The organism is Mesorhizobium sp. CNPSo 4671 (genome assembly GCF_057784245.1).
In genome coordinates this window covers 113,836-167,514 of sequence record NZ_JBWLUW010000007.1, presented here as the reverse complement: position 1 = coordinate 167,514, position 53,679 = coordinate 113,836, and the positions used below count along the sequence as shown (strand labels likewise).

General features: G+C 62.6%; 60 protein-coding genes, 1 other RNA gene and 2 pseudogenes (1 of these 63 only partly in view). 30 read left to right on the top strand and 33 right to left on the bottom strand.

The window, feature by feature from the left end; translation table 11 throughout:
* A protein-coding gene (locus tag AC04SF_RS20620) for a glycoside hydrolase family 5 protein (RefSeq protein WP_488479301.1) crosses the window boundary here: on the top strand, window positions 1-748 show its 3' portion. 503 nt of this gene lie to the left of the window's left edge; only the last 748 of its 1,251 coding nucleotides appear in the window; the start codon falls outside the window, past its left edge; the stop codon is at window positions 746-748.
* Window positions 749-813: 65 nt separating this feature from the next.
* Here the strand turns inward: AC04SF_RS20620 and AC04SF_RS20615 are convergent, their stop codons facing one another.
* The 7 genes from AC04SF_RS20615 to AC04SF_RS20585 form a co-directional block, all read right to left on the bottom strand.
* Window positions 814-1,710, bottom strand: coding sequence for a metallophosphoesterase (locus AC04SF_RS20615; RefSeq protein WP_488479300.1), 897 nt, complete (start codon window positions 1,708-1,710; stop codon window positions 814-816).
* 159 nt (window positions 1,711-1,869) lie between these two features.
* Window positions 1,870-2,901, bottom strand: a complete 1,032-nt coding sequence (gene ruvB / locus AC04SF_RS20610) for a Holliday junction branch migration DNA helicase RuvB (RefSeq protein WP_488479299.1) — start codon at window positions 2,899-2,901, stop codon at window positions 1,870-1,872.
* A 45-nt stretch (window positions 2,902-2,946) separates the two neighbouring features.
* Complete coding sequence (locus AC04SF_RS20605; RefSeq protein WP_488479298.1) at window positions 2,947-4,071, bottom strand: RNA ligase; 1,125 nt, start codon at window positions 4,069-4,071, stop codon at window positions 2,947-2,949.
* Window positions 4,072-4,310: 239 nt separating this feature from the next.
* Complete coding sequence (ruvA, locus tag AC04SF_RS20600; RefSeq protein ID WP_488479457.1) at window positions 4,311-4,931, bottom strand: Holliday junction branch migration protein RuvA; 621 nt, start codon at window positions 4,929-4,931, stop codon at window positions 4,311-4,313.
* Window positions 4,932-4,944: 13 nt separating this feature from the next.
* Window positions 4,945-5,454: a crossover junction endodeoxyribonuclease RuvC gene (ruvC, locus tag AC04SF_RS20595; protein ID WP_056575418.1), complete on the bottom strand. Its 510-nt coding sequence runs from the start codon at window positions 5,452-5,454 to the stop codon at window positions 4,945-4,947.
* Between the two features lie 92 nt (window positions 5,455-5,546).
* Window positions 5,547-6,080 (bottom strand): protease adaptor protein RcdA, encoded by a 534-nt coding sequence (gene rcdA, locus AC04SF_RS20590; protein ID WP_096451211.1) that lies wholly within the window; start codon window positions 6,078-6,080, stop codon window positions 5,547-5,549.
* Between the two features lie 383 nt (window positions 6,081-6,463).
* Entirely contained in the window at window positions 6,464-6,844 is a 381-nt protein-coding gene (locus AC04SF_RS20585) for a hypothetical protein (protein WP_202352386.1), read from the bottom strand.
* 327 nt (window positions 6,845-7,171) lie between these two features.
* Here AC04SF_RS20585 and AC04SF_RS20580 point away from each other — a divergent pair, with 327 nt between their 5' ends.
* The gene (locus AC04SF_RS20580; protein WP_488479297.1) at window positions 7,172-7,723 is read left to right on the top strand and encodes a DUF2269 family protein; all 552 of its coding nucleotides are present in this window, start codon (window positions 7,172-7,174) and stop codon (window positions 7,721-7,723) included.
* Window positions 7,724-7,765: 42 nt separating this feature from the next.
* Here the strand turns inward: AC04SF_RS20580 and AC04SF_RS20575 are convergent, their stop codons facing one another.
* From AC04SF_RS20575 to AC04SF_RS20565, 3 genes are all read right to left on the bottom strand, one after another.
* On the bottom strand, window positions 7,766-8,536 hold the full coding sequence (locus tag AC04SF_RS20575) for a sulfite exporter TauE/SafE family protein (protein ID WP_096451217.1): 771 nt from the start codon (window positions 8,534-8,536) through the stop codon (window positions 7,766-7,768).
* A gap of 114 nt (window positions 8,537-8,650) precedes the next feature.
* Window positions 8,651-9,379, bottom strand: coding sequence for a class I SAM-dependent methyltransferase (locus AC04SF_RS20570; RefSeq protein WP_488479296.1), 729 nt, complete (start codon window positions 9,377-9,379; stop codon window positions 8,651-8,653).
* Between the two features lie 83 nt (window positions 9,380-9,462).
* The gene (locus AC04SF_RS20565) at window positions 9,463-9,915 is read right to left on the bottom strand and encodes an Lrp/AsnC family transcriptional regulator (protein ID WP_202352383.1); all 453 of its coding nucleotides are present in this window, start codon (window positions 9,913-9,915) and stop codon (window positions 9,463-9,465) included.
* Window positions 9,916-10,047: 132 nt separating this feature from the next.
* Here AC04SF_RS20565 and AC04SF_RS20560 point away from each other — a divergent pair, with 132 nt between their 5' ends.
* From AC04SF_RS20560 to AC04SF_RS20545, 4 genes are all read left to right on the top strand, one after another.
* Window positions 10,048-10,932, top strand: coding sequence for a DMT family transporter (locus AC04SF_RS20560; RefSeq protein ID WP_488479295.1), 885 nt, complete (start codon window positions 10,048-10,050; stop codon window positions 10,930-10,932).
* Window positions 10,933-11,064: 132 nt separating this feature from the next.
* Window positions 11,065-11,646 carry a PH domain-containing protein gene (locus AC04SF_RS20555; RefSeq protein ID WP_488479294.1) on the top strand — a complete coding sequence of 194 codons (582 nt, stop codon included), beginning with the start codon at window positions 11,065-11,067 and terminating at the stop codon, window positions 11,644-11,646.
* Between the two features lie 101 nt (window positions 11,647-11,747).
* Window positions 11,748-12,395, top strand: coding sequence for a thiamine phosphate synthase (locus AC04SF_RS20550; protein ID WP_488479293.1), 648 nt, complete (start codon window positions 11,748-11,750; stop codon window positions 12,393-12,395).
* Between the two features lie 46 nt (window positions 12,396-12,441).
* Window positions 12,442-13,437 carry a tetratricopeptide repeat protein gene (locus tag AC04SF_RS20545; RefSeq protein WP_488479292.1) on the top strand — a complete coding sequence of 332 codons (996 nt, stop codon included), beginning with the start codon at window positions 12,442-12,444 and terminating at the stop codon, window positions 13,435-13,437.
* A 15-nt stretch (window positions 13,438-13,452) separates the two neighbouring features.
* Here the strand turns inward: AC04SF_RS20545 and AC04SF_RS20540 are convergent, their stop codons facing one another.
* Window positions 13,453-14,469 (bottom strand): zinc-dependent alcohol dehydrogenase family protein, encoded by a 1,017-nt coding sequence (locus tag AC04SF_RS20540; RefSeq protein WP_488479291.1) that lies wholly within the window; start codon window positions 14,467-14,469, stop codon window positions 13,453-13,455.
* A gap of 108 nt (window positions 14,470-14,577) precedes the next feature.
* Between AC04SF_RS20540 and AC04SF_RS20535 the strand changes: the two genes are divergently transcribed.
* From AC04SF_RS20535 to AC04SF_RS20505, 7 genes are all read left to right on the top strand, one after another.
* A complete protein-coding gene (locus tag AC04SF_RS20535) occupies window positions 14,578-15,429 on the top strand; it encodes a LysR family transcriptional regulator (RefSeq protein ID WP_202352377.1) in 852 nt (283 codons plus the stop codon).
* 116 nt (window positions 15,430-15,545) lie between these two features.
* Window positions 15,546-16,112: an elongation factor P gene (gene efp / locus AC04SF_RS20530; RefSeq protein WP_019861758.1), complete on the top strand. Its 567-nt coding sequence runs from the start codon at window positions 15,546-15,548 to the stop codon at window positions 16,110-16,112.
* A 24-nt stretch (window positions 16,113-16,136) separates the two neighbouring features.
* Window positions 16,137-16,937, top strand: a complete 801-nt coding sequence (locus AC04SF_RS20525) for an inositol monophosphatase family protein (RefSeq protein ID WP_096451235.1) — start codon at window positions 16,137-16,139, stop codon at window positions 16,935-16,937.
* Between the two features lie 82 nt (window positions 16,938-17,019).
* Window positions 17,020-17,706, top strand: a complete 687-nt coding sequence (trhA, locus tag AC04SF_RS20520) for a PAQR family membrane homeostasis protein TrhA (protein WP_202352375.1) — start codon at window positions 17,020-17,022, stop codon at window positions 17,704-17,706.
* Between the two features lie 200 nt (window positions 17,707-17,906).
* Window positions 17,907-18,932, top strand: a complete 1,026-nt coding sequence (locus AC04SF_RS20515; RefSeq protein WP_096451239.1) for a MotA/TolQ/ExbB proton channel family protein — start codon at window positions 17,907-17,909, stop codon at window positions 18,930-18,932.
* Window position 18,933: 1 nt separating this feature from the next.
* On the top strand, window positions 18,934-19,965 hold the full coding sequence (locus AC04SF_RS20510; RefSeq protein ID WP_095201131.1) for a peptidoglycan -binding protein: 1,032 nt from the start codon (window positions 18,934-18,936) through the stop codon (window positions 19,963-19,965).
* A gap of 247 nt (window positions 19,966-20,212) precedes the next feature.
* A complete protein-coding gene (locus AC04SF_RS20505) occupies window positions 20,213-20,641 on the top strand; it encodes a hypothetical protein (RefSeq protein WP_488479290.1) in 429 nt (142 codons plus the stop codon).
* A 90-nt stretch (window positions 20,642-20,731) separates the two neighbouring features.
* Here the strand turns inward: AC04SF_RS20505 and AC04SF_RS20500 are convergent, their stop codons facing one another.
* On the bottom strand, window positions 20,732-21,085 hold the full coding sequence (locus AC04SF_RS20500; protein ID WP_096451243.1) for a DUF1304 domain-containing protein: 354 nt from the start codon (window positions 21,083-21,085) through the stop codon (window positions 20,732-20,734).
* 242 nt (window positions 21,086-21,327) lie between these two features.
* On the opposite strand from AC04SF_RS20500, the gene AC04SF_RS20495 reads away from it, so the two are divergent.
* Together AC04SF_RS20495 and AC04SF_RS20490 are read left to right on the top strand one after the other, a co-directional pair.
* Complete coding sequence (locus tag AC04SF_RS20495) at window positions 21,328-22,812, top strand: carboxypeptidase M32 (protein ID WP_488479289.1); 1,485 nt, start codon at window positions 21,328-21,330, stop codon at window positions 22,810-22,812.
* Window positions 22,813-23,055: 243 nt separating this feature from the next.
* Window positions 23,056-24,960: a DUF3857 domain-containing protein gene (locus AC04SF_RS20490; protein WP_488479288.1), complete on the top strand. Its 1,905-nt coding sequence runs from the start codon at window positions 23,056-23,058 to the stop codon at window positions 24,958-24,960.
* Between the two features lie 59 nt (window positions 24,961-25,019).
* Here the strand turns inward: AC04SF_RS20490 and AC04SF_RS20485 are convergent, their stop codons facing one another.
* Window positions 25,020-26,819, bottom strand: coding sequence for an ABC transporter transmembrane domain-containing protein (locus AC04SF_RS20485; RefSeq protein WP_488479287.1), 1,800 nt, complete (start codon window positions 26,817-26,819; stop codon window positions 25,020-25,022).
* A 206-nt stretch (window positions 26,820-27,025) separates the two neighbouring features.
* Here AC04SF_RS20485 and rpmE point away from each other — a divergent pair, with 206 nt between their 5' ends.
* Window positions 27,026-27,247: a 50S ribosomal protein L31 gene (rpmE, locus tag AC04SF_RS20480; RefSeq protein ID WP_096451251.1), complete on the top strand. Its 222-nt coding sequence runs from the start codon at window positions 27,026-27,028 to the stop codon at window positions 27,245-27,247.
* Between the two features lie 54 nt (window positions 27,248-27,301).
* Here the strand turns inward: rpmE and AC04SF_RS20475 are convergent, their stop codons facing one another.
* Entirely contained in the window at window positions 27,302-28,000 is a 699-nt protein-coding gene (locus tag AC04SF_RS20475; RefSeq protein WP_488479286.1) for a hypothetical protein, read from the bottom strand.
* A gap of 160 nt (window positions 28,001-28,160) precedes the next feature.
* On the opposite strand from AC04SF_RS20475, the gene AC04SF_RS20470 reads away from it, so the two are divergent.
* Window positions 28,161-29,270, top strand: coding sequence for a helix-turn-helix domain-containing protein (locus AC04SF_RS20470; RefSeq protein WP_488479285.1), 1,110 nt, complete (start codon window positions 28,161-28,163; stop codon window positions 29,268-29,270).
* Window positions 29,271-29,286: 16 nt separating this feature from the next.
* On the opposite strand, the gene AC04SF_RS20465 is transcribed toward AC04SF_RS20470, so the two are convergent.
* On the bottom strand, window positions 29,287-29,916 hold the full coding sequence (locus tag AC04SF_RS20465; protein WP_488479284.1) for a TetR/AcrR family transcriptional regulator: 630 nt from the start codon (window positions 29,914-29,916) through the stop codon (window positions 29,287-29,289).
* Between the two features lie 126 nt (window positions 29,917-30,042).
* On the opposite strand from AC04SF_RS20465, the gene AC04SF_RS20460 reads away from it, so the two are divergent.
* Both AC04SF_RS20460 and AC04SF_RS20455 read left to right on the top strand, forming a co-directional pair.
* A complete protein-coding gene (locus AC04SF_RS20460) occupies window positions 30,043-30,870 on the top strand; it encodes an NAD(P)H-binding protein (protein ID WP_488479283.1) in 828 nt (275 codons plus the stop codon).
* 1 nt (window position 30,871) lies between these two features.
* A complete protein-coding gene (locus AC04SF_RS20455; protein ID WP_488479282.1) occupies window positions 30,872-31,348 on the top strand; it encodes an anthrone oxygenase family protein in 477 nt (158 codons plus the stop codon).
* A gap of 81 nt (window positions 31,349-31,429) precedes the next feature.
* Here AC04SF_RS20455 and AC04SF_RS20450 read toward each other — a convergent pair whose 3' ends face one another.
* The 4 genes from AC04SF_RS20450 to AC04SF_RS20435 form a co-directional block, all read right to left on the bottom strand.
* Window positions 31,430-31,756 (bottom strand): Rdx family protein, encoded by a 327-nt coding sequence (locus AC04SF_RS20450; RefSeq protein WP_488479281.1) that lies wholly within the window; start codon window positions 31,754-31,756, stop codon window positions 31,430-31,432.
* Window positions 31,753-32,508, bottom strand: a complete 756-nt coding sequence (locus AC04SF_RS20445) for an RDD family protein (protein ID WP_488479280.1) — start codon at window positions 32,506-32,508, stop codon at window positions 31,753-31,755. Before AC04SF_RS20445 ends, AC04SF_RS20450 begins: the two co-directional genes overlap by 4 nt.
* A gap of 95 nt (window positions 32,509-32,603) precedes the next feature.
* Complete coding sequence (locus tag AC04SF_RS20440) at window positions 32,604-33,353, bottom strand: YebC/PmpR family DNA-binding transcriptional regulator (RefSeq protein ID WP_488479279.1); 750 nt, start codon at window positions 33,351-33,353, stop codon at window positions 32,604-32,606.
* A 212-nt stretch (window positions 33,354-33,565) separates the two neighbouring features.
* Complete coding sequence (locus tag AC04SF_RS20435) at window positions 33,566-33,889, bottom strand: ArsR/SmtB family transcription factor (protein ID WP_096451268.1); 324 nt, start codon at window positions 33,887-33,889, stop codon at window positions 33,566-33,568.
* A gap of 52 nt (window positions 33,890-33,941) precedes the next feature.
* Here AC04SF_RS20435 and AC04SF_RS20430 point away from each other — a divergent pair, with 52 nt between their 5' ends.
* From AC04SF_RS20430 to AC04SF_RS20420, 3 genes are read left to right on the top strand one after another with little or no spacing between them, the layout of a single operon-like run.
* Complete coding sequence (locus AC04SF_RS20430) at window positions 33,942-34,424, top strand: SRPBCC domain-containing protein (RefSeq protein WP_488479278.1); 483 nt, start codon at window positions 33,942-33,944, stop codon at window positions 34,422-34,424.
* Between the two features lie 24 nt (window positions 34,425-34,448).
* The gene (locus AC04SF_RS20425) at window positions 34,449-34,841 is read left to right on the top strand and encodes a VOC family protein (protein WP_488479277.1); all 393 of its coding nucleotides are present in this window, start codon (window positions 34,449-34,451) and stop codon (window positions 34,839-34,841) included.
* A 29-nt stretch (window positions 34,842-34,870) separates the two neighbouring features.
* Window positions 34,871-35,338 carry an SRPBCC family protein gene (locus tag AC04SF_RS20420; RefSeq protein WP_488479276.1) on the top strand — a complete coding sequence of 156 codons (468 nt, stop codon included), beginning with the start codon at window positions 34,871-34,873 and terminating at the stop codon, window positions 35,336-35,338.
* Between the two features lie 19 nt (window positions 35,339-35,357).
* On the opposite strand, the gene AC04SF_RS20415 is transcribed toward AC04SF_RS20420, so the two are convergent.
* The 5 genes from AC04SF_RS20415 to ssrS form a co-directional block, all read right to left on the bottom strand.
* The gene (locus AC04SF_RS20415; RefSeq protein ID WP_488479275.1) at window positions 35,358-36,125 is read right to left on the bottom strand and encodes a TerC family protein; all 768 of its coding nucleotides are present in this window, start codon (window positions 36,123-36,125) and stop codon (window positions 35,358-35,360) included.
* A gap of 68 nt (window positions 36,126-36,193) precedes the next feature.
* Window positions 36,194-37,018 (bottom strand): TIGR00282 family metallophosphoesterase, encoded by an 825-nt coding sequence (locus AC04SF_RS20410; protein ID WP_096451278.1) that lies wholly within the window; start codon window positions 37,016-37,018, stop codon window positions 36,194-36,196.
* A 53-nt stretch (window positions 37,019-37,071) separates the two neighbouring features.
* Window positions 37,072-37,602, bottom strand: a complete 531-nt coding sequence (locus AC04SF_RS20405) for a DUF3592 domain-containing protein (RefSeq protein ID WP_488479274.1) — start codon at window positions 37,600-37,602, stop codon at window positions 37,072-37,074.
* A 77-nt stretch (window positions 37,603-37,679) separates the two neighbouring features.
* On the bottom strand, window positions 37,680-38,264 hold the full coding sequence (locus AC04SF_RS20400) for a 5-formyltetrahydrofolate cyclo-ligase (RefSeq protein ID WP_202352364.1): 585 nt from the start codon (window positions 38,262-38,264) through the stop codon (window positions 37,680-37,682).
* Window positions 38,265-38,367: 103 nt separating this feature from the next.
* A non-coding RNA gene (gene ssrS / locus AC04SF_RS20395) (6S RNA) lies at window positions 38,368-38,523 on the bottom strand.
* Window positions 38,524-38,660: 137 nt separating this feature from the next.
* Here ssrS and AC04SF_RS20390 point away from each other — a divergent pair.
* The 7 genes from AC04SF_RS20390 to msrB all read left to right on the top strand — a co-directional run bounded on the left by AC04SF_RS20390 (window position 38,661) and on the right by msrB (window position 43,231).
* Complete coding sequence (locus tag AC04SF_RS20390) at window positions 38,661-39,500, top strand: AAA family ATPase (RefSeq protein WP_096451280.1); 840 nt, start codon at window positions 38,661-38,663, stop codon at window positions 39,498-39,500.
* 92 nt (window positions 39,501-39,592) lie between these two features.
* Window positions 39,593-40,039, top strand: a complete 447-nt coding sequence (locus AC04SF_RS20385) for a GNAT family N-acetyltransferase (protein ID WP_488479273.1) — start codon at window positions 39,593-39,595, stop codon at window positions 40,037-40,039.
* Between the two features lie 62 nt (window positions 40,040-40,101).
* A complete protein-coding gene (locus tag AC04SF_RS20380) occupies window positions 40,102-40,296 on the top strand; it encodes a type II toxin-antitoxin system HicA family toxin (RefSeq protein ID WP_096451284.1) in 195 nt (64 codons plus the stop codon).
* Window positions 40,297-40,307: 11 nt separating this feature from the next.
* A complete protein-coding gene (locus AC04SF_RS20375; RefSeq protein ID WP_096451286.1) occupies window positions 40,308-40,712 on the top strand; it encodes a type II toxin-antitoxin system HicB family antitoxin in 405 nt (134 codons plus the stop codon).
* 6 nt (window positions 40,713-40,718) lie between these two features.
* Entirely contained in the window at window positions 40,719-41,909 is a 1,191-nt protein-coding gene (locus tag AC04SF_RS20370; RefSeq protein ID WP_488479272.1) for a vWA domain-containing protein, read from the top strand.
* 18 nt (window positions 41,910-41,927) lie between these two features.
* Window positions 41,928-42,725, top strand: coding sequence for an MBL fold metallo-hydrolase (locus AC04SF_RS20365; RefSeq protein ID WP_488479271.1), 798 nt, complete (start codon window positions 41,928-41,930; stop codon window positions 42,723-42,725).
* Between the two features lie 101 nt (window positions 42,726-42,826).
* Window positions 42,827-43,231, top strand: coding sequence for a peptide-methionine (R)-S-oxide reductase MsrB (gene msrB / locus AC04SF_RS20360; RefSeq protein ID WP_013892492.1), 405 nt, complete (start codon window positions 42,827-42,829; stop codon window positions 43,229-43,231).
* Window positions 43,232-43,301: 70 nt separating this feature from the next.
* On the opposite strand, the gene AC04SF_RS20355 is transcribed toward msrB, so the two are convergent.
* Window positions 43,302-43,646 carry a hypothetical protein gene (locus AC04SF_RS20355; RefSeq protein ID WP_488479270.1) on the bottom strand — a complete coding sequence of 115 codons (345 nt, stop codon included), beginning with the start codon at window positions 43,644-43,646 and terminating at the stop codon, window positions 43,302-43,304.
* A gap of 139 nt (window positions 43,647-43,785) precedes the next feature.
* On the opposite strand from AC04SF_RS20355, the gene AC04SF_RS20350 reads away from it, so the two are divergent.
* Entirely contained in the window at window positions 43,786-44,295 is a 510-nt protein-coding gene (locus AC04SF_RS20350; RefSeq protein WP_488479269.1) for an arsenate reductase ArsC, read from the top strand.
* A gap of 26 nt (window positions 44,296-44,321) precedes the next feature.
* Here AC04SF_RS20350 and AC04SF_RS20345 read toward each other — a convergent pair whose 3' ends face one another.
* The 8 genes and pseudogenes from AC04SF_RS20345 to livM all read right to left on the bottom strand — a co-directional run.
* Window positions 44,322-44,774 carry a hypothetical protein gene (locus tag AC04SF_RS20345; RefSeq protein WP_488479268.1) on the bottom strand — a complete coding sequence of 151 codons (453 nt, stop codon included), beginning with the start codon at window positions 44,772-44,774 and terminating at the stop codon, window positions 44,322-44,324.
* 148 nt (window positions 44,775-44,922) lie between these two features.
* Window positions 44,923-45,183, bottom strand: a complete 261-nt coding sequence (locus AC04SF_RS20340) for a DUF2312 domain-containing protein (protein WP_027053014.1) — start codon at window positions 45,181-45,183, stop codon at window positions 44,923-44,925.
* A gap of 160 nt (window positions 45,184-45,343) precedes the next feature.
* Entirely contained in the window at window positions 45,344-48,802 is a 3,459-nt protein-coding gene (pyc, locus tag AC04SF_RS20335; protein WP_488479267.1) for a pyruvate carboxylase, read from the bottom strand.
* A gap of 291 nt (window positions 48,803-49,093) precedes the next feature.
* A complete protein-coding gene (locus tag AC04SF_RS20330; RefSeq protein WP_096451302.1) occupies window positions 49,094-50,209 on the bottom strand; it encodes a branched-chain amino acid ABC transporter substrate-binding protein in 1,116 nt (371 codons plus the stop codon).
* 137 nt (window positions 50,210-50,346) lie between these two features.
* A complete protein-coding gene (locus AC04SF_RS20325; RefSeq protein WP_488479266.1) occupies window positions 50,347-50,694 on the bottom strand; it encodes a DUF6867 family protein in 348 nt (115 codons plus the stop codon).
* Window positions 50,695-50,711: 17 nt separating this feature from the next.
* Window positions 50,712-51,440 (bottom strand): ABC transporter ATP-binding protein, encoded by a 729-nt coding sequence (locus tag AC04SF_RS20320; protein WP_096451304.1) that lies wholly within the window; start codon window positions 51,438-51,440, stop codon window positions 50,712-50,714.
* Window positions 51,441-51,457: 17 nt separating this feature from the next.
* Window positions 51,458-52,543, bottom strand: a pseudogene (locus tag AC04SF_RS20315) (ABC transporter ATP-binding protein); the annotation flags it as partial.
* A pseudogene (gene livM, locus AC04SF_RS20310) lies at window positions 52,543-53,667 on the bottom strand (high-affinity branched-chain amino acid ABC transporter permease LivM); the annotation flags it as partial. The pseudogenes AC04SF_RS20315 and livM, both read right to left, overlap by 1 nt.
* Window positions 53,668-53,679 lie beyond the last annotated feature (12 nt).

Genomic DNA, 53,679 nt, shown 5'->3' with positions numbered 1-53,679 from the left:
ACAAGTCGCCTTCGAGCTGATGAACGAACCGATCGTCGATTGCGACAGCGACGGCACCAGCCTGTGGCCGGACCGCCAGCGCAAATTGTTCGCCGCGGCGCGATCCTCGGCGACCAAGCTGACGCTGGTGCTGACCGGCGCCTGCTATTCCGCCGCCTCGTCCTTGGAAAAGATCGATCCCAAGGCGACCCCCGATGACAATGTCATCTGGACCTTCCATTCCTACGATCCGTTCCTGCTCACTCATCAGGGCGCGACCTGGGCCGGCGATTTTATTCCCTACGTGACCGGCCTGCCCTATCCGCTGACATCAGTGCCGAAGGCGCAGCTCGACGTGACGCTTGACACCATCCGCGCCCGGATCAAGGCCGAGGCGCCGTGGACACGGCAAAGTGGCCTGCTGGCCTATCTCGACGAACAGGTCGCCAGCATGGACAGCCCCGACAAGCTGCTCGGCCTGATGGATGCGCCGTTCAACAAGGTCGAGGCATGGGCCGAGGCCAACGGCATCAACCCGGAAAACATCACGCTGGGTGAGTTCGGCATGATCCGCCAGGAATACGGCAATGCTTATGTGATGCCGGCCGAGTATCGGGCCGCCTATGTCAAGGACATGATCGCACGCGCCGAAGCGCACGGCTTCTCATGGTCGGTCTGGAGCTATGGCGGTGCCTTCGGCATCGTCGACGCCTTCAATGGCGACAAGGCCGAGCCTGACGTGATGGACGTGATCCGCTCGCTTCACTGAGGCCGGGCATGATCCCGAAAAGTGGATCCCAGTTTTCGGACAAGATCATGCCCAAATGTAAGATTCTAACCGAGGTCGATCTGCAGGATCTCCGGCCGCACGCCGAAACGCACCGGCATGATGCTGAAGCCGAGCCCGCCGGAGACGATCAAATTACGATCGTTCTCGACGACATGGCCGTAGGCGTAGCGATTGCCGAAACGCGACGGAACGACGGGCGAATAGCCGAACAGCCGCACCTGCCCGCCATGGGTGTGACCCGACAGGGTCAGTGAGACCCGCCACGGCACGGTCGGGAAAATGTCCGGCTCGTGGGCAAGCAGGATGATCGGCGCGGTATCGCCAACCTTGGCCAGCGTGCCGTCGAGGTCGTCGAGCCCCTTGCAGTCGTCGCCCTTCCTGGTCGGCAGCAGCGCCAGCTGGTCGGCCAGGCCGGCGATCCAGACGCCATGGCCATCCTTCTCCAGGCGCACGACATCGTTCTCCAGCACCGGGATACCGACCTTCTCGAGGGCCTTGCGCGCAATCGTCGGGCCGGCCCCGGCGCGCTGCGCGAAGCCGTCGCTCCACCAATCGTGATTACCAAGGATCGACAGGACGCCGAGCGGCGCCTTGAGGCCCGACAACGCGGATGCCCATTGCGATGGCGTCACCGGCCCCGTCACCAGAGGCATGCCGGCGATATAGTCACCCAACAGCACGATGACGTCCGGCTGCAACGCGTTCGCGTGTTCGCAGAGCGAGGCAATATGCTCCTGCGACATCCATGGCCGGCAGGCATGGATGTCGGCGAGCGCGACAACCCTCAGCTTCAGGCCATCAGGCCAGTGCGGCGGCTTCAGCGCGTAGCGCTTCACATGCGTCAAAAGCATCGGCTCGATGCCGACCGCATAGGCGCCGAGCGCGGCAGCGGTCAGGAACGACCCGCCGACAAAGCGCAGGAACCCGCGTCTGGTTATCATGGATTGGCTCCCAGCCCTTCGATCGCAGCGGTTCCCCGCACGCGTTCGATAAAATCCAGGATTACGCCGGCAAATCGGCAAAGACGCGCAGATTTTGCGCAGGACGGGTCACATATCCTTGATCACTGGCCTGGGAACCCGCGCCGGATCGCTTGGCGGCTATTCTTCCTGGAACAGGTTGATCTGCTGCTGTGCCAGATCCTTCGGCGCGTCGAGGCCGAGATGGCGCCAGGCATTGGCCGTCAGCATGCGTCCGCGTGGCGTGCGCTGGATGAAACCCTGCTGGATGAGATAGGGTTCGATGATGTCCTCGATGGCGTCGCGCGGCTCGGACAGGCCGGCGGCGATCGTCTCGATGCCGACCGGCCCGCCGCCGAAATTGCGGGCGATCATGGAGAGATAGCGCCGGTCGAGCGCATCGAGGCCGAGCGCGTCGACTTCCAGCCGTGTCAGCGCCTCGTCGGCGATCAGGCGGTCGACATGGCCGTCGCCGGCGACCGAGGCGAAATCGCGCACGCGGCGCAACAGACGGCCCGCGATGCGCGGCGTGCCGCGCGCGCGCCGCGCGATCTCCAGCGCACCGTCGTCGCCGAGCGGCATTTGCAGGATGCGGGCGCCGCGCCGCACGATCTGCTCCAGTTCCTCGACCGTGTAGAAATTGAGCCGCACCGGAATGCCGAACCGGTCGCGCAGCGGATTGGTGAGCAGGCCAAGCCGCGTGGTGGCGGCGACGAGCGTGAAACGGGCAAGGTCGATCTTGACCGAGCGCGCCGCCGGTCCCTCGCCGATGATCAGGTCGAGCTGGAAATCCTCCATCGCCGGATAGAGGATCTCCTCCACCGCCGGGTTCAGCCGGTGGATCTCGTCGATGAACAGCACGTCGCCTTCTTCCAGATTGGTGAGCAGTGCGGCCAGATCGCCGGCCTTGGCGATGACCGGTCCGGACGTCGAGCGGAAATTGACGCCGAGTTCGCGCGCCATGATCTGCGCCAGCGTCGTCTTGCCCAGCCCCGGCGGCCCGACGAACAGCACATGGTCGAGCGCCTCGTTGCGGCCCTTGGCGGCCTCGATGAAGACTTTGAGATTGGCCCGCACCGCCGCCTGGCCGACGAAATCGTCAAGCGTCTGCGGCCGCAAGGTCTGCTCGGCATCCTCGCCGCGTTTTTCCGGAGCAATGAGGCGCTCGTTCACAAATCCATCCTCGTCCTTGCTCGGGGCATTGCCAAGCGCATCCGGTCAACCGGCCTCCACGGTCACGGCAGGAGACTTCCAAGCCATACCATAGAGATCGCGGATGCTATCAAGCCGCGACTCACTGTAGCTGGCCCACAATAGTTGTTTCCTGAGCACTTCGCTGCCGTCTTTTCCATCGAACATGGCAAATGCGGCTCCCTGGAGCCTGCTATCGATCTCGGAGCGAACAGCTGCGGCGAATTCCTTTCGCTCCCGCCCCGACTGCTCGGCGACGAAGGAAGTGAGGACACCAAGGTGCCTGTTGAGCCCGTTGACCACCACGAGCTGATAAGCTCTGAGTTCCTCGGCAAGGTCGGGCGGCAGGAGGGGGACCACATCGTCCACCGCCCCTTCTGCCACCCATGCCAAGATGTTCTTTTCAAAAGCCAGACCAGACAGCGCCTTATGCCGCAGAGCATAGAACGCGGTCTTGAGCTTCAGTCTGTGGCCATCTTCGAAAGCGATGACGTAGCCTTCGATCCCCTCTTGGCTTCGCGCAATGGTAATAAAGTCCTTCATTGAAGCCACCGACTGAAGCGGCTGGATCAGCGGCACGCCGAATTGGTCGGCCAGCGACTGAAGCTCCTGGTACGTTGAATAACGGCCGGTCCGGTTGTCGCGCGCGGCCAGAAGCGTCAGGGACGGCTGATCATAGGCGATCACGACCCTGTTTTCGGGAGAGGTGAATTCGAAAAGCACCGTCATCCCTGCTTCGACGGCGTATCTCGAAAGCTGGCGAACATTGTCTCCAGCATGCGCGAACGCAGCCATGGACTGCGCCGTGACGCCCATGCGCGTCATGAACACCAGTTCATTGCGAACGATGCACGGATGGACCATCGATCCATCGAGCTTCGACAGAACGAGATGCGGAACTGTCCAGTCGATATCTTCGGGGCGCTGTCTCTCGCCAAGGTTGAAGAACTTGTGAAACGGGCGGGCAATAAGCCGTCCGTCCTTGGCGAACTTCAAGCCACGGCATTCGAGCGTCATTGCACTGCGGAAGGTTTCGTCGCCCACAAATCCATAGTCGATGACATCGTAGTCATCGAAGCGCGTTAAGAAGATGCCGATATTGCCTTGAATATGCGGCAGAACGTCTGTCACGGTTTCGATAATGGGGAACATCGTTCGCTCCAAATAAAAAAGGCCGCTTCTTGGAAGCGGCCCTGACGAATGGATTGCTGTATGAAGCTATCTTCGACAGTGCCGCAGGCACGCGCGACGTTCGGACACGGCCAGGGCCGATCCGGAGTTTATTTTATTGTTGGTCGCTGACAGGCGCACGGCGAATACTCTTGTAAAACCGAGCGCACCAAGAAGACCAAATCATGCCCGAAGTCAATCCGGGTGCTGAATTTCAGGGCTCACCGCGCCAGTTCCTTCAACCCGAAGCGGATCAGCTTCGGGGCATCCGCATCCTCGCCCGCCGTCTTCAGCGCCGCAGCAACCGCATTGGCGGCGGTGTCGCGCGAATAGCCGAGATTGACCAGTGCCGAGACCGCGTCGGTGATCGGTGCGGCTGCCACGCCTTCACCAAGCTCCTGCTTCAGGCCGATGGTGCCGGAGGCAGTACCCGCATAGGCCGGCGCCTTGTTCTTCAATTCGGTAACGATGCGCTCGGCCACCTTTTTGCCGACGCCAGGGGCTCGGCTGACCATGGCGATGTCGCGCAACGCAATCGCATTGGCGAGGTCGGCCGGCGCCAGCGTCGACAGTATGGCCAGCGCCACCTTGGCGCCGACACCCGGCACATTGTTCATCAGCAACCGAAACCACTCGCGCTCAAGCTGCGACTGGAAACCGTATAGCCGGATCATGTCCTCGCGCACATAGGTCTCGATGAACAGCACCACCGCTTCGCCAAGTGAAGGCAGCGCCGCCAGCGTGCGCGCCGAGCAATAGGCGACATAGCCGACGCCATGAATGTCCACGAGACAATGATCCTCGTCGATCTCGTCCAACGTGCCCTTGAGCTTGCCGATCATTTCCAACAGCCTCTCATGACGCAAGCGCCATCCGATAGGCCGCGCTCTGGCGGTGATGAGCGTGGCAAATCGCAATGGCCAGCGCGTCGGCGGCATGTTCGGTGTCGAAGGTCGCCTTGGGCAGCAGCACCTTCACCATCATGTGGATCTGCTTCTTGTCGCCATGGCCGACGCCGATGACAGCCTTCTTCACCGCATTGGGCGCATACTCGGCGACGACCAGGCCGGCCCGCGCCGGCACCAGCATGGCGATGCCGCGCGCCTGGCCGAGTTTCAGCGTCGCCACCGCATCCTTGTTGACGAAGGTCTGTTCGACGGCCGCCTCATGCGGCATTGCCGCATGCAGGACCTCGGCAAGCCCGTCATGCAATTGGCAGAGCCGCGTCGCCAGTGCCGCCTTGTCCTCGGAGCGCACGGTGCCGGACGCGACGAAGCGCAAGGAATTGCCGAGGCTCTCGACGATGCCCCAGCCGGTGCGCCTGAGCCCCGGATCGATACCAATGATGCGAATCGCGTCCCCCATCCGGTTACTTTACCTCCGGGGGACAGCGATGCCAGCGAAATGTGAACAAACCGGAAACGGCATCTATCGAGCCGGAAATATTCCGAAGCCGATTAGTTGCGGGCGAAAGCGGTGTTGAGCAGGCTGATCTGATCGGAAACCGGATTGGGGCGGCGGCCCATCGGCTGCATGTCGACCACCGCGCCGGCGCCGTAGATCTCGTCGTCCATGCGGCGCACCAGCGCCTGCAGGCGAAGCGAGCGGTTGACGAGGTCGAGGAAATCCTCGGGCAGTTCGGCCCAGCCTGCGGCTTCGTCATGCGCGGAAGCGGTATCGAGGCGCACCTTGGATTTTTCCGAAGCGACCTGGTCGCGGGTCATTTCGCCGGAATTGGCCGCACGCTGCAAAAGCAGCCAGGAGGCAACCTGCATCAGCCTGGTCGTCAGCCGCATCGATTCGGCCGCGTAGAGCGTGGCCGCCAGCCGCGACAGCTTCTTGGCCTCGGCGCGGCCCTTGCCGTCGAGATATTCAGCCGCCTGTTCGACCAGCCCCATGCCTTCCTGGTAGAGCGGTTTGAAGGAATGCGAAAAAACCCGACGCTCCGCCAGTTTAACGGTCTTCGCACTGCCCTTCGAAGGCTCGTTCATTGCTACGCCCCTGCACTTGCAACCGGCCGATTCGGTTCTCTGCCGATACACCCGGCACCCTATATAACTGAAGCTTGAAAATGCGCTTCGCCGGGGGTGAAGGCAAGCACATGTTTAACAGAAGGTTAACAGCGGACCGACGCCCGGCGTGCCACCGGAATGCGGACAAAAAAAGAGCCGCGGATAAGGCGGCTCTCAGGAGTTTAACAGGGAGGCGTCAAACAAAGTGGCTCCAACCACTCGGTAAGAATCCAGATCACTGGATGCGCATAGTAAACGCCTGTAAAGCTTAATGAACCTTTAACGGCACCGATGTTTTTTGACTGAACGCCCCATTCCTGTGCCGTAACAGCACAGCCCCAAGAACCCTATCGGCCTTCGATTCAGGCCTTTTTCCAGACCGCGGGCAGGGCGATAAAGGCAAACAGGAGCATGGCCGCGTAGAAGCCCATCGAAGACGCCGCCACCATCGGTTCGATCGCGGCATTGCCGGCAAGCAGGAAGTAGAGGCCGATCAGCAGGCCGATGCCGCTGATGGCCGTCAGCCAGAAATGGACGACGGCCAGCGTCTTTTGTCCGACCGCCGGAAACAGATGATAGAAGAAGGCGAAGACTGCCGACATCAGCCATCCCGCGACCATGGTGTGAGCGTGGGTCGGCATCTGGCCATGATCCTGGCTGATCGCCATGTGGATGCCGAGCGCCATCCCGCACAGTGCATAGATGATCGCCAGTGTGAAGAAATTCCGTGCTACCCCTTGCATGCTTGTCCCCTCGAATTGCCTTTTCCCGTTTTCGGGAATGGGTTGATCGTCAGGCGATTGCTGTCGCCACCGGGCTCCCGGTGTCGGCGCACTAGCATCGGCAGTGTTTCAAGACGATGTCGCGCTCCCCTGACGCATCCGACAATAGCATAATATGAAACCACGCATCGGCTTGTTGTTGGCAACCGCGCTGGTTGAAAGCCGCCGAAACAGAAACTGTTTTTCGCGACATCGTTCCGAAACAGGCGCCACGCTAAACGCCCGCTCCTCTGGCGGCCGGGGCATATCCGCTCCGCCGCAAAACCCGAAATATCCCAGGAGCAACCGATGGACTGGTATTCGATCGTCAAATTTCTCCACATCGTCTCGGCCATTTTGTGGGTCGGCGGCGGCTTCGTGCTGTTCCTGCTCGGCGTGCTTGCCGAGCGCGCCGGCAACATCGCGGACAAGCTTCAGGCGATGCGCGCCAGCGGACAGCTGGGCGGGTGTTTCTTCGCGCCGATGTCGATGCTCACCCTGATCTTCGGCCTGATCATGTGCAGCTTCTGGGTCGGCTTCTCCGACCTGTGGATCATCATCGGCCTGGTCGGCTACGCCACGACCTTCTCGATCGGCATGTTCATCTTCAAGCCGACCGGCGAGCGCATGGGCGCGATGATCGCCAAGGAAGGCGTCACCCCGGCTGTGCTTGCCATCGGCCAGCGCATGATGAGCGCGGCGCGCTTCGACTATGCGGTGATGCTGGTGATCGTCGCCGACATGGTGCTGAAGCCGACCATACATGATGTCGGCATCCTCGCTGGCATGATACTGGTCCTGGTGGTGGGCGCCACGCTGGCCTTCGGTGGAAGCCGCCGGCTCGCGGAAAGCGCCGCCTGACGCTGGCGGCGAACCGCGCGCGGCAGCAAATCCGCCGGCCTGTTACATCAGGCCGGCAAGTCCATCCCACAAAAGCTTCAGCGCCACGACCGCCACGGTCGCGTAGGTGAAGGGATAAAAGATCTCGGGCCGCATCCGCCGCACCAGCCAGGCGCCGGCGATGGTCGACAGCGGCGCCAGCGGCATCAGCACGGCCGATGCCGTCAGATTGGCGGTGTCGAACTGGCCGAGCGCGAAATAGGGGATGAGCTTCAACGCATTGGTCGCGGCAAAGAAGATCGCGGCCGTGCCCGACAGGACCTTGGGGTCTAGCCGGATCGGCAAGGCATAGACCTGGAAGGGCGGGCCGCCGACATGGGCGACGAAGCTGGTGAAGCCGGCAACCGTCCCCCAGATCGCCGCGGCCAGACGGTTGGGCTCGGCGGCATGGTCGGCGCCATGGCGGAACTGCAGATAGAGCCAGCGCAACACGAAGATGATCGCCACGGCGCCGACGATCAGCCGCACCGCCTCTTCGGTTACCAGTGCGGCCGTCAGCCAGCCGAGGCCGATGCCGATGACGGCGCCCGGCATCATGTCGACCAGCATCTTGCGGTCGTAAACGCCCCACCACGTCCACACCGAGACGATGTCCATCAGGCACAGGATCGGTAAGAGGATGGCGGCCGCCTGCACCGGCGGTATGGTCAGCGCCATCAGCGGCACGCCGACGAAACCGACGGCGCCGCCAAACCCGCCCTTGGACAGGCCGACCAGAATGACCGCCGGTATGGCGGCCGCGTAGAACCACGGATCGAGAAGCAGGCCTGACATGGGGAGAAACTGGTCTGGAGGGAAGGCGTCAGTGCCTGAATAACCCAGAATTGCGTTTCGGGCGACTGCAAATCCGGACCGGTTGCCGAACACCCGCCAATGTCCGGCTCGTGCCTATCGCCGCGCCGAGACCAGCAGGAACATCGGCCGCTCGAGTTCTTCCGCCAGTTCCGGCCTGGCCGTGATCTGGGCGTCCGTCGGACAGAATTCCTCGACATGCCCGATGGTGAAACCGGACCGGATCAGCGCGTTCAGCGTGGTGCCGATGGTGCGGTGGTGTTTCACCACGCCCTTGGCCAGCCAGTCGGTCCTGCGCGGACCTTCCACCAGATACCGGTCGACAGGCCATGTCCTGCGGCCTTCGGCATCGACCGCCCAGCTGGGCCTGGTCGGGGCCATGTAGATCGGATGTTCCGTCGAGAAGACGAAATGCCCGCCCGGCGACAAGGCCTGATGCACCGTCCTGAACAGGCGCGCGACGTCCTCGACATAGTGCAGCGCAAGCGAGCTGTAGGCGAGATCGAAGCTGGCTCGCGGCAGGCTGAGCTGGTCAAGGTCGGCTCGCTCATAGATGATGCCTGCGTCCGGGCCGGCCGCCCTCGCCCGGGCCAGCATCTTCTCCGACAGATCCAGCCCCAGGACGTGGCGCGCCCCATGCTCATGCGCCCAGCGGCAGAACCAGCCGAAACCGCAGCCGAGGTCGACGATGCGCAAACCGCCGACTTCAGGCAGCATCGCCCGCAACGCCGGCCATTCGGCGGCACCGTCCAGGCCTTCGATCGACCGGCCAAGCTGGCTGTAGCCCGCGAAGAAATCCGGCTGGTCATAGATATTCTGTGCCATGTCCGTCCTCGTCTCTCAGCCCATCATCTGACGAACTGACATTTGGTGGACTGGCCGCGCATTTCCACCATGGCCATGTGGAGTCAAGACGATGATGAAGTCCCGAGCGGTGGCGGCCGCCGCCGGATCGGTTGCGCCTTGATGATGGCGGTGCTTGTCTCGGCCTTATCGGCAATGCGGTCGAGAATGCCGTCGAGATCGCCGATCGAGCGCACGAACAGCCGCGCGACGAAACAATCATCACCCGTCACCTTGTCGCATTCGGCGAACTCGGCAATCTCCTCGATCAATTTCTGGACGATGTGCAGCTTGCCCGGCAAAGGCTTGATGCGCACGATCGCCTGCAGTGTATAGCCGAGCGCCAGCGGATCAATCTCGACCGTAAACGCCCGGATGACGCCGCGCTCCTCGAGCCGCCGCAGCCGCTCCGAAACGCTCGGCGACGACAGCCCGACCTGGGCAGCCAGCTCCTTCAGCGAGGTCCGTGCATCCCGCACCAGGATTTCGAGGAGACTTCGGTCGAGATCGTCAAGCATTTCAGATTTCTCACAAATTCGCGGAAGATTCCTAATATAATTAGGTCATATCCTCATACAACCTCTCCAATGAGATGGAAGGCGGACAACCCGCATGAGATTATGCGGTGTCAACAGGTTCAGAGGTCTATCATGAACGATACGGTACGTGGCACGGTCGAAATGTCGGCTGCAATGGCGATCCTGGGCACGATCGGATGGTTCGTCATCATGTCCGGCCAGCCGATCATGGATGTGGTGTTCTGGCGCTGCGCGTTCGGCGCGGTGACGCTGCTGATTATCTGCGCTTGCGTCGGATTGCTGCGCAACAGGCTCTCCTTGCGCGTCATCGGTCTCGCCGCGCTTGGTGGTGCGGCCATCGTCATCAACTGGCTGCTCCTGTTCAGCGCCTTCTCACGCGCTTCGATCTCGATCGCCACCGCCGTCTACAACACCCAGCCCTTCATGCTGGTCGGCTTCGGCGCGCTCTTCTTCGCCGAGCGGCTGACGCTGACCAAGCTGACCTGGCTGGCAATAGCCTTCGCCGGCATGGTGCTGATCGTCGAGGCGGCCCCTGACGCCGGCGATGTCGGCACCAACTATTTTGCCGGCATCCTAATGGCACTGGCGGCCGCCTTCTTCTGGGCCGTCGCGGCCATCGTCACCAAGAAGCTCAAGGGCACACCGCCGCATCTGATCGCGCTGATCCAGGTCTGCGTCGGCGTCGTCATGCTGGCGCCCTTCGCCAACCTCGCGCATCTTCCGGCCGATGCATGGAGCTGGGCCATGCTGGCGACGCTCGGCATCGTCCACACCGGGCTGATGTACATATTGATGTACGGCGCCATCCAGAAGCTGCCGACGCATCTGCAGGGATCGCTGTCCTTCATCTATCCGGTCGTCGCCATCCTGGTCGATGTCGTGGCTTTCGGCCATCGGCTGCATCTCAGCCAGATCATCGGCGCCGCTTTGATCCTGACGGCGGCGGCCGGCATGAATCTCGGCTGGTCGCTGTGGAAGTCGAAAGTGCCGGCGTAGCCTCCTCGAATGTGGATGGCTGCGACGATACTTTCGAACCCATGATCTCGCGGCGGATAACGCGTTGCTGATTTGCGCGGCGATCGCCGTCCGTGCGATGTGGATGCGGGCACAAAGCAACGGGGTAAAGGCGTGGCGCTCGGATCTTTTCAGGGACGGCTATTGCCCCGCGAACACATCCTTTGGAGCGGCATTCCCGCGCAGGGCCTGTTCTTCGGCAGCGGGGATATGTTTCTCATTCCGTTCAGCCTGCTCTGGTGCGGTTTTGCAATTTTCTGGACTTATACCGCAGCAAGGCAAGGTGCGCCGCTCTTCTTCGACGCATGGGGCGCAATGTTCATCTGCATCGGGCTCTTCTTCGTGTTTGGTAGATTTGCTGTCGACGCTTGGCTGAGACAGCGCATCTCCTATGCGGTCACCGACAAACGCATTCTCATCATGCGCACCGCGCCTTTCGCCACCTTCACATCGATCGATCTGGAGCGTCTTCCCGACATCCAGCTCACCGGCGAGGGCGAAAAGCGCGGCAGTTTGCGCTTCGGCGCAGCGGCATCGGTCTTCGGAAGTCCGGGCGGCTGGCCTCAGTCGCGCTATCGAAGTTTTGGCAGCTGGTCGCCGGCTCTCGACCCCGTGCCGCAGTTCCTTGGCATCGAGGACCCGTCGAAAGTCTTCGACATCGTCACGAAAGCCCGCAATGGTCTTCGCTCCACCTGATGTCGCCTGACAGCTGACGCCTGTTCAATTCCGGCAGTTTGCTCTATGCCGCAATCCAACCATCTTCGCCCGGCATAGGCGAAACCCGGGATTGAAGAACCATGAACGACGCCACACCCCCAAATCGCTGCCGCATCGTGCTGATCACGCCGCCCGGCGTGCCGGCCGCCCGCATCGCCACCGCATTCGACGGTGGCGACGTCGCTTCGCTGATCCTGCCCGAGAACGGCATGGACGAGGCCTCCTTCCAGGCCCTTGCCGAACAGATCGTGCCGGCGGCGCAGGCCGCGGGGGTGGCGGTCGTCATTGCCGGCGACACTCGCGTCGCGGGGCGTGTCCAGGCCGACGGCATCCATGTCGAGGTCTCCAAGGCCGAGCTTGCCGAGACGATCGAACATTTCCAGGCGAAAATGATGGTTGGCGCCGGCGGTGCCAAGACGCGGGACGATGCGCTCGAGCTTGGCGAGACGCGGCCCGACTACATCTTCTTCGGCCGCTTCGGCTACGACAACAAGCCCGAGCCGCATCCGCGCAACCTGTCGCTGGGACGATGGTGGGCCGACATGATCCAGATCCCCTGCATCGTCATGGCCGGGTCCGATCTGGCTTCCATCGAGGAAGTGGCGGCCACCGGCGCCGAATTCGTCGCGCTGTCGAGCGCAGTCTTCGCCGATGGCGTCGATCCGCAAGCGGCGATTGCCCGAGCCAACGCGCTGCTCGACGAAACCGCGCCACGCTTCGAGGACTGATGTGGTTCCGGTGAGGCTTCCCCTTCAGGCCTTGCTTGCAGCAGCCATGATTCAGGCCGCCGCCGCCGAAACCATCCCCTTGCCGCAGCCCAAGCCTGAAACCGGCGTGCACACCGACAAGCCGATCGAAAACCAGCTGCCGCAGCCCGCCACCACGGCGGAGCCCGCACCGCTGCCCTCGGCCGACAGCATCAATCCAGACCGTTTCGGGGCCAAGCCCGCGGACGCGGCTTATGGCGCCTTCCAGCGCGGGCTCTACAAGACGGCCTACAATCTGGCGCTGGTTCGCGCGCAAAACGGCGATCCGGCGGCGCAGACATTGGTGGCCGAAATCCTGTCGCGCGGGCTCGGCGTGCCGCTGAACGCGGCGGAAGCGGCGAAATGGTACGCTAGCGCTGCGGAACAGGGCGTGCCGGAATCGCAATTCCAGTACGCGCTGATGCTGCTCGACGGCCGCTACGTCAAGAAGGACACGAAAGAGGCCTACGCGCTGATGCAGGCCGCCGCCGAAGCCGGCAACCAGCTGGCGCAGTTCAATTTCGCACAGATGCTGGTCCAGCAGGATCCCGGCGAGGCGGGTCTGGCCAAAGCAGCCGCCTATTATGAGCGCGCTGCCGCGACCGGCCTCGCCGACGCGCAATACGCCATGTCCCAGATCTACGCCAACGGCGTCGGCGGCAAGCCGCGCGACGATGTGCAGGCAAGGCGCTTTTTGGCGCAGGCGGCACGGCAGAACTACGATACCGCGCAGATCGATCTCGCCGCCTGGATGATCGAGGGCCGCGGCGGCGCCCGCGACCTGAAATCGGCGTTCGGCTGGACGAAGCAGGCTGCCGAGGGCGGCAATGTCGCCGCCCAGAACCGCCTGGCAAAGCTCTATATGCAAGGCATCGGCACTGACCCGGACCTGGTGCTCGCCGGCGCCTGGTATATCGTCGCCCGCCGCGCCGGTCTCATCGATCCCGACATGGACGATTTCCTGCAAGGGCTGGGCGACGACCAGACCAAGCAGGCTCTGCAGAAGGCGAACCGCCTGCCTTGATGGCGGCCCGTGCAGTCATTGCATGTGATCGAGGACGACCTTGCCAAATGGCGAGCCATGTTCGAGATGGTGAAAAGCCTCTTCTGCCTCCACCCAGGGAAAGACCCGATCGACCACCGGCCGCAGTCCGTTCACGAGGAGCGCCCGGTTCATCGCCTCGAAGGATTCGCGTGAACCGACCGGTATGCCGCGCGCCGTGACCTGGCGGCGAAAGATGTCGAGCGGATTGATCGACCCGTCGCTGCCGCCGAGATAGCCGATGACGTTGATCTGGGCGCCGCGCGCCGCGGCCTTCAACGATTGCTCGAAGCTTTGTGGTCCGCCGACTTCGATAATGTGGTCGGCCCCGCGTCCGCCGGTCAGCGTCAGCACCGCCGTCGCCCAGTCCGGATCGCTGCGGTAATTGATGCCGTCATGCGCTCCAAGCGCCTTTGCCCGCGTGAGCTTGTCGTCGCTGCTTGACGTGACGATGACACGTGCGCCGGCTGCCGCGGCGAACTGCACCGCAAACAGCGAGACGCCGCCAGTGCCCAGGCTGAGCACCGTCTCGCCCGGCTTCAACTGGCCTTCGGTGAACAGCGCGTGCCAGGCCGTGACCGCGGCACAAGACAATGTCGCCGCTTCGACATCGCTCAGATGTGGCGGCGCGAGCACGGCCGCCTGTTCGTCCAGCCGAGCGAATTCGCTGAGCAGACCATCGATGGGACCGCCGCGTTGATAGGACGGTTCGGCCATGGCAAAGCTGCCGCCGACCCAGCGCTGCCAGAACGTGCCACAGACGCGGTCGCCCACCTTAAAGCGGGTCACTTCGGCGCCAACCGCGACCACTTCGCCGACACCGTCCGAAAGCGGTATCAGCGGCAGCGCAAAGGCGGTGTGGTAACTGCCACGGGCGATCTCGACGTCACGGTAGTTGAGCGCGGTTGCCTTGACCTTGATGATCATCTCCTGGCGGCCTGGTTCCGGCATTGGCCGCTCGACCAATCTGAGATTGTCGATGCCGCCGGGGGCCTGCAATTCGATTGCCTGCATTGTCTTCCCTTTCCTTTTGGAGATCCGTCGAAAGGAAAATCGCTTGCCAGCATCGTGATTTCAAATTCATAATAATCAGAATGATTATGCACTTGGAGCATTTTCGGAATGCTGGAAGAATTGCGCACGCTTGTTCTCTTCGCCGAGGAAGGCTCGATCCAGAAAGTCGCGCAGCGTCTGCCGCTGACGCAGCCTGCCGTCACCCGGCAGATGCAGCGGCTGGAGGATATGCTCGCGACAACGCTTCTCGATCGCCGGCAGAAGCCGCCGCGCCTGACCGCGGCGGGATTGGAGGTGCTGGCGCGGGCAAAGGACATACTGGCTTCGGTCGAGGCTCTGAAAGCGTTCGCCGCCGACGCCGAGCCGCAAGGCGTGCTGCGTGTCGGCCTGGCGCATGGCTTGTCCGATGCAGGCGTTGCCGGCGCCATCGCCGGCGCGGCTGCTGCGTTTCCAAAAATATCGTTGCGGCTCAAGACCGGCTGGAGCGCGGAGCTCATCGACCAGTTCGAACGCGGCCAACTCGATATGGCGATCGTTCTGCGGCCTGCCGATCATCAAGGCTCGGAAGTGCTCGGCACCGAACGTCTCTGCGTCATAGCCCAGGCTGGCGGCACCGAACCCCATGTCACGAACGCTCGCATGCCTTGGGTTCTTAGCCCCGAACCTTGCGACGCGCGTCAGAGCCTCCTCGCCAATTTGGGCGGCGAACGGCATCGGCTTGTTGTGGCGGCGGAAATCCAGGACCCGGCGATGCAGATGGAATGGATACGTCGGGGACACGGCCTTGGCCTCATGCCGTTGCGGCTCGCGGCGCGCGGACTTCCCGACGGCCTCGCGCTTGTCGATGTCGACCTTTCATTGCAGGTCGTGGCACTGCGCTCCCCGCACCTCAACCGGCTGGCGATGGCCGCACAGGCCATAGCGAAGGCCGTCGGCGAAGCCATCAAGATCGAGGCCTGATGCCGGCGAGCCGGCTGGGCTCCGTCCGGCGTCCCTTGCCTCTCCTGGCGATTTGTGGTCTTGGGAGCCCCTAAATCGCTTGTCCCGGCGAAAATCTCATTCCGGATCCCATCATCATGGCCAAGATCAATGGCAACGAAATCCGTCCCGGCTACGTCATCGAGCACGATGGCGGCCTCTGGGTGGCGGTCAGGACCAACACCGTCAAGCCCGGCAAGGGCGGCGCCTACAACCAGGTCGAACTGAAGAACCTTATCAACGGCACCAAGCTCAACGAGCGCTTCCGCTCGGCCGAGACGGTCGAGCAGATCCGCCTCGACCTGAAGGATTTTTCCTTCCTCTACGAGCAGGACGACGCGCTGGTGTTCATGGACACCCAAAGCTACGAGCAGCTCGAACTGAACAAGGATTTCGTCGGCGACCGCGCCGCATTCCTGCAGGACGGCATGATGGTGACGGTTCAGCTCTATGAGGAAAGGCCGATCGGCATCTCGCTGCCCGATTATGTGACCCTGACCATCACCGAGGCCGATCCGGTGGTGAAGGGCCAGACGGCGGCATCCTCCTACAAGCCGGCGGTGCTGGAGAACGGCATCCGCGTACTGGTGCCGCCCTTCATCGGCGCCGGCGAACGCATCATCGTCGACACCAACGAAATCACTTACGTGCGCCGCGCGGACTGACACGCGGGCACAGGAAGACACACTATGGCACGCTCAGCCCTTCTCAACGTCATGGTCCAGGCCGCAATGAAGGCCGGCCGCTCGCTGTCGCGCGACTTCGGCGAGGTCCAGAACCTGCAGGTCTCGCTGAAAGGCCCGGGCGACTATGTCAGCCAGGCCGATCGCAAGGCCGAGGACATCTTGTTTGCCGAATTGTCGAAGGCGCGTCCGGGCTATGGCTTCCTGATGGAAGAGCGCGGCGTGGTGGAAGGCGACGACAGCCAGCACCGCTGGATCGTCGATCCGCTCGACGGCACCACCAATTTCCTGCACGGCATCCCGCTTTTCGCCGTCTCGATCGCGCTGGAGCGCCAGGGCCAGATCGTCGCCGGTGTCATCTACAATCCGGCGATGGACGAGCTCTATACGACCGAGCGCGGCGGCGGCGCCTTCATGAACGACCGCCGGTTGCGCGTCGCCGGCCGCATCAAGCTGGTCGACACGGTAATCGGCTGCGGCATGCCGCATCTGGGACGCGGCCACCACGGCAATTTCCTCGTCGAATTGCGCAACGTCATGGCCGAGGTTTCCGGCATCAGGCGGCTTGGCTCGGCCTCGCTCGATCTCGCCTATGTCGCCGCCGGCCGTATGGACGGCTTCTGGGAAACCGGCCTGTCGGCCTGGGACATCGCCGCCGGCCTGCTCTTGATCCGCGAAGCCGGCGGTTTCGTTTCCGATATGGATGGCGGACAGGACATGCTGGACAACGGCTCGGTCGTCGCCGGCAATGAGGTCATCCAGCGCGCTTTGCTGAAGGCCGTGAAGAAGCCTCTCTCGCCGCGCTGAACAGCCGCAGTCGCAAAACCGCCACCTAAGCTTGAAATACTGTCCGGCGGTTGCCCAGATATGGGGTGACGCAGGACGATCGATGACCAACACACCGCCGCAACTCGACATTCCGTTCATCGGGCGCTGGCACTATTCGCGCGCCGAGTTGATCGCCGACGGAATCGTCCATGCCGTCGGCATCGTGTTGGCGATCGCGGCCGGTTCGGCACTGCTGGCGCTGGCGGCGTTTCGGGTCGGGCCGGGCGAATACATCGCCGCCACGTTCTATGTCGTTTCGCTGCTTACGGTTCTGTCGGTGTCGCTGGCCTACAATCTGTGGCCGGTGTCCTCCCCGGCTAAATGGGTTCTGCGGCGTTTCGATCACGCCGCGATCTATCTCTTGATCGCCGCCACCTATACGCCCTTTCTCGCCCAGCTCGACGCTTCGCCGCTGGCCCGCTGGATGATCGTGCTGGTCTGGATCGCGGCGGCGGCAGGCATCGCCATCAAAGTGTTCTTCCCCGGCCGCTTCGACCGGCTGGCTGTGGTCTTCTACCTCGCCATCGGCTGGAGTGGCATCGTCCTGGTCAAGCCGCTCGTCGAGACGCTGCCGACGACCTCGATCGTGCTCATCGTCGCCGGTGGCATCGTCTATTCCTGCGGCGTCATTTTCTTCGCCTGGAAGGGACTGCGCTTCCACAACGCGCTGTGGCACGGCTTTGTCGTCACCGGCGCCGGCCTGCACCTGGCGGCCATGGTCGACTGCCTGGTCATCAACCGGCTCTGACTTGGGTTTCGATCGCCGATCGCACGAGCGGCACAGGGGCCCCACGGCAATATTGCCAAGCGCCATTCAATTTGGTCACAATTCCGTTTAGAGTCGCCAACTACGTGATCGGCGGCGCTGGAGCAATTCCAGGGAAAGTGTGAGCGGTTTCCCGTTCGGAATTGCGTAAAGGCAAATAGAGCATCGGAAACGGGGCACGGATGGCTTTTCTCAGATCCTTCGGCATGGGCAGACGCTCCGACGTTCTGATCTACGATCCGCATAAACTGTCGAGTCCGCAGGTCTTCCTGCTGACCATGGTCATCTTCCTGGCCATCGTCGCCTTTATTGCCGCCATCCTGACCCGCCAGATCTCGACGGCTTTCGTCACCAATCCCGGGCTCAACGGCCTGATCATCGGCGTGCTCGTGGTCGGCATCCTGCTCGCCTTCGCCCAGGTCGGGCGGCTGTTTCGCGAGGTGCGCTGGGTCAACTCCTTCCGCGCCGGCTCGGAGACGACAGAACCGGTGCTGCTGGCGCCGATGAAAGCCATGATCGGCCGCTCCTCGACCATGGCCTTCTCGACCTCCTCGATGCGCACCATGCTCGATTCCATCGCCACGCGCCTCGACGAGAGCCGCGACACCTCGCGCTACCTGGTCGGCCTCCTGGTGTTCCTCGGCCTGCTCGGCACCTTCTGGGGCCTGCTCAACACGATCGGCTCGATCCGCGAGACCATCGAATCGCTCGACCCCGGCACGGGTGATGCCGCGGCGGTGCTCGATTCGCTGAAGCAGGGGCTGTCGGCACCGCTGGCCGGCATGGGCACGGCCTTCTCCTCCTCGCTGTTCGGCCTGTCGGGCTCGCTCGTCCTCGGCTTCCTCGACCTGCAGGCGGGCCGCGCCCAGACGCGCTTCTACACCGAGCTTGAGAACTGGCTGTCCTCGGTCACTGATCTCTCCTCCGACATCGTCGTCTCCGATCCGGCCAAGACCGAATCCTCCGACGAGATTCGTGTGCTGTCGGAGCGGCTGCGCAGCATGCAGGAGAATGGCGGCGGCTCCAATCCGCGCGTCGCCACCGCCATGGCCAATCTCGCCGACGGCATTTCCGGCCTGGTCAAGAACATGCGCTCCGAGCAGCAGATCATGCGCGACTGGGTCGAGGCCCAGTCCGATGAGCAGAAGGCGATGCGCAACACGCTGGAAAAGATCGCCGACGCCCTGAAGAAGCCCGGGGTGCACTGACATGGCGCTTGCCAGGGGCCGGCGCACCGATCGCCGCATCGACTACTGGCCGGGCTTTGTCGACGCGCTGTCGACGCTGCTGCTCGCCATCATGTTCCTGCTCACCGTCTTCGTTCTGGCGCAGTTTCTGCTCGGCCGTGAAATCTCCGGCAAGGACACCGTTCTCAACCGGCTCAACTCGCAAATCAACGAACTGACCCAGCTGCTGGCACTGGAGCGCTCGACGGCACAGGACAAGGACGATTCGCTCGCCAATCTGCAGGCGTCGCTATCGGCGGCCGAGGCCGAGAAGAGCCGGCTCGAACAGTTGCTGGCGCAAGGTGCCGGCGCCGGCGATGCCGCCAACCAGCGGGCCGCGGTGTTGGGCGGCGAACTCGACAACCAGCGCCAGATCAGCCAGCAGGCGCTGAGCCAGGTCGAGATTCTCAACCAGCAGATCGCGGCACTGCGCAAGCAGATCGGCGCGCTCGAGGATGCGCTCAACGTGTCCGAGACCCGCGACCGCGATTCCAACACCAAAATCGCCGATCTCGGCCGCCGCCTGAACGTCGCCCTGGCGCAGCGCGTGCAGGAATTGAACCGCTACCGCTCCGACTTCTTCGGGCGCCTGCGCGAGATCCTCGCCGACCGCGAGAACATCCGCATCGTCGGCGACCGCTTCGTCTTCCAGTCGGAAGTGCTGTTCCCGACCGGCTCCGAGGTGATCAACGATGCCGGCAAGGTCGAAATGAAGAAGCTCGCCGACGCCATCATCGAACTGCAGAAGGAAATCCCGCCAGAGATCAACTGGGTGCTGCGCGTCGACGGCCACACCGACAACAAGCCGCTCTCCGGCACCGGCCGCTATCGCGACAATTGGGAGCTGTCGACGGCGCGTTCGACCTCGGTGGTCAAGTTCCTGATCGAGAACGGCGTGCCGGCCAACCGGCTGGTCGCCGCCGGCTTCGGCGAGTTCCAGCCGCTCGATCCCGCCGACACCGACGAGGCGCGCAACAAGAACCGCCGCATTGAACTGAAGCTCACCGAACGTTGATTTCTCATCACGCGAACTCACGCGAATTTGTTCGCCGGCTCAACTCTAGGGCGCAGGCCGGAGCGGGCAAGGCCTGAAAAGATTATCTTTTTTTAATTACACTTCACGCCGAAGCGCTCCTAGCTTGCTGCGCAGGGCCGAGAACCGCCGGCGATGCCTCCCATCGCGACGCGACGGAACTGGACGACCCACGGCAGGAAGGCAGACGTAAGAACCGCTGCCTTTCTCTTCAGGAGGAGACGCGACGATGCGCTCTTTTAACCCCACGCTCAGAACTGCAGCACTGACCGCATTCTTCATCGCCATTCCGCTCGCCGGCGCCTATGCCGCGGGCCATCACAAGGGCGTTCTCGATGCCACCAACCCGACCGATTTGACGGGTCCGCGTGTCGAAGCCCTCATTGAACAGGCTCAAGGCGTCCGCCAGGGCATCGTCGACGCACGGCAGGCCAACAGCATCACCCCGGCCGTGGCGGCACACCTGGAACTGCGCACCGACCAGATCCGCCAGGCGGCCGAGAAGATTGCCGCGTCGGATCACGGCAGGATACCGGCCGCGCAGTATCATGACCTGCTGAGCCATCTCGACCGTGTCGACCAGCGCTTGATGATCTATACTGGCAGCGGTTTCCAGATGGGCGACGGCTCCGACGGCGGAAACTATCCGAACGGCTGAAGCCTCTAAGGGCCCAAGAGGAAGGGACCATCTGACGCCTTCGAGACCCCAATCCCGCGGGCGTCCTTTTTCCTCGCCTGTCCCGCTTGCCTACCAACCAAGCCAGACCGCGATCAGGGCGACCACCGCCGGCACGGTCTGGATGAACAGGATTTTGCGGCCGACCGTTGCCGCGCCGTAGAGGCCGGCAATCGCCACGCACAACAGGAAGAAAACTTTGACCTGAAAACCGGCGGCGCCGAGATAAAGCCCCCAGATCAGGCCGGCGGCGAGAAATCCGTTATAGAGGCCCTGATTGGCGGCCAGCACCTTCGAGGCATTGGCGAATTCCGGCGTCAGGCGGAATGTCTTGTGCCCGCGCGGCGTGTCCCACAGCACCATCTCGAGATAGACGATGTAGACATGGATCAAGGCCACCAGCCCGACCAGGATGTTGCCGATCATTTGCTCCCCCTTCATGCGTTGCCGCAGCATTTCATGTGTGGCATCGCCTGCGCAAGGTGCATCTGCCGGGCGGTATCCAGAGCAATTCCAGGAAAAGTCTGAAGCGGTTTCCCTTGGGAATTTGCGTCAAAACAAAGAGTCAGAGCAGGTTGCCGTTTCCGTGAAACGGTGAACTGCTCTGAGGGTTGCCAACGCTTTTGCGTTGGTGTCTTTTCGCGCCGTCCTCAATCACGGAAGCCGCCATGTCCTTTCAGAAACTCGACGACCTCGGCCACAAGCTCGAAGCGCTTGAGCACGCGCTGGCCATTCTCGGCGCCGATGAGGCGACGCACATGGCCGTCGGCGGCGGCGAGAAGCGTGCCGAGGCGATGGCGGCACTGGCCGGCATGTACCACACCAGGGCAACCGCACCGGAAATCGCCGACTGGATCACCGCCGCCGAAGGCGAGGAGCTCGACGACGAGCAACGCGCGGCTCTCGGCGAACTGCGGCGGCAATACACCAACCTGACCTGCCTGCCGGTCGAGTTCGTCGAACGCCAGACGACGGCGCGCATGCGCTGCGAGCAGCTGTGGCGCGACCTGCGCGCCAAGAACGATTGGGCAGGCTTCCAGCCGGCGCTCGAGGGCGTGGTGGCGCTGGTGCGCGAAGAGGCAGCTCTGCGCTCCGCCGTGCTCGGCCTCGCCCCCTACGATGCGCTGATGGAGCAATTCGACCCCGGCAACCGTACGGCGGACATCACCCCCGTCTTCGCGGAGCTGAAAGCCTTCCTCAAGGGATTCGTGCCGGAGGCGCTGGCGATCCAGGAAGCGCGGCTGCGCAAGCATCCGCTGAAGCCGCTTTCGGGCACCTATGCGATCGACAAGCAGCGCGAACTTGGCCTTGCCATGATGGCGGCGGCCGGTTTCGACCTGACGCACGGCTCACTGTCGGTGTCGCACCATCCCTTCTGCGGCGGCGTGCCCAGCGACGTGCGCATCACCACCCGCTACAAGACATCGGATTTCCTGTCGGCGCTGATGGGCGTGCTGCACGAGACCGGCCACGCGCTCTACGAGCAGAACCTGCCGAAGGCCTGGTCGCACTGGCCGCTCGGCAAGGCGCGCGGCATGGCCGTCCATGAAAGCCAGAGCCTGTTCGTCGAAAAGCAGGTCGGCCGCAATCCCGCCTTCTGGCGCTGGGCGCTGCCGGTGCTGGAAAGGCATCTTGGCGAGGCCTGGTCGCTCGACGACCTCCTGCCGCATGTGCATCGCGTCGAGCGCGGCCTGATCCGCGTCGACGCCGACGAGGTGACCTATCCCCTGCATGTCATCCTGCGCTACGAGTTGGAGCAGGAGCTGGTCGCGGGCAGGCTGGAGGTGGCTGATCTTCCCGAAGCCTGGGACGCCAAGATGCGCGACTATCTCGGCCTCTCCACATTGGACAACCCGGCCGACGGGCCGATGCAGGACGTGCATTGGCCGGGCGCCGCCTTCGGCTACTTCCCATCGTATACGCTGGGCGCGATGATGGCAGCGCAGCAATGGGCCGCTCTGACGCGCGAGCATCCCTCCGCCGACGACGATCTGGCGAAAGGGAATTTCACCGCCATCAACGACTGGCGCCGCAAGAAGATATGGTCGCAGGGATCGCGCTGGTCGACGCCGGAATTGCTCGAACGCGCCACCGGCGAAAAGCTCAACGCCGTGTATTTCGTCAATCACCTGAAGCAGCGCTACGGCGGATGAGATCGGCCATCGTGCCATCCCGATTTCGGTGACAAGCGGCAACAGCCGGCGAACAACAAGGCGATGAGGCGCCATCGCCTGGTGGCGATCTTGCAGGATCGCCTCTACTTTTCTATCACTGGTGGCATTAGACGGCACATTGCAAGACGTGCGGATCATGAGGGCGGGTGCTTTCCGGTGACATCTTCTGCGATCACGCGGCTTTTCGTCTTGATTGCCTTTACGGTTTTTTGCGTCCCGGCCTTGGCCGACGCCGAAATCCACAAGGGCAGCCCTGGCAGCTGGATCGACCGGATCGAACTTCCGAAGGCGGACCCGCGCTTCGACAGCCGGATCAAGAACGGCATCTCCAATCTTGTCTCGGAATATCAGATCCGGCAGCATCCTGGTGGCATCGAGGTATTCGACCGCTATGCCTACAGGATCGTCGACCGCACCGGACTCGAGCGCGGCGCCGCCATAAATTTCGAGTTCGACCCGGCGACGTCGCAGGTCACGATGAACTGGCTGAACATCATCCGCGACGGCGTCGTCATCGACCGGCTGCCCGGAGCCACCTTCGATGTGTTCCGGCGCGAGAAGGATGCCGAGAAGGGCCTGTTCGACGGCTGGCTCACGGCTTATGTGAATGTCGACGATGTCCGTGTCGGCGACATCATCGACTATGGCAAGACCACCGTCAGGACACCGATCGTCGGCGCGGATCTGTTCTTCCACTCGGTCGCCATGGCTTGGGGCGAACCGATAGCGCTCATCCGCGAGAAGGTCATCTGGCCGGCAAACCAACCCTTGAACATCCGCCAGGTGCGCACCGACATCCAGCCGGATGTCAAAACCGACGGGGCGTTGAAAACCTATACCTGGCAAAGCATCAACCCTGCCCCGGTCAAGCCCGAGGAGAACCTGCCGGCGGATTTCCTGACCTATCCGACGGTCCAGATCTCCTCGACAGCCAAATGGCAGGATGTCGTCGATGCGATGTTGCCCTACTACCGGCTCGACCAGGAATTGCCGGCCGCTTTCGCTTCGAAGCTCGATGACATCGCCGCCAGATACGCCAAGCCGGAAGACCGCATGATCGAGGCGATGCGGCTGGTCCAGGACACCATCCGCTATGTCAGCCTGTCGATGGGCCGCGGCTCCTATATTCCCCGCAGCCCCAGCACCGTGATCGCCTCGGGCTTCGGCGACTGCAAGGACAAGGCCCTGCTTCTTGCCTCCAGCCTGCGCCGGCTTGGCGTTGAGGCTGAGCCTGCCCTGACCGATCTCGACGACGGACTGGCGCTTGGCGACATGCTGCCGACGATCCGCGCCTTCGACCACGTCATCGTCAAGGCATCGATCAAAAGCCAGACCTACTGGATCGATGCGACCAATTACCTGCAGGGTGGCCGGGCCGAAAACCTTGTTCCGCCCGACTATGGCTTTGCCTTGCCGGTTGTCGCCGGCAGCGCGCGGATGGAACGGATGGAGCGCAAGGAGCTTTTCCAGCCGACCACCTTCGTCAGCGAAGCCTTCGATTTTCCCAAACTCAAAGGCGAGGCGCTCAAGCTGACGGTCAGCACGACCTACCGGGACGCGGACGCCGACTCAATGCGCTACAGGCTGGTTTCGCAATCGGCCACCAAGCTCGCCGACGACTATCTCCAATATTACAACCGGCAATATCCGGGGATGATCAGCCTGGTGCCGTTGTCGACAAAGGACGACCGTGACGGCAATGTCGTCACCACGGTCGAATCCTACGCGCTGCCCGCCGAGGATCTCGATGCCGATGATCTTGTCAAGAACTTCCCGTTGAAGGCGGATGTCGGCATCAGCAATCTGCCGGAGCCGGACATGGTTGGCCGGGCCGGCCCGATCTGGCTCGGCAGCCCGATGTTCAAGCGTCATCAGTGCATCGTCAGGAACCTGAAGGCGGCTTTTGTGGGCCCCGAAAAGTCCGACGACGTGATCACGCCCTATGTCGCCTTCAAGGCGCGCTGGTCGAGCACGCCGAGCGAATTTCAGGTCGACTGGTTTCTCAAGACGATCGGCGACCGGGTTCCAGCCAAGGATATCGGTTTGTATCTGAGGTCACGCAGGAAGATGAGCGACAATTCCTCCTGGAGTTACAATTTCGGTTATGCCGAACCTGAGGCGAACTGAGCCCTCCAAGCAATTCCAGGGTGAAACGGTTTTCGTCCGGAAATCGCGCTGGTCCGTGATTATTCCGCCGCGCCTCTGAAAGCGCTGGCGCCGGTCTCGAACTGCAGCTTGGCCAGCCTGGCATAGATGCCGCCCTTGGCGACCAGGCTCTGATGCGTGCCTTCCTCGACGATGCGGCCGCCATCCATGACCAGGATTCGGTCCGCCTTCAGCACCGTCGCCAGCCGGTGGGCGATGACGATGGTGGTGCGGCCCTGCATCAGCCGTTCCAGCGCCGTCTGCACCAGCGTCTCGCTTTCGGCGTCGAGCGCCGAGGTGGCTTCGTCGAGCAGCAGGATCGGCGAGTCGCGCAGGATGGCGCGGGCGATCGCCACACGCTGGCGCTGGCCGCCGGACAGCGTCACGCCGCGCTCGCCGACCTGGCTGTCGTAGCCGTTCTCGAGCTTGAGGATGAATTCATCGGCCAGCGCGTCCTTGGCTGCCGCCTCGATCTCGGTATTGCCTGCGCCCGGCCGGCCGAAGCCGATATTGTCGCGCGCGCTCGCCGCGAAGATGGTGACATCCTGCGGTACGATGGCGATGCGCTCGCGGACCGAAACCGGATCGGCTTCGCGCACGTCGACGCCGTCGATCAGGACCTTGCCGGTCTCGGGATCGTAGAAGCGCAGGATCAGCGAAAAGACCGTGCTCTTGCCGGCCCCCGAGGGGCCGACGATGGCGACCGTCTCGCCGGGCATGACCTGGAAACTCAGGCCGTGGACGGCGGCGCGGTCAGGCCGCGCCGGATAGGAGAAGGAGACGTCGTCGAAGACGATCGCGCCCTTGGCGACCGCCGGCAGCGGCTTCGGATCAGCCGGCGCCTGGATCGCCGGCTTCTCGGCCAGGATCTCGGTCAGCCGCTCGGCCGCACCCGCCGCCTGCGCAAGCTCGCCCCAGACTTCCGACAGCGCGCCGAGCGCGCCGGCGGCGAACACCGAATAGAGCAGGAACTGGCCGAGTGTGCCCGGCGATATCGTGCCGTCGAGCACGTCGCGCGAGCCGAACCACAGCACCGCCACGACAGACGAGAAAATGGTGAAAATGGCAAAGAAGGTGAGGAAGGAGCGCGCGAAGATCGAGGCACGCGCCGCCTCGAAGGCGGCTTCCACCGCACCCGAAAACCGCCCTGTGACCAGCTTCTCATTGGTGAAGGCCTGCAGCGTGCGCACGGCGCCGATCTGCTCGCTGGCATAGGCCGTCGCCTCGGCAAGCGTGTCCTGCGCCTGCCTTGACTTGCGGCGCACCGAGCGGCCGAAGGCAACCAGCGGCAGCACGATGACGGGAATGGCTGCTATGACCAGGCCGGACAGTTTCGGGCTGGTGATGACCATCATGCCGACCGCGCCAAGGCCAAGGATGACGTTGCGCAGCGCCACCGAGGCGGTGGCGCCGACCGCCGATTTGACCTGCGTGGTGTCGGCGGCAAGCCGCGAGACGATCTCGCCCGACTGGGCGGTGTCGAAGAAGGACGGCGACAGCGTCGTCACATGGGCAAAGACATCGCGTCGGATATCGGCGACGACGCGTTCGCCGAGCGTAATGACAAAATAGTAGCGGCAGGCCGATGCCGCCGCCAGCATGGCGGCCATCGCCACCAGTGCGGCAAAGTACTCGGCGATGAAGGTGGTGCTGGACGACGAGAAACCATGGTCGATCATGCGCCGCACGGCCAGCGGCAGCGCCAATGTCGTTGTCGCCGCGATGGCCAGCGAGATGAGGGCGCCGACGACCAGCGTGCGATATCCAGTGAGATAGGGGAACAGGCGCCTGAGCGGCTTGAGCGAGCGTCGGCGCTCGTCTGCGCTGCTTGATTGCGCCATCTCGATGTTTCCTCTAGCCGCTTAAGTTTTATGCGCTTCAATATGCGCTTGCCGCGGCCTTGTGATTCAATTCCGCCTGATGTATAGGCTCGCCGACCGTTTTAGAAGCCGTGGCTCCTCAATAGCTGCGGCTTCGAGTTTTAAAAAGAGGCGCATCGACGCAGGCTTATGCCCGTCAGCCGCGCCGGCAAGCCAGGAACCGAGCCATGAAGAGCGCTATCCATCCCGATTATCACACCATCAAGGTCGTCATGACCGACGGCACCGAATACATGACCCGTTCGACCTGGGGCAAGGAAGGCGATACGATGAACCTCGATATCGACCCGACGACGCACCCGGCCTGGACCGGCGGCCAGCAGACCCTGCTCGACCGCGGCGGCCGTCTGTCGAAGTTCAAGAAGCGTTTCGAAGGTTTCGGCCTCTAAGCCATTTCGACACTGCCGCAGATCAAAAACCCGCCTTCGAGGCGGGTTTTTTGTTCAACGAATGGTGGCACGAACAAAGTCGCCCTTGATGACGACCGAAGGCTTGGCACCAGCGGTGCTGGCAAGCGTGCTGTCGACGAAGGAGGCCGTGGCGGTGACCGAATAGCTGATCGCGGCCCCCTTTCCGAAAGACAGCGTGGCATCCAGCGCCTTGCCGGTGATGGCGATGTTTTCGTCCTGCCGGACGCTGCCAAAGGCGAGATTGGCTTTCAGCGCGTCGCCCTTGAGCTCGACGGTCGAGGCATGCCCGTCCAGTGAAACATCGGCCGCCTTGCTTGAAATGGCGATGGTGGAGAAATTCCCCGCCATGCTGGCCTTTAGCGCCGCCTGGTCGATCGACACCGAACTTTCCGGCTGAATGTTGGCGTTGATCTCGACCCTGCAGTCCGAAGGATCCAGCCAGGAGGAAGGCGCAACGACGATGCGCAATGTCGAGGCCTCCAGCTTCACGTCACTGGCGAGGCTGCAGTCATTGGCGAACCAGCTCGAATACCAGCGCGCTTCGCGGCTGCTGCCGATCGTCGCCTGGTAAGGGGCTGAGGCCGAAGTGGTCAGCCTGACGGAACTGGCTTCGCCGGATATGACGACGGCGCTCACGCCGGCGAGATCGAGTGTCTTGCCGGCATCGCCGCTTGCCGGCGAGGCGAGCACAACGCTGCCGAATGACAGTAGGCCAAGAATTGCGGATTTCATTGATATCTCCGATCATGTGTGGCGGTCCCCGCTGGACCGTGGCGTTGTCGGAATGACCCGGGACGTCGTTTTCCGCGACCTCGATCGCGATCCGGGACGACCGTGAACGCAATCCGGGTCATTGTCGGTCGCTGCCAGCCTTGGAACCACGCCTGCGATCATGATCTTCATTCCCCTGCCGTTCGTCGTCTCCCTGCTGCTCGTCATCCTGCTCATGCAGATGATCCGCGCAAACGAGGCCGACCTGCGCGAGAACATCTCTTTCATGCTGCTGATGACGGTCTACGCCTTGCAGTCGGTGCTGATCGGCATCCGCTGGGGTTATGATGCCAGGATCGTCATGCCGATCCTGTCGGTCCTGGCGGCGCTGATCGCGCCGCTTGCCTGGATCGCCTTCAGCGGCCTGACGAAGGAACGGTCAGAGCATCGCCTGGCACGGCTGTGGCCGCATCTACTACCGGCCTGCCTGGTCGCCCTGTTTCTGATCTTCTGGCGCGAGCCGGTCGGCCCGGTGATCATCCTGGTGTTCCTGTCGTATGGACTGGCGCTTCTTTGGCTTGCCCTGGCCGGCCCGGATATCCTTGTCGAATCGCGCCTCGACGGCGTCTTGCGGTCCTACCGATCGCTGTGGGTGACGGCGCTGGCGATCCTCGCGTCGCCCATCACCGACATCTTCATCAGCCTGGACATGCAGTGGAGCGGCGGCGCTCATTCCGGCGCGGTCATTGCCGGCGGCAATGTCCTGGCGCTGTTGCTGCTCGGCGGCGCTGCCGCGGTCGCCAGCGAGACCGCCGCTCCGGACGAAGACGAGGAAGAAGAGGATGGGACTCAGGAGCAGATCGCACCACAGGCAACCAGCGAAGACTCCGCGATCGCGGCGGCGGTCGACGCGCTGATGCGATCGAAGGAGCTCTACAAGGACGTTGATCTCAACCTTGGGCGCATCGCCAGGCGGCTCGGCCTGCCGGCACGGCAAGTGTCGTCGGCGATCAATCGCATCCACGGGTCGAGCGTGTCGCAATATGTCAACAACCAGAGGATCGACGAGGCGCGCCGCCTGCTGGCGACGACGGACGAACCGATCACCCGCATCATGTTCGACGCCGGTTTCCTCAGCAAATCGAACTTCAACCGCGAGTTCCTGCGCATCACCGGCCTGAGCCCGAAGGCCTGGCGGCTTGAGCACCAGCCGCCAGGCGGTGCGATGCCGGTTAAATCCTTGCCAGCCATATCCTTGTTGGCCACGTCTTTGCCGGAGGGAGGAAAATGAACAGGCGCGGCGCCATTTAGTCTCCGGCCAGTTCCCTCAGCGCCATGCGCTTGTAGGCGGCGACCAGCCTGTCGCCCTCCTCCCGCTCGACCGAGATCGCCAGCCGCATGACAGCCTCGCCCATTTGCCAGACGAGAAACGCCGCAGTCTCCAGGGCGACGGGATCGGCGCCGGGACGCAAGCGCTTCAGCACCGCCACGAGGAATTCAGCATTGGCCCGGCTGTCGGCGAGTTCGAGTTGGCGCAGCGCCTTGTCGGCCTGCGTGCCCGACCAGATGTCGCGCATCACCGGCTCGGCCAGGAACAGCCCGTAGTAAATATCGACCAGCTCTGAAAACGCCTGGTTCAGCCCTTCCACATCACTGACATCGGCAAGTGCCGCCGAGATACAGGCCTGGCTTTCGGCCGTGTAGCGCTCGGCCAGCGCCCAGATGATCGCCCGCTTGTCGGGGAAGAACTGGTAGAGCGACCCGATCGATACCCCTGCCCGATCCGCGACCTCTCCCATGCGCATGGCGTCGCTGCCTTGCTCGGCGATCAGTGCCGAGGCTGCGGCCAGCATGCGCTCCACCCGCTCGCGGCTGCGCTGCTGGCTCGGCGCCCGCCGTGGCGAAGCGATCTGCTCATTGGCCGGCGTGCCTTCCATGGACTGTCTCCCAACAACGCATTCGGCACAATGGCCGAGGAAATGGCTTGACTTGCAAAATACGAGGGTTTATCACGTTTTGCAAATGTGAGGATTACTCATGTTTTACAACAGAGGAAAACCACCATGACCGACACCAGACCAATCCTGATCCTCGGCGGCACCGGCAAGACCGGCCGCCGTCTCGCCGAGCGGCTGACGGCGCGCGGCATTCCGGTACGCATCGGTTCCCGTTCCGCCGAGACTCGTTTCGACTGGGAAGCGCCCGCAAGCTGGGCTCCCGCGCTCGAGGGCGTCAGCGCGGTCTACATCAGCTACTATCCCGACATCGCCGTGCCGGGCGCCGCCGAAGTGATCGGCGCCTTCGCCCGCCTTGCCGTGCGGCATGGCGTTCGCCGGCTGGTGCTTTTGTCGGGCCGCGGCGAGCACGAGGCGCAGCGCGCCGAAGAGATGCTGAGGGCTTCCGGGGCCGACTGGACGATCCTGCGTTGCGCATGGTTCTCGCAGAATTTCAGCGAAGGCTTTCTCGTCGAGCCGCTGCTGGCGGGCGAGGTCGCACTGCCGGTCGGACCGGTCGGCGAACCCTTTGTCGATGTCGACGACATCGCTGACGTCGCCGAAGCTGTGCTGACCCAGCCCGGTCATGTCGGCCAGCTCTATGAGCTCACGGGGCCGCGGCTGTTGAGCTTCACTGATGCGGTCGCCGAGATCGCCAGGGCGGCAGGACGCGACATCCGCTTTGTCAGAATTTCGCATGACGAGTTCACGGCCTCTGTCGCGTCGCATGAACTGCCACCCGAGATCGTCTGGCTGCTCGAGGAGCTGTTCACCCAGGTGCTCGACGGCCGCAACGAGTCGCTCACCGACGGCGTCCAACGCGTGCTCGGCCGTGCACCGAAGGACTTTTCCGCCTACGCAACCGAAACCGCCGCTAGCCGAATCTGGAGTCACTGAGATGATCAAGCTTGTTCCCGCCCTCACCATCATCGCCGCAATCGGCTCGGGCGTCGTCGGCGGCGTGTTCTTCGCCTTTTCCAACTTCGTCATGGCAGCACTTGCCCGACTGCCCGTCCCGCAAGGCATCGCCGCGATGAATTCGATCAACATCACGGTGATCACGCCGACTTTCATGACGGCGCTTTTCGGCACCGGCCTCATCTGCCTCGTGCTGATCGCCGCCGCTCTCTTGGGCTGGAGCCAGTCGGGCACCCATTGGCTGCTCGCTGGCGCCGTGATCTATTTCGTCGGCAACCCGATCGTGACCATGGTCTTCAACGTGCCGCTCAACGATGCGCTTGCCGCCGTCGACCCGGCCAGCAGCAATGGCGCCGCCGTGTGGGCGAACCATCTGAGCCAATGGGTGATGTGGAACCACGTCCGCACCGTCAGCGCCATTGTGGCGATGGCCTGCTTTATCTTCGCATTGCTCTAAGCAGTTCCAGGAAAAGTATGAGCGGTTTTCCGTCTGGAATTGCGTCAAAGCAAAGCGGTCGACGAGACGCAAAGACTCCGCTCAGGCGGGGTCTTTTTGTGTGTCACCCTTCGACGTGTGACCCTTGCGGTCGGCATGGCCGAGATCGCGATCCGGATCGATGACGTCGCGCACCAGCTGCTTCAGCTTTGCCGCGTCCGGAAAGCCGCCGTCGCGCTTGCGGTCCCAGACCAGCGTCTCATTGCAGGAGATGGTGAAGATGCCGCCGGTGCCGGGCACCAGCGTCACTTCGCCGAGATCGGTGCCAAAGGTGGAGAGCAGCTCCTGCGCCATCCAGCCGGCGCGCAGCAGCCACCGGCACTGCGTGCAATAGGTGATGACAATCCGAGGTTTCTCAAAAAGGCTCATTCATGTGTCTCGCGGGTACGGACGGTTGTGCCGACGATCCGATCATGGATCGGCTCATGGCCCAACGCTATCGATATTCCGATCCAGAGCGGCCAGATCAAAGCAAAGGTAGTAACGATTGCCAGCCAGGAATAGCTCGGCGCAGGTGCCGGAACGCTCCCCCAGGTCTGAAAGGCAGACCAGGCTCCTGTCAGTACGAGGGGGAAAGCGCCGAGAAACTTGATCAGCTGTCGACGAAACGCCTTTTGCAAGGGCAAGCCCCTTCTTTGCCACTTATCCCTGTCATACACGACGAGCACCAAAGCCCGCTTGCCGACTGATTGGCCAAAGAACATCTCCATGACAAGAAGATAGATCGCCAGAGCGGGTAACTGGAGGAAACCCTGATCCAATGCCGTAAGTCGAAACGTCTCCTTCGAACCAACTTTGATTGAAACCGTCTCGGACTTTGCAAATTGGGCCATCTTCGCCTTTCCGGCCGCGCAATCGGCAACTGGAACGTCGAAGTTATACGATTTGCACACTTGCCAACGTTCGGGCAGCAGACCGCCGTGCACCTTGCCCGACCTGCATACTTCTAAGAAGTGATCTTTCACCCCACCGCCGGCCACTAGGAACAGGCCAGCAACCAGAAAATAGAGGGGTATCATCACGACAAGGTAGTCGATGACCAAAGCGAGGAACCGACGCCATAAGCCACCGCGGCGAGGCCAAGCCATATCAGTGGCAACTTCAATCCTGTCGCCAGTCATCTCCCCTCCCGTCGATAACTCGATGAGCTATAAGTTGGGTGGGGAGTCCTTGGCTATGGCGTTCGCCTACACACTTCCGTGTGACGGTCAGAAACTTACGCCGCGCTGAGCTTGGCCAGTGTCTCGTCGTCGACCTCGAAGTTGGCGTAGACGCTTTGCACGTCATCGTCGTCCTCGAGCGTGGCGACCAGCTTCATCAGCGACTGCGCCCGTTCTTCATCGACCGGAACATTGTTCTGCGGCTTCCAGATCAGCTTCACCGATTCAGCTTCGCCGAGCGCGGCTTCCAGCGCCTTCGACACCTCGCCGAGATTCTCGAAAGCGCAATAGATCGTGTGGCCTTCCTCGTCGGTTTCGACATCATCGGCGCCGGCTTCGATCACCGCGTCCATGACCTTGTCGGCGCTGCCGGCCGATGCCGGATAATAGATTTCGCCGACACGGTCCCACATGAAGGACACCGAGCCGGTTTCGCCCATCGCTCCGCCGGCCTTGGTGAAGGCAGCGCGCACATTCGACGCCGAGCGGTTGCGGTTGTCGGTCAGCGCCTCGACGATGACGGCGACGCCGCCCGGGCCATAGCCTTCATAGCGCACGGCTTCGTAGTTCTCGGCATCGCCCATCGAGGCCTTGTTGACGGCGCGCTGGATGTTGTCCTTCGGCATCGACACGGCCTTGGCGTTCTGGATCGCCAGCCGCAGGCGTGGGTTCATCGATGGGTCGGGCGTGCCGCTCTTGGCGGCGACGGTGATTTCGCGCGCCAGCTTGGAAAACATTTTCGACCGCACCGCGTCCTGACGGCCCTTGCGGTGCATGATGTTCTTGAACTGTGAATGGCCAGCCATGGCACCCCTGTCGTGTTCTCGGCTAGAGCATCCTGCAGCCAGGTGGATCACCTCGCCTTTGCAAAAATGCTCGAATTCAAAATTCAGAGCGTCCCAGGTGCAACCCGTGGAAGCACGGCGTTCTCTGTCGGAATGGCCGGCTTATAGATAAATCGGCTCAATTCGTCCAGCCGCGCCGTGCTGCGGGCAACCACAAGGACGACTGCAAGCGCTCACGCCTCGAGATCCGACTTCAGCTGGTCGATGATGCTGAGCGCATGGCCGGCATATTGGCTGATCCAGCGGTCATGGATCTGCTTGATCGGCAGCGCATTGAGGTGGTTCCAGCGTTCCCGCCCGTCGCGGCGCGCAACGATCAGTTCCGCCTCCTCCAGCACCTTCAGGTGCAGCATGACGGTGCAGCGGTCGATGTCGGGAAAGGCGTCGCACAGCATGCCGGTGGTCTTTGGCTCGTCCTTCAACCGGTCCAGCATTTCGCGCCGTCGTGGATGCGCCAGCGCCTTGAAAACATTGTCGTCCTGGGATCGGCTTGACATGTTATGTTTCTATAACATATCGTCGAGCCAATCAAGCAGAGGAGCTGTGGATATGTCTCTCGGATTCCGCGTTTCTGGCCGCATCGGCAAACCGGTCGCCGAAGTCTTCGACGCTGTCGTCAATCCGAAGAAGCTGAGCGGCTATTTCACCACCATCGGCGGCGCCAGCGCGCCGCTGCAAACCGGCATGGGCGTCGTCTGGTGGGGCAAGGTACCGGTCGAGGTCGATGAAGTGGTCAAGGACAGCCGCATCGTGCTGCGCTGGGACGCCACCGACTCCGACGGCAAGCCGGCCTACAAGACCCGCATCGAGATGAATTTCGAACCGCTGGACGATGGCGGCACCTTCGTCACCATCGCCGAAAGCGGCTGGCAGGAAGGCGCGGCCGGTCTGAAGAAATCCTACCTCAACTGCGAGGGCTGGTCGCAGATGCTGGCCTGCATGAAGGCCTATGTCGAATACGGCATCAATCTGCGCGACGGCTATTACCGCAGCGAATTGAAGGGCGAACCCGCCAACGAGACCAATGTTTGAGCAAGGAAAAAACGGAGGCCCGCGATGACGAAAGCAACGCCATTCCTGATGTTCGAGGGCAAGGCCGAAGAGGCAATGGCCCTTTATTGCGAGACCATTCCCGGCAGCAGCGTCCTTGACATCACCCGCTATGGCGTCGGCGAGGATGGCCCGGAAGGCACACTGAAGCTGGCACGGGCGTCCATCGCCGGCCTGGACGTCATGATCTTCAACAGCCCGGTGCACCACGCCTTCACCTTCACGCCGTCGGTCTCGTTCTATGTCGACTGTTCCTCCTCGGAGGAACTGGACCGTATCGTCGAGACGCTGGCGAAGGATGGCGGGTTTCTGATGCCGCCTGACAATTACGGCTTCAGCCGCCGTTTCGCCTGGCTCAACGACAGGTTTGGCGTCTCCTGGCAGGTCAACCTGGCCTAGACGCCGCAAAATTTTCGAAGGAGGTTGCCATGGAGATCCGCGAAACCCCAACCGCCGAAACCGGCATGCTGATCCGTCGTCCTGTCGCCGAGGTGTTCGAAGCCATTGTCGATCCGGCCATCACGACCAAATTCTGGTTCACCCATGGCAGCGGCCGGCTGGACAGCAGCAACGAAGTCCGTTGGGAGTGGCGCATGTATGGCGCCTCGACGACAGTCCGTGTGAGCGAGATCGTCAGGAATGAAAAGATCGTCATGCAATGGAGCGATCCGCCGACAACGGTGGTCTGGACCTTCGCCGAAATGCCTGATGAGACGACCTTTCTCGAGGTCCGCAACTTCGGCTTTTCCGGCACGGGCGACGAACAGGTGAAAGAGGCGATCGGCTCGACCGGTGGCTTCACGCTGGTGCTGGCCGGCGCCAAGGCCTGGCTGGAACAGGGCCTGACACTAGGCCTGATCGGCGACCGCCACCCGAAGGGCGTGCCGGGGCGCTAGATGCCCCAGCATGCCGGTCTCAATGCCCATCGCCGGCTTTCGCCTTCTTGCGCCGCCGCGCCAGCATGTTGAGCCCCTCGACCAGGGCCGAGAAACCCATCGCCGCATAAATGGAGCCCTTAGGCACATGGTAACCCATGCCGTCGGCGATCAACGTCATGCCGATCATCAGCAGGAAGCCCAGCGCCAGCATGACGATGCTCGGGTTCTTGGCGATGAAGTTGGCCAGCGGCCCTGCCGCCAGCATCATCACGGTGACGGCCACGATCACGGCGATGTACATGATGGCGATCTCGTCGGTCATGCCGACGGCGGTGATGATCGAATCGATCGAGAAGACGAGGTCGAGAAGCAGGATCTGGAAGATCGCGCCGGCGAGGCTGATCTGCAGCGTTGCGCCCAGCATCGTGTCCTGATGGTCGTCGGGATCGACCGTGTGATGGATTTCCTTTGTCGCCTTCCACACCAGGAACAGGCCGCCGGCGATCAGAATCAGGTCGCGCCAGGAGAAGCCGTGGCCGAAGGCGGTGAAGACCGGCGTCGTCAGCTGGACGATGATCGAGATGGTGGCCAGCAGCACCAGCCGCATGACCAGCGCCGCCGAAATGCCGAGCCGGCGGGCGCGGGCCCGCTGCGCTTCCGGCAGCTTGTTGGTCAGGATCGAGATGAAGATCAGATTGTCGATGCCGAGTACAATCTCGAGCACCACCAGCGTCAGCAACGCGACCCAGGCCGTTGGATCAGAAACAAATTGAAAATGCGGCGCCAGAAATTCGATAAGCTGCATGGAGGTCGTCCCCTACGATCTAGAGCAGTGTCGCCGGCAATTAGGTACTGCGAACCCCTATATCAATGTCATGACCAGAAGGACGGAGCCGTTTCTTCCAATCGCGGCCCGCGACGAAACGGCGCGATCTTCTCGGTCAGCCCGGTGCGGTCGGAAATATCGACGCCGACCCCGCACAAGGTCGCCGGGCCGGTCGCAGCCTCGAAACGCCCCTTGGGCACTTTCGACAGGAACCGGTTGAGCGGTTCCTCCTTGTCCATGCCGAGCGAGGAATCGTAGTCGCCGCACATGCCGGCATCGGACAGATAGCCCGTGCCGCCATTGAGGATCTGGTGGTCGGCAGTCGGCTGATGGGTGTGGGTGCCGACGACCAGGCTGGCGCGGCCATCGACGAAATGCGCGAAGCACATCTTTTCCGAGGTCGCCTCGGCGTGGAAGTCGATCACCACCGCATCGGCCTGCTCGCCGAGCGGACAGGCGGCAAGCTCGCGCTCGCCGGCCTGGAACGGATCGTCGAGCTCGGGATGCATGAACACCCGGCCCATGATGTTGGCGACCAGCACGCGCGCACCGCTTCTGGCGATATAGACGCCGGAGCCGCGCCCCGGCGTGCCCTTGGGAAAGTTGGAGGGACGCAGGAAGCGTTCCTCGCGCGGCGCGAAGGCGAGCGCGTCGCGCTGGTCCCAGACATGGTTGCCGGTCGTGACAACATCGGCGCCGGCCGCGATGGTCTCGCGAAAGATCTCTTCGGTGATGCCGAAGCCGCCAGCAGCATTTTCGCCATTGACGATGACGAAATCGAGTTTGAAATCCGAGATCAGCCCAGGCAATTGCTCCCACACTGCCGTGCGTCCCGTCTTGCCAACCATGTCGCCGAGGAAAAGAAGTCTCATATCCACTTCTATCCAGAGGCACGGACGATAGGCAAGCGATACCGCGACTGGCCCTAACGCCGGCCGAAAGTGCCACGCTGCTGTTGAGGCGGCTTTGCGCTCGCGCCCGCAACGCCAACGGACGATGGCATCATGGGCGACGTCGACGGCGGCTTCCGCCCGCGCAACCAGAAGAACCAGATGTAGAAGATGGTGAAACCGCCGGTAACGGCAACCAGCAGCAGCCCACCGCGCCAGCCCTTCATCGCCGCGGTGTCGAGCTTCGATGGATCGGCGGGGTCGTAATAAAATTCGACCTTGTCGCCGACGGCTGCCTTGTAGAGGCCGATGATCTTTCCCTTGCCGGACCAGCTCATCGGCGCGTCGTTGGCCACATAGGTGACGGCGACATCGATGCCATCCGTGGTGATGCCGCTTTCCCGCTTTTCACTGTTGGGACTGACGGAGGTTACGGTGGCGACCGCCTGCTGCCAGGCGGTCTGGTGATGCAGAGAGGTTCCGATGATATGCAATGCCATCGCCAGCAGCGTCACCGCGATCAGGACGAACGGCATCAGCAGGAAGCGTGCAAAAACAAAAACCATGGTCGCCATCGGCCCGGACTGTATTATGGGAATACTATCCGGCGTATCTTGGAAACGCGTTAAGCAGATCGCGATCTTTAAGCGATGGCGAAGCGGCGCAACCCACTCTCGGTGAGTATTTCCGGGATGATGACATCGTGGTTCTCATCCGGCACCAGCGCCACCTCCTGGCAGTCGAAGGCTATGCCGACCAGCCGTGGCGGCAGCCCCTTGTCGATCAGTTTGGCGATGGCGCGGTCATAATAGCCAGCGCCGTAGCCAATGCGGTGGCCACGCGCATCGAACGCGGCGAGTGGCACCAGCATCACCGCGGGATCGAGCACTTCGGCCCCTTCATGCGGCCCGACGGTGCCGAACCCCATCTCGACCATCGGCGCGCCGCGCACCAGTTCGCGAAAGACGATGGTGGTCTTGTCGAGGATCGCCGGCAGGCAGAGCCGCGCGCCCTGCTCGCGCAAGGCGAACATCAGCGGCCTGACGTCGACTTCCGAGCGCATAGGCCAAAAGCCGGAGACGATCTGGCCCGGTTCGATCGCGAGGTGATCACGCGCCGTCTCGGCCATTTCGAGCGCGATTTCCACGCGCCAGAATTCATCGAGCGCATCGCGACGGGCGAGTGCCTCACGGCGCAGTTGTTTTTTCAAATCCTTCGGAGATGTCATGCGCGGATGATAGAAAAGGTCAGAACTGGATGGCGTTTTAGGAGGGACGTCTTCTACCCCATCATCCACCGGAATGCGTGGGCGCATACAAGCATACAATTAGTGACGATCCACACAACCGGTGGAGAGAGCGATCCCGGGAACCTACAAAGTAGGTGGGCGCCGTGTGAGAAAACCCACGGGTCTTCCCAGGGACAGCTCCCTAAGGATCGTTAAGGCCCCGGGGAAAATGTTCTCCTGCCGGGAAGCACAGACCGTCCCCCCCAATATAGGCCGCTCATCGGTCAAGCGCCAGTCAGACAGCCAGTCTCGGTGGCTTTATTCGCCACCCGCGTCGAACCCTTGCACAGGCCGGGCGGCGTCCTTACGCTCACCGGAATGAACCAAGGAGCAAAAATGCGTTTCGAAGGCACGGCGGCCTATGTCGCCGACAAGGATCTGATGGTGGCGGTCAACGCGGCGATCGCGCTGGAGCGGCCTTTGCTGGTCAAGGGCGAGCCCGGCACCGGCAAGACCGAGCTAGCCCGGCAGGTGGCGGCAGCACTTGGCCTCGACCTCATCGAATGGCATGTCAAATCGACGACGCGGGCGCAGCAAGGCCTTTACGAGTATGACGCCGTATCGCGGCTGCGCGACAGCCAGCTCGGCGATGCCAGGTTCAACGACATCAAGAACTACATCAAGCGCGGCAAGCTGTGGGAGGCGTTCGCGGCCGGCAAGAAGGTCGTGCTGTTGATCGACGAGATCGACAAGGCCGACATCGAATTCCCCAACGACCTGCTGCAGGAACTCGATCGGATGGAGTTCTTCGTCTACGAGACCGGTGAGACCATCCGCGCTGCCGTCCGCCCGATCGTCATCATCACCTCCAACAACGAGAAGGAACTGCCGGACGCCTTCCTGCGCCGCTGCTTCTTCCACTACATCCGCTTTCCCGATGTCGACACGCTGCACAGGATTGTCGACGTCCACTATCCCGGCATCAAGCAGAACCTGGTGCGGGCGGCGCTCACCCAGTTCTACGAGATCCGCGACGTGCCAGGCCTGAAGAAGAAGCCGTCGACCTCCGAGGCGCTTGACTGGATCCGCCTGCTGGTCGCCGACGACATCGCACCAGAGGATTTGCGCGCCGACCCCAAGAATGCGCTGCCCAAGCTGCATGGCGCGCTGCTGAAGAACGAACAGGATGTGCATCTGTTCGAGCGGCTGGCCTTCATGGCGCGAAGGCAGCAATAGCCAGGCAGCAATAGCGCTTTCCCCGGCCGTGGACCGTTGCTGCCGGCCGACCAGGAAGGCAGCTTCGGCGCAGAACCTTCGGAGGAGATGAAATGTCTGAAATTATTGTCCGCCCGCTCGCGCAGTCCGACCACGCCGACTGGAAGCGCCTGTGGACCGACTATCTCACCTTCTACGAGACCAAGCTGTCGGAAGAGGTCTATGATGTCACCTGGAAGCGGCTGTTTACGGCAGGTGAGTTCGAGCCCAAGGGTTTTATTGCCACGCTCGACGGCAAGGCTGTTGGCCTGACGCACTACCTCTACCACCGCTCAGGCTGGTCCGAGAAAAACAACTGCTACCTGCAGGACCTGTTCGCCGACCCCGATGTGCGCGGCAAGGGCATTGGTGCTGCGCTGATCAAAGCGGTGCAGGACGCGGCAGAAAAAATCGGCGTCAAGAACGTCTACTGGATGACGCATGAGACCAACACAACCGCACGCAAGCTCTACGACCACGTCGCGCGCCGCACCGGCTTCATCGAGTATGACCTGCTGTGAAGAAAGCTGACGATTGAAATTGCAGCTTTTGCGCAATATATTGCGCATGATCAGGAGTGTGGATGCCACTGATCGAGACCAATACGCGCAAGATCGTCTCAAGGCTTTTGCGCGACGGTTGGCTAAGTGTCGGCGGCGGCAAGCATGAAAAGTATGAGCATCCGGATCGACCCGAGGTGATAATCATCGTGCCTCGGCATCGTGAACAATCTCCCGGGGTGGCCCGGTCGATCGCCCGACTGGCTGGATGGATTTGAGGACGGACAGCATGACGCATTATGTCGGAATTCTAGATGGCGCGAGAGATGTCTGGGGGGTGCGGGTGCCCGATCTTCCCGGCTGCCATGGTGGCGGCGCAAGCCCCGAAGAGGCCATTGCCGATGCGACGTCCGCTGTGCGCGAATGGGCCGAAGCACGCTTGGCAAAACATCTGCCTCTGCCTGGATCCAGTACAGTTGCCGAGCTGCTCAACCAGGGTGAAATCGACAGCGCCTCAGGTGAATCCGCCGTGATGATACCGGTGCTGATCGACTCCGGCCGCCCCGTCCGGGCCAATCTATCGCTCGACGCCGGTCTCCTGGCGGCGATCGACGAGGAAGCCGGTCGGCGTGGCTTGACACGTTCCGCTTTCATTGCAAGCGCCGCCCGAGAGAAGATCGAGGGCCATAGATAATCGACCATGTTCATCCCCTTCTTCCTCGAACTGAAGGCCGCGCGTGTTCCCGTCTCGCTCAGGGAATATCTGTCGCTGCTGGAAGGGCTGGAAGCCGGGCTGGTCGACTATGACGTCGAGGGTTTTTACTATCTGGCCCGCGCCGCTATGGTGAAGGACGAGCGGCATATCGACCGCTTCGACCAGGTGTTCGCGCATGTCTTCAAAGGCATCGAGGCGCTGGGCGGGCCGGATGCCATTGATGTCGCCAACATCCCGGAAGAGTGGCTGCGCCGGCTTGCCGAAAAGCACCTGACAGAGGAAGAGAAAAAGCTGGTCGAGGCGCTCGGCGGCTTCGAAAAGCTGATGGAGACCTTGAAGCAGCGGCTCGAGGAACAGAAAGGCCGCCACCAGGGCGGCTCGAAATGGATCGGCACCGGCGGCACCTCGCCCTTCGGCGCTTATGGCTACAATCCCGAAGGCGTGCGCATTGGCCAGCACGAAAGCCGCAACCGCCGTGCGGTGAAAGTGTGGGACAAGCGCGAGTTCCGCAATTTCGACGATGCCGTCGAACTCGGCACCCGCAACATCAAGATCGCCCTGAAACGGCTGCGCCGCTGGGTGCGCGAGGGCGCGGAGGAGGAATTTGACCTGCCCGGCACCATCCATGCCACCGCCGAGCATGGCTATCTCGACGTCCAGACACGGCCCGAGCGGCGCAACGCGGTGAAGCTTTTGATGTTCTTCGATGTCGGCGGCTCGATGGACGATCACATCAAGAGTGTCGAGGAGCTGTTTTCGGCGGCACGAGCCGAATTCCGCCAGCTCGAATATTTCTATTTCCACAACTGCCTCTACGAGGGCGTATGGAAGGACAATCGCCGCCGCCATGCCGAGGTGATCCCGACCTTCGATCTCCTCCATAAGTATGGACCTGACTACAAGGTGATCGTCGTCGGCGATGCTTCGATGAGCCCTTACGAGATCGCCCATCCCGGCGGCTCGGTCGAACACTGGAATCCGGAGGCCGGCGCCGTCTGGCTTGGCCGCCTGCTGCAGCAATGGCCGAATGCGGTGTGGCTCAATCCCGAGAGCGAAAAGAACTGGGGTTACACCCACTCCATCGCCATGATCCGCGACATTTTCGGCGGCCGCATGTTCCCGCTGACGCTGGCCGGGCTCGAAATCGCGACGAAGCAGCTTTCTAGAAAGCACTGAGCAATTTCCGGAGCCACCATGACCTGCTTCCTCTGCCTGCAATGCGGCGTCCAGTTCACGGCGACGGAGACGCCGCCGCAACACTGCCCGGTCTGCGAGGACGAACGGCAGTTCGTGCGCTGGGAAGGCCAGGCCTGGACCACGCCGCAGGAGCTTGCCATAGGGCATGGGCTGGTGATGCGGGACGATGCCGGCGTGCTCGGCTTCGGCATCGAGCCGCGTTTCGCCATCGGCCAGCGGGCGCAGCTGGTGCAGACGCCGCACGGCAACGTTTTGTGGGACTGCATCCCGATGGTGAGCGACGAGGCTGTGGCCGAGATCAACCGCCGCGGCGGCTTGGCGGCCATCGCCATCTCGCACTGCCATTTCTATTCGGCGATGGGTAAATGGAGTGACGCGTTTGGCGGCGTGCCGATCTATCTCCATGCCGATGACCGCCAATGGATCATGCGGCCGCATCCCTCGATCGTCAGCTGGCAAGGCGAGACGTTGACCATAAACCCGTCGCTGACCCTTATCCGCTGCGGCGGCCATTTTGCCGGCAGCCAGGTGCTGCACTGGCGGCGCGAGGGCGGCAACGCGCTGCTGACCGGCGACACCGTGCAGGTGACGCCGACGCGCCGCCATGTCAGCTTCATGTACAGTTATCCGAACCAGATACCGCTCAACGCGACGGCCGTGCGCCGCATCGCGGCAGCACTGGAACCCTTCGACTTCGACGACATCCGCGGCGCATGGTGGGACCTGAACATCATCGGCGGCGGGAAGAATTCTTTCGCCACTTCGGTTGCCCGCTATCTCGCGGCGATCGCATGACAGGCCGAGTGAAAATGTGGGCAAATCGCGTAACAAATGCCTATGTTGGTGCGAATATGAGGTTGCAATCAACAACGAGCCGGCAAGGCTGAGGAGATCAAATGGACACCCACACCTACCCTGTCACCCGCACCGACGCCGAATGGCGCGCCCGGCTGACGCCGGAGCAATATGCGGTCATGCGCGGCCACGGCACCGAGCGGCCAGGAAGCTGCGCCCTGCTTTACGAGAAGCGCGCCGGTACATTTTCCTGCGTCGGCTGCGACCAGCCGCTGTTTGAATCCAAGCTGAAGTTCGAGAGCGGCACCGGCTGGCCGAGCTTCAACGATCCCGTGCCCGGCTCCGTCGAGAACACCATCGACCGCAGCTATGGCATGGTCCGCACCGAGTGCCATTGCGCGCGCTGCGGCAGCCATCTCGGCCATGTCTTCGAAGACGGCCCGCCGCCGACCGGCCTGCGCTACTGCATCAACGGCGTGGCGCTGAAATTCGAGCCGGCCGCTTGATCGGCATCTTATGGTTTTCGGCAAAGGGCGGCTTCGGCCGCCCTTTTTTCGTATGCGCAGGCTGAGCGCTTCAGGCAACAACTGTGGCGATCAGCCAAAGCGCCGAACCCAGCACCATCAGCGAAGCCTTGGCGCCGCCGGATTTCTCGGCCGTCCGCCACACCGCGATGGTGAGAAAGATGTTGTAGGGCACCGGCAGAAAATGCACCGCCAGCACCGCCCAGAGCGGCAGCTTCAGCCCGAGCAGCATCAGGGCCACCGACGAAGAGGCTATATTGAGGGCCGTGCCGACCAGCAGCATGTCGTGCCCGAACAGTTGGTCCAGCGGGACCTCGCCAAGCCAACGCGAGCGAAAGAAGCCGGCGTTGCGTTTGGCCCCTTCGGGCACCGCGCCCGGCGCATCGAGATCGTCCATCGGTCGAGCCTTCGCTAACTCAGCGTGTATAGAAAAAGCAGCTCGGACGGCGCAGAAATCTGCCGCCGGACCATGTATGATCACAGACCTGTGATCCGTATCGCATTCTGTCATTTGCGCAAATATGGAGGGGTTCGGAATGAGCGATCATGCCTACAACGTTCTCTTTCTTTGCAACGCCAACTCCGCCCGCTCGATCATGGGTGAAGCCATCTTGAATCGGGTCGGAGGCGCCCGGTTCAAGGCCTATTCCGCCGGCGCGCGACCGAAAGGCAGCGTCAACCCCTATGCGCTTCAACTGCTGGAAAGCCTGAGCTACGACACGTCCTTTGCCCGTTCGAAGAGCTGGGACGAGTTCTCCGGGGCCGACGCGCCACGGATGAGTTTCGTCTTCACCGTTTGCGATGACGCCGCAAATAAGAGCTGCCCTATCTGGCCCGGCCATCCGATGACGGCACTTTGGGCGGTGCCCGATCCCGCCAAGGCCAGCGGCACGGAAGCCGAACGGCATCTCGCTTTCGCCGACGCCTATCGCATGCTGAGCAATCGCATCGCGGTGTTCACCAATCTGCCAATGGGGTCGCTTGATCGTCTGGCCCTGCAGGAACATTTGGACGACATCGGCAGAGAGACCGCGCCGCCGAACTGAAGGGGTCGCTTGGCGAGTCGAGGCCGTCAGACTTGCGACCAGGCGTTTCCGACCACCGCAATGACGGCGCGCTCGACGCGCGAGCATTCCGTCACCAGCCAGTCGGTCATGGCAGGCCAGTTGTCCTCGGCATAGCAGTTGACCCGCCACATCGAATTGATGCCGAGGCCCTCGCAGCTTTGTTCCGGCCTGAGCTTCAGCCTGTCTTCGATCGCCAGCTGGAACGGCTTCAGCCGTGACCAGCTTTGCGTGGCGCCGAATTTCTCGTTACGGCCGAAGAAGACGCCGACATGGTTCTGCGCCGGCGCGACATACATGGAAATGACCAGGGCGAAGTCGGGCAGCCCGCGCTGCCAGAACCAGGGCCCGCGCCGCGCCAGCCGGGCTCTTTCTTCCGGATGCCGCTCCGCGAACAGCGTCCAGAAGCCGCGATGGCGGAATTCCGAGGCGCGGCGACCGCCGAAGTCGAATTCGCTCATGGTTCAAACCGTATCTCCGGCAACCGCATGGGGCACCGGGCGGCCAAAGCAATTCCAGGAAAAGTGTGAAACGATTTTCCCACAGGAATTGCGTCAACAAGAGATAGAGCAGTTCACCGTTTCCGTGAAACGGAGAACTGCTCTGGTCTTATTCCATTCCAAGCGCGGCCATGTACAGATCGAGGATGGCGTCCTCTTCCTGGCGCTCGGCCTGGTCCTTCTTGCGCAGCCGGATGATGGTGCGTATCGCCTTGGTGTCGAAGCCGGTGCCCTTGGCCTCGGCGAACACTTCCTTGATGTCGTCGGCGATCGTCTTCTTCTCTTCCTCGAGCCGCTCGATGCGCTCGATGAGGGCACGCAGCTGGCCGGCGGCAACAGTCTGGCTGGTCTCGGTGATATCGTCGGCCATGCTTTTCTCCAAAAAAGGTTCCGCGCCGCGACTCGGGGAGAGACGGCGGCAAATTCGAGCCGGTTCGATGCCCGACCGGCGGCGGCGGGTCAAGCTGTTATCGAACAGCTCACCAGGGCTGCCGACAGAAGCCGACAGCCCGCCCGTTCTTTGCGGACGCTTAAGCGAACGCGATCAACAGATCCTTGGCATCGATCTGGTCGCCGGCCTTGACCAGCACCTCGGCGACGGTGCCGTCGCGCTCGGCATGCAGCGCCGTCTCCATCTTCATCGCTTCGATGGAGAGAAGCACGTCACCAGCCTTCACCGCCTGGCCGGCGGCGACCGAAAGTGCCGAGACCACGCCTGGCATCGGCGCGCCGACATGCGCCTCGTTGCCCGGCTCGGCCTTGCGCCGCGCCTTGGCGGCGGAGGCGCCATGCGCCCGGTCCGGCACCTTGACGCGCCGCGGCTGGCCGTTGAGCTCGAAGAACACGGTGACCATGCCCTTGTCGTCGACATCGCCGATGGCAAGGCAGCGTACCACCAGCGTCTTGCCCTTCTCGATGTCGACGAAGATCTCGTCTTCGGACTTCATGCCGTAGAAATAGGTCGGCGTCGGCAGGACGCTGACCGGGCCGTAGGTCTCCTGCGCGCCGGCGAAGTCGGTGAACACCTTCGGATACATCAGCCACGAGGCGAACTCGTATTCCGAGAGCTTGCGCTCGAGCTTCTCCTCGATCTCCTTGCGGCTTGCCTTGAGATCGGCCGGCTTCAAGAGCGAACCGGGCCGTGCCGTGATCGGCTTGTCGCCCTTCAGCGCCTTCTTCTGCAGCGCCGCCGGCCAGCCGCCGGGCGACTGGCCGAGATCGCCGCGAAGCATCGAGACGACCGAGTCCGGGAAGGCGATGTCCCTGGCCGGGTTCTCGACATCGGCGACGGTCAGATCCTGGCTCACCATCATCAACGCCATGTCGCCGACGACCTTGGACGACGGCGTCACCTTGACGATGTCGCCGAACATCAGATTGACATCGTGATAGGTCTGCGCGACCTCGTGCCAGCGTGTCTCCAGCCCGAGCGAGCGCGCCTGTTCCTTGAGGTTGGTGAACTGCCCACCTGGCATTTCGTGCAGATAGACTTCCGAGGCCGGCCCCTTGAGGTCGCTTTCGAAGGCGGCGTACTGGTTGCGCACCGCTTCCCAGTAGAACGAGATTTTGCGGATCCATTGCGGGTCGAGGCCCGGGTCGCGCTCGGTGCCCTTCAGCGCCTCGACGATCGAGCCCAGGCAAGGCTGCGACGTGTTGCCGGAAAAGGCATCCATCGCCGCGTCGATGGCGTCGACGCCGCTCTCCACCGCCGCCAGCACGGTCGCCGCCGACAGGCCCGACGTGTCGTGGGTGTGGAAATGGATCGGCAGGTCGGTCGCCTCGCGCAGCGCCTTGAACAGCACGCGGGCCGCTGCCGGCTTCAAGAGGCCGGCCATGTCCTTCACCGCGATGATATGGGCACCGGCGGCCTGCAATTCGCCGGCCAGCCCGACATAATATTTCAGGTCGTACTTGGCCCGCGCCGGATCGAGAATGTCGCCGGTGTAGCACATCGCCGCCTCACACAGCTTGCCTTCGGCACCGACCGCGTCCATGGCGACGCGCATGTTCTCGACCCAGTTCAGGCAGTCGAAGACGCGGAACAGATCGATGCCCCCGGCAGCCGCCTGCTTGACGAAATGCTGCACGACATTGTCGGGATAATTGGTGTAGCCGACGCCGTTGGCGCCGCGCAGCAGCATCTGCAGCAACAGATTGGGCGCCGCCTCCCGCACTTTGCTCAGCCGCTCCCACGGATCCTCGGTGAGGAAGCGCATGGCGACGTCGAACGTCGCGCCACCCCAGCATTCCAGCGACAGAAGCTGCGGCAGGGCGCGCGCATAGGTGCCGGCGATATTGGCGATGTCGTGCGTGCGCATGCGCGTAGCGAGCAGCGACTGGTGGCCGTCGCGCATCGTCGTGTCGGTGACCAGAACTTCCTTCTGCTCGCGCATCCAGCCGGCGAATTTTTCCGGGCCGAGCACATCGAGCTTCTGCTTGCTGCCGCCGGGCACGTTGCCGTTGAGGTAGGGCACCACGGGTGCGGCCGCATCGGCCTTCGGCATCGGCCGGCCGCGCGTCTCGGGATGGCCGTTGACGCTGACATCGGCCAGATAGTTGATGAGCTTGGTCGCGCGGTCCTGCCGCTTGACCTGCTGGAACAGCTCCGGCGTCGTGTCGATGAACTTGGTCGTGTAGGAATTGTCGGCGAAGCTCGGGTGGTTGATGATCGCTTCGAGGAAGGTCAGGTTGGTGGCGACGCCGCGGATGCGGAATTCGCGCAGCGCGCGGTTCATGCGGGCGATCGTCTCTGCCGGCGTCGGCGCCCAAGCCGTCACCTTCTCCAGCAGCGGATCGTAGAAGCGGGTGATGACCGCGCCGGAATAGGCGGTACCGCCATCCAGCCGGATGCCGAAGCCGGTGGCGCCGCGATAGGCGGTGATGCGGCCGTAATCCGGAATGAAATTGTGCTCGGGGTCCTCGGTGGTGATGCGGCACTGCAAGGCATGGCCGTTCAGCCTGATGTCCTTCTGCGCCGGCACGCCCGATTGCGCTGTGCCGATGGCGAAGCCGTCGAGGATGTGGATCTGCGCCTTGACGATATCGATGCCGGTCACCTGCTCGGTGACGGTATGCTCGACCTGGATGCGCGGATTGACCTCGATGAAATAGAATTTCCCGGTATCGGCGTCCTGCAGGAACTCGACCGTGCCGGCGCCGATATAGCTGGTCTCGCGCGCGATCTTCAGCGCGTAGCCGCAAAGCTCCTCGCGCTGCGACATTTCGAGATAGGGTGCGGGCGCCCGTTCGACGACCTTCTGGTTGCGGCGCTGGATCGAGCAGTCGCGCTCGAACAGGTGCACGACATTGCCGTGGGTATCGCCGAGCACCTGCACCTCGACGTGGCGGGCGCGCTCTATCAGCTTTTCGAGATAGACCTCGTCCTTGCCGAAGGCGGCCTTCGCCTCGCGCTTGCCTTCCGTGACTTCCCGGGCGAGATCGGCCTCGGCGCGGATGGCGCGCATGCCGCGCCCGCCGCCGCCCCACGAAGCCTTCAACATCACCGGATAGCCGATCTCCTTGGCCAGTTTCTTGACCACCTCCATATCATCCGGCAACGGATCGGTGGCGGGGATGACCGGCACGCCGACCTCGATGGCGAGGTTGCGCGCCGCGACCTTGTTGCCGAGGCGTCGCATCGTGTCCGGCTTCGGGCCGATGAAGGTGATGCCGGCCTGCGCGCAGGCTTCGGCGAATTCGGGGCTTTCCGACAGAAGGCCGTAGCCGGGGTGGATGGCATCGGCGCCTGAAAGCCTGGCGACGCGGATCACCTCCTCGATCGACAGATAACTCTCGATCGGCCCCATGTCCTTGTTCAGGTGCGGCCCGCGCCCGACCTGGTAGCTCTCATCGGCCTTGAAGCGGTGCAACGAATATTTGTCTTCCTCGGCCCAGATCGCCACGGTTTTGAGGCCCAGCTCGTTGGCCGCGCGAAAGACGCGGATGGCGATTTCTGACCGGTTGGCGACGAGGATCTTCGTGATGGCCAAGGACTGGGCTCCAGCAGCGGAAGGGACGGGAAATCGGTGCAATGATTAGCGTGAAAATGCTGCAGTGCAAACAAAATCAACGCTGATTTAAACCGATTTAAATCAATTATCCGGCCAACACTCGCACGCCCCGGCCCGAACGGACGGAACAAGGACGACAATTTCGATCCTGGATGCGATCTCTTCCGCCTGGAAAAGCGGCAAGGATGGTCATCGGCCGCCGCAGAGTGCCAAAGAAAATGCCCGGCGCAACGCGCCGGGCATCATCGATATCAGACCTGCCTGAGCAGCTTATTTCGGGAACCAGGAATACTTTCCGTCGTCCTTCTTCTTCCACTCGTACATGATGTAGCCCGGCAGCTTCGGGTCGCCCTTGGCGTCATAGGCGAGATCGCCCAGAACGGTCGGGAACGGGCCGCTTTCATGCATCACCTTGGCAACGGCCTGCGGGTCGTTCGACTTGGCGGCAGCGGCCGCCTCGGCGACCACCTGCACGGCGGCGTAGGCGTAGAGCGTGTAGGCTTCCGGCTCGAAGCCCTGCGCACGGAACTTCTCGACGAGTTCCTTGTTGGCCGGGATCAGGCGCGGATCGGGTCCGAACGTGTTGAGCGTGCCGGCGACGGCGTCGCCCGCGATCGCGGCGAGTTCGTCCGTCACGATGCCGTCACCCGACATCATCGGTGCCTTGAGGCCCTGGTCCGCCGACTGGCGGATGATGAGGCCGGCTTCGGTATGCAGGCCGCCCCAGTAGATCAGGGTGACGCCGGCTTCCTTCATCTTGGCGATGAGCGCCGAGAAGTCCTTGTCGCCGACATTGACGCCTTCATACATCACTTCCTTGACGCCGGCTGCATTCATCGCCTTCTTGGTTTCATCAGCGAGGCCCTGGCCATAAGGGGTCTTGTCGTGCACGACGGCGACCTTGGCATCCTTGAAGTTCGCGGCGATGTAGGCGCCGGCGATGGCCCCCTGCTGATCGTCACGTCCGCAGGTGCGGAACACGTTCCACAGGCCACGCTCGGTGAACTTCGGGTTGGTCGCGGCCGGGGTGATTTCGACGATGTTGTTTTCGGCGTAGACTTCCGAGGCCGGGATCGAGACGCCCGAGTTGAAGTGGCCGATCACGAACTTGACGCCGTCGCCGACGAACTTGTTGGCGACCGAGATACCTTGCTTCGGATCGGAGACGTCGTCGCCGACTTCGAGCTTGATCTGCTCGCCGTTGATGCCGCCCTTGGCGTTGATCTCGGCGACCGCCGCCTCCGCGCCCTTCTGCAGCTGTGCGCCGAAGGCCGCGTTCGGACCGGTGATCGGACCGGCAACGCCGAACATTACATCAGCCCACGCGTTGCCACCGAACGCGACCAGCGCGGTCAGGGCGACGGCGGACAAAAGTGTCTTTTTCATTTAAACGCTCCCATTAACGGAGTGGGCGTGGATGAAGCTTTCATGCGATGCCCACCCTTATCGCAGAAAGCATAGTTTGCCGATTTTCAGGCACTTGTCACGCCGATTCATCCATGACGCGGCGTTAATGATGAACGTCAACCTTTCGGTTTCCAGCTCAAGATTGAAGCTCTTTCGTAGAGCCAATTATACTGTGTGACCATCTGGTTTGTTCGTGTGTATTGATAGCCGACGAAGCCCAATATCATCAGCACGATGGTGTCGACGATATAGTAGTGCAGCGAGAACATCGTGCCGCCGAACAGCGCATGATGGATGAAGCGGATGCCGATGCCGAGACCCAGCAGATAGGCGAACAGCTGGATGAAGGAGCGCCATGTCTGGGCGCTGGCCTTGCCGGTCATCCAGGCCGCCCAGCCGCCGAGCAGGCAGGTGACGAAGAAGAACTGCCAGATTGACGGTTCCTCGTAGAGAATGCCTTGCATGGTAAGGACTCCTGAACTCAGTGATGTCCGCCTTCGAGATAGGCGGCGCGCACTTCGGGATTGGCGAGCAGTTCCTTGCCGGTGCCGCTCATCGTCACATTGCCGTTGACCATGACGTAGCCGCGCGTCGCGAGCTTCAGCGCTCCGAACGCGTTCTGCTCGACCAGGAACACGGTCAGCCCTTGCGTGCGGTTCAACTCGCGGATGGCGTCGAAGATCTGCTTGACGATCAGCGGCGCCAGCCCCAGCGACGGCTCGTCGAGCAGCAGCAGTTTCGGTCGCGCCATCAGCGCGCGTCCGATCGACAGCATCTGCTGCTCGCCGCCCGACAGCGTGCCGCCGCGCTGGGCGATACGCTCCTTGAGCCGCGGGAACAGCGTGAACACCTTCTCGACGTCCTCGTCATAGTGCTTGAGGTTGTCGAGGCTGGCGCCCATCTGCAGGTTTTCCATCACCGTCATGCGCGGGAAGATGCGGCGACCTTCCGGCGATTGGGCGATGCGCATGCGTGCGATCTCATGCGTCGGCAACTGGGTGATGTCGGTGCCGGCGAAGGTGATTGTACCGGTGCGGGCACGCGGGGCCCCGAAAATGGTCATCATCAGCGTCGATTTGCCGGCGCCGTTGGCGCCGATCAGCGCGACGATCTCGCCCTCCTTGACGGAGACATCGACGCCGTTCAGCGCCCGGATATTGCCATAGTAGGTCTCCACGCCCTTGATATCGAGCAGCGTTGTCCCGGCCATTATTTACGCCCTCCACGCGGCTTGGCTGTCGAGGCTTTTCCGGTCGGCTTGGCCGTGGCCCGCTCGGACGGCTTTCTTGGCAGATTGGCCTTTGCATCGACCTGCGCCGCCTTCGAGGCACCCTTCGACACCGTGACGCGCTCGCCCTCGCTGTGGCCTACGGTGTCGCTCACCGGTCCGGCCAGGTATGAAGACGATGTCCCCGGGCCATGCGCGGCATCCGGACCTATGTCGAGCTGCTCGATGACGTCCTCGTCACCGACCTCGGTCAGCACAGTCTCGACCTCCTCGTCGTCGACGCCGAGATAGGCCGCGATGACGCGTGGATCGGTGCGCACCGATTGCGGATTGCCGTCGGAGATCTTGCGGCCATATTCCAGCACCACGACATGGTCGGAAATCTGCATGACCACCGACATGTCGTGCTCGATCAGAAGAATCGAGGTGCCGGTGTTTTTCTTGATGTCGATCAAGAGCTCGTTGAGCGCCGCCGATTCCTTCGGGTTGAGGCCGGCTGCCGGCTCGTCGAGACACAAAAGCTCCGGACCCGTGCACATGGCACGCGCGATCTCGAGGCGCCGCTGTGCGCCATAGGGCAGATCGCCGGCCGGATCGTCGGCGCGATCGACGAGATCGGCCTTCTCAAGCCAATGCTTGGCCAGGTCCATCGACTCGGCTGATGCCTTGCGGTAGCCGCTGAAGCCGAACAGGCCAAGCACCGTATAGCCCGATGCCTTCATCAGCTTGTTATGCTGGGCAACCAGAAGGTTCTCCAACAGCGTCATGCCCGAGAACAGGCGGATGTTTTGGAAGGTGCGCGCCACCTTGGCGCGCGCCGGGATCTCATGATTGGGCAACCGCTCCAGCAGATAGCTTGAGCCGTCGGCCCGGTTGAGCGTGATCATGCCTTCGGACGGCTTGTAGAAGCCGGTGATGCAGTTGAACACTGTGGTCTTGCCGGCGCCGTTGGGGCCGATCAGCGCCGTGATCTCGCCGCGTCTGGCGGTGAAGGAGAGGTCGCCGATGGCGATCAGGCCACCGAACTTCATCGACAGATGTTCGACCTGCAGGATGGCGTCGTTCATTTGCGTGGTCGCATTCATCAGCCGTGGCCCTCCTTGGTGAAGGAGCTTGAGACAGCCCTTCGCTCCTTGAGGAAGGCGGTCGGTTCACGACTGCCGACGAAGCCGCGCGGCTTCCACAGCATGACGATGACCATGGCCATGCCGAACAGAAGCATGCGGTAGAGTTCAGGGGTGAAGTCCGGCCCGAAGATCTGCTTGAGGAAGTCGAGTTCGCGCAGCGCCTCGGTGCCGCCGATCATCACCATCGCGGCAACCGCAATACCAACCAGCGAGCCCATGCCGCCGAGAACGACGATGGCAAGGATGATGGCCGATTCCAGGAAGACGAACGATTCGGGACTGACGAAGCCTTGCCGGGCCGCGAAGAACGAGCCGGCGAAACCACCGAACATGGCACCGGTGGCGAACGCCGTCAGCTTGGTCGTGGTGGTGTTGATGCCGAGCGAGCGGCAGGCGATCTCGTCCTCACGCAAGGCTTCCCAGGCGCGGCCGACCGGCAGACGGCGCAGCCTGATGGTGACGAAGGCTGTAAGCAGGCACAGGCCCAGGATCAGATAGTAGAGGAAGATCTTGTAGTAGGCGCTCGAGGTCGCAATGTGCAGAACCTTGGCAATGTAGTTGGGGTCCGACACGTTGAAGGTCATCAGGCCGAAGAAGGAAACCTTGGGAATGCCGGAGATACCGGCCGACCCGTTGGTGACCTCGCGCCAGTTGATCAGCACCAGGCGGATGATCTCGCCGAAGGCGAGCGTCACGATCGCCAGATAATCGCCGCGCAGGCGCAGCACGGGGAAACCGAGCAGCACCCCCCACAGCGCCGCCATGCAGCCCGCGGCCGGCAGCAGGATCCAGAACGACAGGCCGAATTGCGTGGCGAGAAGCGCATAGGCATAGGCGCCAAGCGCATAAAAGGCGACGTAGCCGAGGTCGAGCAGGCCGGCAAGGCCAACGACGATGTTCAGTCCCCAGGCCAGCATCACATAGATCAGGATCTGGATGCCGAAATTGTCGACCCATTTCAGCGAGCCCTGCAGCCCTCCAGCAATCGACCAGGCGTTCAGCGACAGCACCGCGACCACGAGGATCGGGTACAGCACCAGCGCCGTGATGCCCAATTTGGTGAAGTTGGCGTGAATGAAGGCGCGGAAGTAGTA

Excerpts from the sequence above, each read along its gene's own strand:
- AC04SF_RS20615 (WP_488479300.1), bottom strand. The coding sequence starts at position 1,710 with ATGATAACCAGACGCGGGTTCCTGCGCTTTGTCGGCGGGTCGTTCCTG.
- AC04SF_RS20605 (WP_488479298.1), bottom strand. The coding sequence starts at position 4,071 with ATGTTCCCCATTATCGAAACCGTGACAGACGTTCTGCCGCATATTCAA.
- ruvA (WP_488479457.1), bottom strand. The coding sequence starts at position 4,931 with ATGATCGGCAAGCTCAAGGGCACGTTGGACGAGATCGACGAGGATCAT.
- ruvC (WP_056575418.1), bottom strand. The coding sequence starts at position 5,454 with ATGGGGGACGCGATTCGCATCATTGGTATCGATCCGGGGCTCAGGCGC.
- rcdA (WP_096451211.1), bottom strand. The coding sequence starts at position 6,080 with ATGAACGAGCCTTCGAAGGGCAGTGCGAAGACCGTTAAACTGGCGGAG.
- AC04SF_RS20585 (WP_202352386.1), bottom strand. The coding sequence starts at position 6,844 with ATGCAAGGGGTAGCACGGAATTTCTTCACACTGGCGATCATCTATGCA.
- AC04SF_RS20580 (WP_488479297.1), top strand. The coding sequence starts at position 7,172 with ATGGACTGGTATTCGATCGTCAAATTTCTCCACATCGTCTCGGCCATT.
- AC04SF_RS20575 (WP_096451217.1), bottom strand. The coding sequence starts at position 8,536 with ATGTCAGGCCTGCTTCTCGATCCGTGGTTCTACGCGGCCGCCATACCG.
- AC04SF_RS20570 (WP_488479296.1), bottom strand. The coding sequence starts at position 9,379 with ATGGCACAGAATATCTATGACCAGCCGGATTTCTTCGCGGGCTACAGC.
- AC04SF_RS20565 (WP_202352383.1), bottom strand. The coding sequence starts at position 9,915 with ATGCTTGACGATCTCGACCGAAGTCTCCTCGAAATCCTGGTGCGGGAT.
- AC04SF_RS20560 (WP_488479295.1), top strand. The coding sequence starts at position 10,048 with ATGAACGATACGGTACGTGGCACGGTCGAAATGTCGGCTGCAATGGCG.
- AC04SF_RS20550 (WP_488479293.1), top strand. The coding sequence starts at position 11,748 with ATGAACGACGCCACACCCCCAAATCGCTGCCGCATCGTGCTGATCACG.
- AC04SF_RS20545 (WP_488479292.1), top strand. The coding sequence starts at position 12,442 with ATGATTCAGGCCGCCGCCGCCGAAACCATCCCCTTGCCGCAGCCCAAG.
- AC04SF_RS20540 (WP_488479291.1), bottom strand. The coding sequence starts at position 14,469 with ATGCAGGCAATCGAATTGCAGGCCCCCGGCGGCATCGACAATCTCAGA.
- AC04SF_RS20535 (WP_202352377.1), top strand. The coding sequence starts at position 14,578 with ATGCTGGAAGAATTGCGCACGCTTGTTCTCTTCGCCGAGGAAGGCTCG.
- efp (WP_019861758.1), top strand. The coding sequence starts at position 15,546 with ATGGCCAAGATCAATGGCAACGAAATCCGTCCCGGCTACGTCATCGAG.
- AC04SF_RS20525 (WP_096451235.1), top strand. The coding sequence starts at position 16,137 with ATGGCACGCTCAGCCCTTCTCAACGTCATGGTCCAGGCCGCAATGAAG.
- trhA (WP_202352375.1), top strand. The coding sequence starts at position 17,020 with ATGACCAACACACCGCCGCAACTCGACATTCCGTTCATCGGGCGCTGG.
- AC04SF_RS20515 (WP_096451239.1), top strand. The coding sequence starts at position 17,907 with ATGGCTTTTCTCAGATCCTTCGGCATGGGCAGACGCTCCGACGTTCTG.
- AC04SF_RS20510 (WP_095201131.1), top strand. The coding sequence starts at position 18,934 with ATGGCGCTTGCCAGGGGCCGGCGCACCGATCGCCGCATCGACTACTGG.
- AC04SF_RS20505 (WP_488479290.1), top strand. The coding sequence starts at position 20,213 with ATGCGCTCTTTTAACCCCACGCTCAGAACTGCAGCACTGACCGCATTC.
- AC04SF_RS20500 (WP_096451243.1), bottom strand. The coding sequence starts at position 21,085 with ATGATCGGCAACATCCTGGTCGGGCTGGTGGCCTTGATCCATGTCTAC.
- AC04SF_RS20495 (WP_488479289.1), top strand. The coding sequence starts at position 21,328 with ATGTCCTTTCAGAAACTCGACGACCTCGGCCACAAGCTCGAAGCGCTT.
- AC04SF_RS20485 (WP_488479287.1), bottom strand. The coding sequence starts at position 26,819 with ATGGCGCAATCAAGCAGCGCAGACGAGCGCCGACGCTCGCTCAAGCCG.
- rpmE (WP_096451251.1), top strand. The coding sequence starts at position 27,026 with ATGAAGAGCGCTATCCATCCCGATTATCACACCATCAAGGTCGTCATG.
- AC04SF_RS20475 (WP_488479286.1), bottom strand. The coding sequence starts at position 28,000 with ATGAAATCCGCAATTCTTGGCCTACTGTCATTCGGCAGCGTTGTGCTC.
- AC04SF_RS20470 (WP_488479285.1), top strand. The coding sequence starts at position 28,161 with ATGATCTTCATTCCCCTGCCGTTCGTCGTCTCCCTGCTGCTCGTCATC.
- AC04SF_RS20465 (WP_488479284.1), bottom strand. The coding sequence starts at position 29,916 with ATGGAAGGCACGCCGGCCAATGAGCAGATCGCTTCGCCACGGCGGGCG.
- AC04SF_RS20460 (WP_488479283.1), top strand. The coding sequence starts at position 30,043 with ATGACCGACACCAGACCAATCCTGATCCTCGGCGGCACCGGCAAGACC.
- AC04SF_RS20455 (WP_488479282.1), top strand. The coding sequence starts at position 30,872 with ATGATCAAGCTTGTTCCCGCCCTCACCATCATCGCCGCAATCGGCTCG.
- AC04SF_RS20450 (WP_488479281.1), bottom strand. The coding sequence starts at position 31,756 with ATGAGCCTTTTTGAGAAACCTCGGATTGTCATCACCTATTGCACGCAG.
- AC04SF_RS20445 (WP_488479280.1), bottom strand. The coding sequence starts at position 32,508 with ATGACTGGCGACAGGATTGAAGTTGCCACTGATATGGCTTGGCCTCGC.
- AC04SF_RS20440 (WP_488479279.1), bottom strand. The coding sequence starts at position 33,353 with ATGGCTGGCCATTCACAGTTCAAGAACATCATGCACCGCAAGGGCCGT.
- AC04SF_RS20435 (WP_096451268.1), bottom strand. The coding sequence starts at position 33,889 with ATGTCAAGCCGATCCCAGGACGACAATGTTTTCAAGGCGCTGGCGCAT.
- AC04SF_RS20430 (WP_488479278.1), top strand. The coding sequence starts at position 33,942 with ATGTCTCTCGGATTCCGCGTTTCTGGCCGCATCGGCAAACCGGTCGCC.
- AC04SF_RS20425 (WP_488479277.1), top strand. The coding sequence starts at position 34,449 with ATGACGAAAGCAACGCCATTCCTGATGTTCGAGGGCAAGGCCGAAGAG.
- AC04SF_RS20420 (WP_488479276.1), top strand. The coding sequence starts at position 34,871 with ATGGAGATCCGCGAAACCCCAACCGCCGAAACCGGCATGCTGATCCGT.
- AC04SF_RS20415 (WP_488479275.1), bottom strand. The coding sequence starts at position 36,125 with ATGCAGCTTATCGAATTTCTGGCGCCGCATTTTCAATTTGTTTCTGAT.
- AC04SF_RS20410 (WP_096451278.1), bottom strand. The coding sequence starts at position 37,018 with ATGAGACTTCTTTTCCTCGGCGACATGGTTGGCAAGACGGGACGCACG.
- AC04SF_RS20405 (WP_488479274.1), bottom strand. The coding sequence starts at position 37,602 with ATGGTTTTTGTTTTTGCACGCTTCCTGCTGATGCCGTTCGTCCTGATC.
- AC04SF_RS20400 (WP_202352364.1), bottom strand. The coding sequence starts at position 38,264 with ATGACATCTCCGAAGGATTTGAAAAAACAACTGCGCCGTGAGGCACTC.
- AC04SF_RS20390 (WP_096451280.1), top strand. The coding sequence starts at position 38,661 with ATGCGTTTCGAAGGCACGGCGGCCTATGTCGCCGACAAGGATCTGATG.
- AC04SF_RS20385 (WP_488479273.1), top strand. The coding sequence starts at position 39,593 with ATGTCTGAAATTATTGTCCGCCCGCTCGCGCAGTCCGACCACGCCGAC.
- AC04SF_RS20380 (WP_096451284.1), top strand. The coding sequence starts at position 40,102 with ATGCCACTGATCGAGACCAATACGCGCAAGATCGTCTCAAGGCTTTTG.
- AC04SF_RS20375 (WP_096451286.1), top strand. The coding sequence starts at position 40,308 with ATGACGCATTATGTCGGAATTCTAGATGGCGCGAGAGATGTCTGGGGG.
- AC04SF_RS20370 (WP_488479272.1), top strand. The coding sequence starts at position 40,719 with ATGTTCATCCCCTTCTTCCTCGAACTGAAGGCCGCGCGTGTTCCCGTC.
- AC04SF_RS20365 (WP_488479271.1), top strand. The coding sequence starts at position 41,928 with ATGACCTGCTTCCTCTGCCTGCAATGCGGCGTCCAGTTCACGGCGACG.
- msrB (WP_013892492.1), top strand. The coding sequence starts at position 42,827 with ATGGACACCCACACCTACCCTGTCACCCGCACCGACGCCGAATGGCGC.
- AC04SF_RS20355 (WP_488479270.1), bottom strand. The coding sequence starts at position 43,646 with ATGGACGATCTCGATGCGCCGGGCGCGGTGCCCGAAGGGGCCAAACGC.
- AC04SF_RS20350 (WP_488479269.1), top strand. The coding sequence starts at position 43,786 with ATGAGCGATCATGCCTACAACGTTCTCTTTCTTTGCAACGCCAACTCC.
- AC04SF_RS20345 (WP_488479268.1), bottom strand. The coding sequence starts at position 44,774 with ATGAGCGAATTCGACTTCGGCGGTCGCCGCGCCTCGGAATTCCGCCAT.
- AC04SF_RS20340 (WP_027053014.1), bottom strand. The coding sequence starts at position 45,183 with ATGGCCGACGATATCACCGAGACCAGCCAGACTGTTGCCGCCGGCCAG.
- AC04SF_RS20330 (WP_096451302.1), bottom strand. The coding sequence starts at position 50,209 with ATGAAAAAGACACTTTTGTCCGCCGTCGCCCTGACCGCGCTGGTCGCG.
- AC04SF_RS20325 (WP_488479266.1), bottom strand. The coding sequence starts at position 50,694 with ATGCAAGGCATTCTCTACGAGGAACCGTCAATCTGGCAGTTCTTCTTC.
- AC04SF_RS20320 (WP_096451304.1), bottom strand. The coding sequence starts at position 51,440 with ATGGCCGGGACAACGCTGCTCGATATCAAGGGCGTGGAGACCTACTAT.